This window comes from Microbacterium sp., from assembly GCF_017305435.1.
Lineage (GTDB): Bacteria > Actinomycetota > Actinomycetes > Actinomycetales > Microbacteriaceae > Microbacterium.
Genome location: NZ_JAFKIP010000004.1, coordinates 456,267 through 510,853 on the forward strand (window position 1 = coordinate 456,267; position 54,587 = coordinate 510,853).

Annotated in this window: 45 protein-coding genes and 1 tRNA gene (1 of these 46 only partly in view); 15 read left to right on the forward strand and 31 right to left on the reverse strand. The window is 68.1% G+C overall.

What is annotated here, in order from left to right; translation table 11 throughout:
- Both serB and J0I43_RS08280 read left to right on the forward strand, forming a co-directional pair.
- Nucleotides 1-236: the 3' end of a phosphoserine phosphatase SerB gene (serB, locus tag J0I43_RS08275; protein WP_292861802.1), read on the forward strand. The gene continues 400 nt to the left of window position 1, outside the view; only the last 236 of its 636 coding nucleotides appear in the window; its start codon lies off the left edge, out of view; it ends in the stop codon at nt 234-236.
- A 52-nt stretch (nt 237-288) separates the two neighbouring features.
- A complete protein-coding gene (locus J0I43_RS08280; protein WP_292861805.1) occupies nt 289-984 on the forward strand; it encodes an alpha/beta hydrolase in 696 nt (231 codons plus the stop codon).
- A gap of 23 nt (nt 985-1,007) precedes the next feature.
- Here the strand turns inward: J0I43_RS08280 and fabG are convergent, their stop codons facing one another.
- Nucleotides 1,008-1,718, reverse strand: coding sequence for a 3-oxoacyl-ACP reductase FabG (fabG, locus tag J0I43_RS08285; RefSeq protein WP_292861808.1), 711 nt, complete (start codon nt 1,716-1,718; stop codon nt 1,008-1,010).
- Nucleotides 1,719-1,823: 105 nt separating this feature from the next.
- On the opposite strand from fabG, the gene J0I43_RS08290 reads away from it, so the two are divergent.
- Genes J0I43_RS08290 through J0I43_RS08305 form a run of 4 tightly spaced genes read left to right on the forward strand, consistent with a single transcriptional unit; the run spans nt 1,824 to nt 4,034 of the window.
- Nucleotides 1,824-2,453 carry a DUF4190 domain-containing protein gene (locus J0I43_RS08290; protein ID WP_292861811.1) on the forward strand — a complete coding sequence of 210 codons (630 nt, stop codon included), beginning with the start codon at nt 1,824-1,826 and terminating at the stop codon, nt 2,451-2,453.
- 56 nt (nt 2,454-2,509) lie between these two features.
- A complete protein-coding gene (locus tag J0I43_RS08295) occupies nt 2,510-2,881 on the forward strand; it encodes a DUF3099 domain-containing protein (RefSeq protein ID WP_292861813.1) in 372 nt (123 codons plus the stop codon).
- A complete protein-coding gene (locus tag J0I43_RS08300) occupies nt 2,878-3,108 on the forward strand; it encodes a hypothetical protein (protein WP_292861815.1) in 231 nt (76 codons plus the stop codon). Before J0I43_RS08295 ends, J0I43_RS08300 begins: the two co-directional genes overlap by 4 nt.
- Entirely contained in the window at nt 3,105-4,034 is a 930-nt protein-coding gene (locus J0I43_RS08305) for an SURF1 family protein (protein ID WP_292861817.1), read from the forward strand. The genes J0I43_RS08300 and J0I43_RS08305 overlap by 4 nt, the downstream gene beginning before the upstream one ends.
- Before the next feature lie 42 nt (nt 4,035-4,076).
- Here the strand turns inward: J0I43_RS08305 and J0I43_RS08310 are convergent, their stop codons facing one another.
- Nucleotides 4,077-5,675, reverse strand: coding sequence for an ABC-F family ATP-binding cassette domain-containing protein (locus tag J0I43_RS08310; RefSeq protein WP_292861820.1), 1,599 nt, complete (start codon nt 5,673-5,675; stop codon nt 4,077-4,079).
- Between the two features lie 281 nt (nt 5,676-5,956).
- On the opposite strand from J0I43_RS08310, the gene J0I43_RS08315 reads away from it, so the two are divergent.
- On the forward strand, nt 5,957-6,589 hold the full coding sequence (locus J0I43_RS08315) for a biotin transporter BioY (RefSeq protein ID WP_292861823.1): 633 nt from the start codon (nt 5,957-5,959) through the stop codon (nt 6,587-6,589).
- Nucleotides 6,590-6,656: 67 nt separating this feature from the next.
- Here J0I43_RS08315 and J0I43_RS08320 read toward each other — a convergent pair whose 3' ends face one another.
- The 12 genes from J0I43_RS08320 to sufB all read right to left on the reverse strand — a co-directional run bounded on the left by J0I43_RS08320 (nt 6,657) and on the right by sufB (nt 18,309).
- Nucleotides 6,657-7,700: an ABC transporter substrate-binding protein gene (locus J0I43_RS08320; protein WP_292861826.1), complete on the reverse strand. Its 1,044-nt coding sequence runs from the start codon at nt 7,698-7,700 to the stop codon at nt 6,657-6,659.
- Entirely contained in the window at nt 7,697-8,476 is a 780-nt protein-coding gene (locus J0I43_RS08325) for an ABC transporter ATP-binding protein (RefSeq protein WP_292861986.1), read from the reverse strand. Before J0I43_RS08325 ends, J0I43_RS08320 begins: the two co-directional genes overlap by 4 nt.
- Nucleotides 8,477-8,577: 101 nt before the next feature.
- Complete coding sequence (locus J0I43_RS08330; protein WP_292861829.1) at nt 8,578-9,594, reverse strand: iron chelate uptake ABC transporter family permease subunit; 1,017 nt, start codon at nt 9,592-9,594, stop codon at nt 8,578-8,580.
- Complete coding sequence (locus J0I43_RS08335) at nt 9,591-10,640, reverse strand: iron chelate uptake ABC transporter family permease subunit (protein WP_292861832.1); 1,050 nt, start codon at nt 10,638-10,640, stop codon at nt 9,591-9,593. The genes J0I43_RS08330 and J0I43_RS08335 overlap by 4 nt, the downstream gene beginning before the upstream one ends.
- Nucleotides 10,637-11,572 carry a siderophore-interacting protein gene (locus J0I43_RS08340; protein WP_292861835.1) on the reverse strand — a complete coding sequence of 312 codons (936 nt, stop codon included), beginning with the start codon at nt 11,570-11,572 and terminating at the stop codon, nt 10,637-10,639. The genes J0I43_RS08335 and J0I43_RS08340 overlap by 4 nt, the downstream gene beginning before the upstream one ends.
- 46 nt (nt 11,573-11,618) lie before the next feature.
- Nucleotides 11,619-12,983, reverse strand: a complete 1,365-nt coding sequence (locus J0I43_RS08345) for an MFS transporter (protein WP_292861838.1) — start codon at nt 12,981-12,983, stop codon at nt 11,619-11,621.
- Nucleotides 12,980-14,152, reverse strand: a complete 1,173-nt coding sequence (locus J0I43_RS08350; protein WP_292861840.1) for an aminotransferase class I/II-fold pyridoxal phosphate-dependent enzyme — start codon at nt 14,150-14,152, stop codon at nt 12,980-12,982. The genes J0I43_RS08345 and J0I43_RS08350 overlap by 4 nt, the downstream gene beginning before the upstream one ends.
- A 54-nt stretch (nt 14,153-14,206) precedes the next feature.
- The gene (locus J0I43_RS08355; RefSeq protein WP_292861843.1) at nt 14,207-14,536 is read right to left on the reverse strand and encodes a metal-sulfur cluster assembly factor; all 330 of its coding nucleotides are present in this window, start codon (nt 14,534-14,536) and stop codon (nt 14,207-14,209) included.
- 9 nt (nt 14,537-14,545) lie between these two features.
- Complete coding sequence (gene sufC / locus J0I43_RS08360) at nt 14,546-15,316, reverse strand: Fe-S cluster assembly ATPase SufC (protein WP_292861846.1); 771 nt, start codon at nt 15,314-15,316, stop codon at nt 14,546-14,548.
- Nucleotides 15,317-15,329: 13 nt separating this feature from the next.
- The gene (locus J0I43_RS08365; RefSeq protein ID WP_292861849.1) at nt 15,330-15,659 is read right to left on the reverse strand and encodes a non-heme iron oxygenase ferredoxin subunit; all 330 of its coding nucleotides are present in this window, start codon (nt 15,657-15,659) and stop codon (nt 15,330-15,332) included.
- On the reverse strand, nt 15,656-16,891 hold the full coding sequence (sufD, locus tag J0I43_RS08370) for a Fe-S cluster assembly protein SufD (RefSeq protein ID WP_292861852.1): 1,236 nt from the start codon (nt 16,889-16,891) through the stop codon (nt 15,656-15,658). Before sufD ends, J0I43_RS08365 begins: the two co-directional genes overlap by 4 nt.
- Nucleotides 16,891-18,309 carry a Fe-S cluster assembly protein SufB gene (gene sufB, locus J0I43_RS08375; protein WP_292861855.1) on the reverse strand — a complete coding sequence of 473 codons (1,419 nt, stop codon included), beginning with the start codon at nt 18,307-18,309 and terminating at the stop codon, nt 16,891-16,893. The genes sufD and sufB overlap by 1 nt, the downstream gene beginning before the upstream one ends.
- Nucleotides 18,310-18,568: 259 nt before the next feature.
- Here sufB and J0I43_RS08380 point away from each other — a divergent pair, with 259 nt between their 5' ends.
- A complete protein-coding gene (locus J0I43_RS08380) occupies nt 18,569-19,537 on the forward strand; it encodes a COX15/CtaA family protein (protein WP_292861858.1) in 969 nt (322 codons plus the stop codon).
- A gap of 84 nt (nt 19,538-19,621) precedes the next feature.
- Nucleotides 19,622-20,083 (forward strand): dinucleotide-utilizing enzyme, encoded by a 462-nt coding sequence (locus tag J0I43_RS08385; protein WP_292861861.1) that lies wholly within the window; start codon nt 19,622-19,624, stop codon nt 20,081-20,083.
- A gap of 88 nt (nt 20,084-20,171) precedes the next feature.
- On the opposite strand, the gene holA is transcribed toward J0I43_RS08385, so the two are convergent.
- The 5 genes from holA to J0I43_RS08410 all read right to left on the reverse strand — a co-directional run bounded on the left by holA (nt 20,172) and on the right by J0I43_RS08410 (nt 28,249).
- Nucleotides 20,172-21,206 (reverse strand): DNA polymerase III subunit delta, encoded by a 1,035-nt coding sequence (holA, locus tag J0I43_RS08390; RefSeq protein WP_292861864.1) that lies wholly within the window; start codon nt 21,204-21,206, stop codon nt 20,172-20,174.
- A 9-nt stretch (nt 21,207-21,215) separates the two neighbouring features.
- Nucleotides 21,216-23,591, reverse strand: a complete 2,376-nt coding sequence (locus J0I43_RS08395; protein ID WP_292861867.1) for a ComEC/Rec2 family competence protein — start codon at nt 23,589-23,591, stop codon at nt 21,216-21,218.
- Entirely contained in the window at nt 23,588-24,184 is a 597-nt protein-coding gene (locus tag J0I43_RS08400) for a ComEA family DNA-binding protein (protein WP_292861869.1), read from the reverse strand. The genes J0I43_RS08395 and J0I43_RS08400 overlap by 4 nt, the downstream gene beginning before the upstream one ends.
- 99 nt (nt 24,185-24,283) lie before the next feature.
- Nucleotides 24,284-26,866, reverse strand: a complete 2,583-nt coding sequence (gene leuS, locus J0I43_RS08405) for a leucine--tRNA ligase (RefSeq protein WP_292861872.1) — start codon at nt 26,864-26,866, stop codon at nt 24,284-24,286.
- A 78-nt stretch (nt 26,867-26,944) separates the two neighbouring features.
- Nucleotides 26,945-28,249: an anthranilate synthase component I family protein gene (locus J0I43_RS08410; RefSeq protein ID WP_292861875.1), complete on the reverse strand. Its 1,305-nt coding sequence runs from the start codon at nt 28,247-28,249 to the stop codon at nt 26,945-26,947.
- A gap of 50 nt (nt 28,250-28,299) precedes the next feature.
- On the opposite strand from J0I43_RS08410, the gene J0I43_RS08415 reads away from it, so the two are divergent.
- Genes J0I43_RS08415 through J0I43_RS08425 form a run of 3 tightly spaced genes read left to right on the forward strand, consistent with a single transcriptional unit; the run spans nt 28,300 to nt 30,779 of the window.
- The gene (locus tag J0I43_RS08415) at nt 28,300-28,992 is read left to right on the forward strand and encodes a DedA family protein (RefSeq protein WP_292861878.1); all 693 of its coding nucleotides are present in this window, start codon (nt 28,300-28,302) and stop codon (nt 28,990-28,992) included.
- A 4-nt stretch (nt 28,993-28,996) separates the two neighbouring features.
- Nucleotides 28,997-30,031: an App1 family protein gene (locus J0I43_RS08420; RefSeq protein WP_292861881.1), complete on the forward strand. Its 1,035-nt coding sequence runs from the start codon at nt 28,997-28,999 to the stop codon at nt 30,029-30,031.
- A gap of 37 nt (nt 30,032-30,068) precedes the next feature.
- On the forward strand, nt 30,069-30,779 hold the full coding sequence (locus J0I43_RS08425) for an SOS response-associated peptidase (protein WP_292861884.1): 711 nt from the start codon (nt 30,069-30,071) through the stop codon (nt 30,777-30,779).
- Between the two features lie 9 nt (nt 30,780-30,788).
- Here the strand turns inward: J0I43_RS08425 and nagE are convergent, their stop codons facing one another.
- From nagE to mobF, 12 genes are all read right to left on the reverse strand, one after another.
- Nucleotides 30,789-32,723 carry an N-acetylglucosamine-specific PTS transporter subunit IIBC gene (gene nagE, locus J0I43_RS08430; protein WP_292861887.1) on the reverse strand — a complete coding sequence of 645 codons (1,935 nt, stop codon included), beginning with the start codon at nt 32,721-32,723 and terminating at the stop codon, nt 30,789-30,791.
- Between the two features lie 194 nt (nt 32,724-32,917).
- Nucleotides 32,918-32,990, reverse strand: a tRNA-Ala gene (locus J0I43_RS08435).
- A 212-nt stretch (nt 32,991-33,202) separates the two neighbouring features.
- Nucleotides 33,203-34,375, reverse strand: coding sequence for a TIGR02391 family protein (locus J0I43_RS08440; protein ID WP_292861890.1), 1,173 nt, complete (start codon nt 34,373-34,375; stop codon nt 33,203-33,205).
- A 2-nt stretch (nt 34,376-34,377) separates the two neighbouring features.
- The gene (locus J0I43_RS08445; RefSeq protein ID WP_292861893.1) at nt 34,378-37,092 is read right to left on the reverse strand and encodes a DEAD/DEAH box helicase; all 2,715 of its coding nucleotides are present in this window, start codon (nt 37,090-37,092) and stop codon (nt 34,378-34,380) included.
- Nucleotides 37,089-38,138, reverse strand: coding sequence for a DUF1837 domain-containing protein (locus J0I43_RS08450; RefSeq protein WP_292861896.1), 1,050 nt, complete (start codon nt 38,136-38,138; stop codon nt 37,089-37,091). Before J0I43_RS08450 ends, J0I43_RS08445 begins: the two co-directional genes overlap by 4 nt.
- Nucleotides 38,135-41,107 (reverse strand): DEAD/DEAH box helicase family protein, encoded by a 2,973-nt coding sequence (locus J0I43_RS08455; protein WP_292861899.1) that lies wholly within the window; start codon nt 41,105-41,107, stop codon nt 38,135-38,137. Before J0I43_RS08455 ends, J0I43_RS08450 begins: the two co-directional genes overlap by 4 nt.
- Nucleotides 41,107-43,014, reverse strand: a complete 1,908-nt coding sequence (locus J0I43_RS08460; protein ID WP_292861902.1) for a site-specific DNA-methyltransferase — start codon at nt 43,012-43,014, stop codon at nt 41,107-41,109. Before J0I43_RS08460 ends, J0I43_RS08455 begins: the two co-directional genes overlap by 1 nt.
- 55 nt (nt 43,015-43,069) lie before the next feature.
- The gene (locus J0I43_RS08465) at nt 43,070-45,967 is read right to left on the reverse strand and encodes an SNF2-related protein (RefSeq protein WP_292861989.1); all 2,898 of its coding nucleotides are present in this window, start codon (nt 45,965-45,967) and stop codon (nt 43,070-43,072) included.
- A 318-nt stretch (nt 45,968-46,285) separates the two neighbouring features.
- A complete protein-coding gene (locus J0I43_RS08470; RefSeq protein WP_292861905.1) occupies nt 46,286-48,094 on the reverse strand; it encodes a hypothetical protein in 1,809 nt (602 codons plus the stop codon).
- Between the two features lie 145 nt (nt 48,095-48,239).
- Nucleotides 48,240-48,401, reverse strand: a complete 162-nt coding sequence (locus J0I43_RS08475) for a hypothetical protein (RefSeq protein WP_292861908.1) — start codon at nt 48,399-48,401, stop codon at nt 48,240-48,242.
- Nucleotides 48,402-48,707: 306 nt separating this feature from the next.
- On the reverse strand, nt 48,708-49,001 hold the full coding sequence (locus J0I43_RS08480) for a sulfate permease (RefSeq protein ID WP_292861911.1): 294 nt from the start codon (nt 48,999-49,001) through the stop codon (nt 48,708-48,710).
- A 138-nt stretch (nt 49,002-49,139) separates the two neighbouring features.
- Nucleotides 49,140-52,634: a MobF family relaxase gene (gene mobF, locus J0I43_RS08485; RefSeq protein ID WP_292861914.1), complete on the reverse strand. Its 3,495-nt coding sequence runs from the start codon at nt 52,632-52,634 to the stop codon at nt 49,140-49,142.
- Between the two features lie 1,020 nt (nt 52,635-53,654).
- Between mobF and nrdH the strand changes: the two genes are divergently transcribed.
- From nrdH to J0I43_RS08500, 3 genes are read left to right on the forward strand one after another with little or no spacing between them, the layout of a single operon-like run.
- Nucleotides 53,655-53,900, forward strand: coding sequence for a glutaredoxin-like protein NrdH (nrdH, locus tag J0I43_RS08490; RefSeq protein ID WP_292861916.1), 246 nt, complete (start codon nt 53,655-53,657; stop codon nt 53,898-53,900).
- A 3-nt stretch (nt 53,901-53,903) separates the two neighbouring features.
- Nucleotides 53,904-54,110, forward strand: a complete 207-nt coding sequence (locus J0I43_RS08495; RefSeq protein ID WP_292861918.1) for a hypothetical protein — start codon at nt 53,904-53,906, stop codon at nt 54,108-54,110.
- The gene (locus J0I43_RS08500) at nt 54,110-54,313 is read left to right on the forward strand and encodes a DNA-binding protein (protein ID WP_292861920.1); all 204 of its coding nucleotides are present in this window, start codon (nt 54,110-54,112) and stop codon (nt 54,311-54,313) included. The genes J0I43_RS08495 and J0I43_RS08500 overlap by 1 nt, the downstream gene beginning before the upstream one ends.
- The last annotated feature ends 274 nt before the right edge of the window (nt 54,314-54,587 follow it).

The following is a 54,587-nucleotide window of genomic DNA, read 5'->3' on the forward strand; positions in this document are numbered from 1 at the left end:
TCGAGGGTGAGATCGTGGATGCCGACGGCAAGGCCGCGGCGCTGCGCGAATGGGCTGCCGCCTCCGATCTGCCGCTGCGCCGCACGATCGCGGTGGGCGACGGCGCGAACGATCTCCGCATGATGGCCGCGGCGGGACTCGGCGTCGCGTTCAACGCCAAGCCCGCCGTGCGCGCCCAGGCGGACGTGGTCGTCGGCCCCGTCGATCTGCGCGAACTGATCCCGCTCCTGCCCTGACGATCCTCTGCGGCTCCTTCCGGATGTCGGCGGTCGCCGATAGCGTGCGGGCATGGACGTTCTGCTGATCCCCGGTCTCTGGCTCGACGCGTCGTCGTGGGACGAGGTGCTCCCGGCACTGCGCTCCGCGGGCCTGCGCGCGCGGGCGATGACGATGCCCGGTGTCGGCGCAGCCGCGTCGGAGAGCGCCGACATCGGGATCTCCGAATGGATCGCCGCCGTGGTCGCCGAGATCGATGGGGCAGACGGGGATGTGGTGGTCGTCGGGCACTCCGGCGGCGGCAACGTCGCGTGGGGCGCGGTGGATCGCCGGCCCGATCGGATCGCTCGCGTCATCCTCGTCGACACGATTCCGCCCTACCCGGGCGCGGACATCTCGGAGTTTCCCATCGTGGACGGTGTCGTGCCGTTCCCCGGGTGGGACTTCTTCGATGCCGTGGACACGTGGGACGTCGACGACGAGACGCGCCAGCGAACCCTCCCCCTCACCCGCAGCGTCCCGGCGCGAGTGCCGACCGCTCCGATCGGGCTCGAGGACGAACGCCGCTTCGGCGTTCCGACGACGCTCCTGATGGGTGGGATCGATGAGCCGACCTTCCGCCGCCTCGTCGCCGGCTGGGGGCCGCACGGCGACGAGTTCGCCGCTCTCACGGATGCCGAGGTCAGAAAGCTCGACACGGCGCACTGGCCGCAGTTCACGCAGCCGGAGCGGCTCGCCGCGGCGATCGTCTCCGCGATCGTGCGGTGATTCCGCGGTGATCCCCCAGCGGGTCAGTGCCCCATGCCGAGGCCGCCGTCGACGGGGATGACGGCGCCGGAGATGTACGCCGCATCGTCGGACGCGAGCCACGTGACGACACCGGCCACCTCATCCGCGGTCGCGAACCGGCCGGCGGGGATGCTCCGCTTGTATTCGGCCTGCGTCTCGTCGGGCAGCTCCGCCGTCATGTCCGTCTCGATGAAGCCGGGAGCGACGACGTTCGCCGTGATCCCGCGGCCGCCGAGCTCGCGCGTGAGCGAGCGAGCGAAGCCCACGAGCGCCGCCTTCGACGACGAGTAGTTGATCTGACCGGCGGAGCCGTACAGGCCCACGACGCTCGAGATGAGGATCACGCGGCCCCACTTGGCGCGCAGCATCCCCTTCGATGCGCGCTTGACGACGCGGAAGGTGCCGCCGAGGTTCGTCGCGACGACGGAGTCGAAGTCGTCCTCCGTCATCCGCAGCAGCAGCGTGTCCTTCGTGATGCCGGCGTTCGCGACGACAACTTCCACGGGCCCGAGCTGCTGCTCGACCTCGGTGAACGCGGCATCCAGCGACGCGGCATCCGTCACATCCGCGCGGACCGTCAGCGCGCCGACGGGGCCTTCGCCGCAGCGGGCCGTGACGGCGGTCTTGTAGCCGGCAGCGACGAAGCGCTCGGCGATCGCGCGGCCGATGCCGCGGTTTCCGCCCGTGACGAGGACGACTCTCTCGGTGGACATGGTGCTCCCATCGCTCGAGGACCGCACCAGCCTAGTGCGAACGCGTGCCCTCGACGGCCCGGGCCGGCCCGCCGCTAGGCTGGATATCGGCGAGAGGAGCCCCACGTGACCGATTCGAACAGCCCGCAGCCCGACGGCGCCGAGCCCCGCGACGCAGTTCCCCCCGTGCCGCCCGCTCCCCCGACGGCGCCCGCGGCTCCCTCCGAGCCGGCACCAGCCTACGACTCGGCCCCCTACGTGGCACCGGCGGCGCCGGCCTACGACACCGGTGCCTACGGGGTACCGCCCGCGCCGCCCGCGTACGCCCCGCCGGCCTACGCACCCCCCGCGTACCCGGCGTCGCCCTACGGCGCCGCCCCGACGCCGGAGTACGCCGCGCCCGCGGCAGCCCCCGCCTATCCGGTGCAGCCCACGCCCGGCGCGGCACCCGTCATGCCCTACGGCTACGGCGGCTACGCGCCTCCCCGCAAGACGAACGGGCTGGCGATCGCCTCGATGATCCTGTCGATCGTCGGATTCCTGTGGATCCTGCCTCTCGTCGGGTCCCTCGCCGGCGCGATCATGGGCCATATCTCGCTCGGACAGATCAAGCGATCGGGTGAAAGCGGCCGCGGCATGGCGCTCGCCGGCGTCATCGTGGGATGGTCCGGGCTCGCCATCCTCGTGATCGGCGTGCTGTTCTTCATCTTCGTGATCGCGCTGGGCGCCTCGTCGGGAGCCCGCTATGGGGCCTGAACCCCGTCGGCCGCCCCGTGTGAGACTCCGTCGCGGCGGCGTAGGCTTGTCGCACCGTGAAGAACTCCCCCGCTCAATCTGCGACCTCGCTGCCGCGCGCCCCACGCGACGACGCGCACAGCCGCATGACGAAGTACTTCACGATGATGGCGATCCGCGTCGCGTGCTTCGTGCTGATGGTCGTGGTCCAGCCGTACAGCTGGTACACGTGGCTGTTCGCGGTCGGCGCGATCTTCCTGCCCTACGTCGCCGTCGTGATCGCGAACGTGACTGCGGCACCGGCTGAGCGCGCCGTCCCCCCCGAGCGCGCGTTGACGGCGCCGCCTGCCGGTGGCGCCGATCCCGGAGCGGCTCCCACGGCATCCGGCGTGATCCGTCTGAGGGAGAGCACCCCGCAGCCTCCGGCCGACCAGGACGGTGCGCGATGACCCCGGACAGCGCTGGCGTCGTCTGCTCCCGCGCGGGGTGCCGCGACGATGCGCATTGGCGGGTCGTCTGGCGGAACCCCCGCATCCACTCGGCAGATCGCCGCAAGATCTGGGCGGCGTGCGACGCGCACGTCGCGTACCTGCGTGACTATCTGGCCGCCCGCGACTTCCCGGTCGAGGTGGAGCCGCTCGCGGCCGCGGATGCCGCTGTGGAGGCGACCTCGTGAACCGGACCGCGCTGCGCTGGACGGGCTACGTCGCGGTCGCCATCCTCTTCGCGATCGCGTGCGCCTACCTCTCGCACTGGCAGTTCTCGCGCAACGAGGAGCGGGAACGCCAGCTGTCGCTCATCGCCGCGAACTACGACGCGACGCCTGCTGCTCTCGGCGACCTGATCGGCTCGGACGGCGCGTTCGATCCGGGCGATCAGTGGCATCCCGTCGAGGTGCGCGGCGAGTACCTCGTCGATCAGACGCTTCTCGCCCGCAATCGCGCGCACGGCGGAACGGCGGCCTTCGAGGTGCTCGTGCCGCTGCGGACCGACACCGGTCAGGTCCTCATCATCGATCGAGGGTGGCTCGCGCCCGGCAACGACCAGCCCGAGCCGGATGAGGTGCCCGCCCCGCCGAGCGGCACCGTCACCGTCATCGCTCGGCTGATGCCGGGCGAGCCGTTGCGCAATGCGACCCAGTCGGCGCCCGAGGGCCAGGTCCCGACGATCAACCTGCCGCTCATCGCCGAGCAGACGGGGCTCGACAGCGTCGTCACCGGCGCCTACGGGCTCATGGCGTCGGAGGACCCCGCGGCCGCGTCGATCCCGAACGCCCTCGAGTCGCCGTCGGAGGATCCGGGGCCGCACCTGTCCTACGCGATCCAGTGGATCCTCTTCGCCGTGATGGGCTTCGTCTTCATCTGGTACATGATCCGCACCGAGCTCCGCCACCGGCGCGAAGATGCGCAGGATGCCGCGGAGGCCGCGGCTCTCGCGGGAGTCTCGACGATCGACGCGACCGACGCGTCCGGCGCGACCGTCGCCGACGCGGTGGTTGCTTCCCCGGCATCCGCCGTTCGCCGACGGCGGGGCGAGCCGCGCCGGAAGGACCGCGACATGACCGAGGAAGACGCGCTCCTGGACGAGCTCACGCCCCGCTGAGCCGCCACGCCCGTTCACGTGGCGCCCGCTCGCGCGACCGCGTCAGGCGAGTTCGATCAGATCGACGTAGTCGCGGCCCCAGATGTCCTCGACGCCGTCGGGCAGGATGAGCACCCGCTCGGGGTTGAGAGCCTGCACGGCGCCGGAATCGTGCGAGACGAGGACGACGGCGCCCTCGTAATGCGCGAGCGCGCCGAGGATCTCCTCCCGCGACGCGGGGTCGAGGTTGTTCGTGGGCTCGTCGAGGAGGAGCATGTTCGCCGACGAGACGACGAGCGTCGCGAGCGAGAGGCGGGTCTTCTCACCTCCGGAGAGCACGCCGGCCGGCTTCAGGACGTCATCGCCCGTGAAGAGGAACGAGCCGAGGACCTTCCGCGCTTCGGTCGCCGTGATGTCGGGGGCAGCGGACATCATGTTCTCGAGCACCGACCGGCCCACGTCGAGATTCTCGTGCTCCTGGGCGTAGTAGCCGATCTTCAGACCGTGTCCGGGCTCGAGCTCGCCCGTGTCGGGCTGATCGACGCCCGCGAGAATGCGCAGCAGCGTCGTCTTGCCGGCGCCGTTGAGCCCCAGCACGACGACCTTCGAGCCGCGGTCGATTGCGAGATCGACATCGGTGAAGATCTCCAGCGATCCGTAGGACTTGGACAGGTTCTTCGCCATGAGCGGGGTCTTGCCGCAGGGGGCGGGCTTGGGGAACCGCAGCTTCGCGACGCGATCCTCCTGACGCACTTCTTCGAGACCGGAGAGCATCTTCTCGGCGCGCGCGACCATCTGGTGCGCGGCAGCGGCCTTCGATGCCTTCGCTCCGAACCGTGCCGCCTGCAGCTGCAGCGCCGTGGCCTTCTTCTCGATGTTCGCGCGCTCCTTCTTGCGGCGCTCCTCATCGGCGACCCGCTGGCGCAGGTAGTTCTTCCAGTTCATGTTGTAGATGTCGATGACCTGACGCATCGCGTCGAGGTAGAAGACGCGGTTGACCGTCTCGCCGACGAGTTCGACGTCGTGGCTGATGACGATGAGGCCGCCCTTGTAGTTCTTCAGGAACTCGCGCAGCCACACGACGCTGTCCGCGTCGAGGTGGTTGGTGGGCTCGTCGAGGATCATCGTCTGCGCGTCCGAGAACAGGATCCGCGCGAGCTCGATGCGCCGGCGCTGACCGCCGGAGAGCGTCTTCAGCGGCTGGTCGAGGATGCGGTCGGGCAGCGAGAGGTTGTGGGCGATGGATGCCGCCTCCGCTTCGGCGGCGTAGCCGCCGAGCGCCTCGAACCGCTCCGTGAGGTTGCCGTAGCGGCGCATCGCCTTCGCGGCGACCTTCTCGTCGGCATCTCCCATCTGCAGGGACGCCTCGTGCATCTGCAGGGCGAGCGTGCCGAGGCCGCGCGCGTCAAGGATACGGGTGCGGGCGAGCATCTCGGGGTCACCGGAACGCGGATCCTGGGGCAGGTAGCCGAGCTCGCCCGAGCGCTCGATCTTGCCGTCGGCGGGCACGAGGTCTCCCGCGAGGACTTTCGTGAGCGTGGTCTTGCCGGCGCCGTTGCGGCCGACGAGGCCGATCTTGTCGCCGTCCGAGACGCGGAACGACACCTCCGACATGAGGGTGCGCGCGCCCACGCGGATCTCGAGGTCGTGCACGGCGAGCACAGCAGACGTCCATTCTTCGGCGGGAGGGTGTGGCCGTGAAGCGGGCCAGCCTCTCAGTCTACCCGCGCGATCGGTCCGCGTTCCCCGCCCGCTTCGTTCGCCCCGCCCGTGCCGCCCGTGCCACCCGTGCCGCAGTGCGGTCGTGCCGCCGTGCAGTCCTGTCCACAACAGCGGGCCGGAACTTCAGTGCACGGCGTCCAACAATCTCGGTTCGGCCGCCTCTAGGCTGAATCGCACCGATCCGCTGTCCGCCCGATGACGCCCCTCCCCAAGGAGCCCGCATGTCCCTCGCCGTTCCCGTCCGCCGCCCCGTGCTGGCCGATCTCATCGTCCGCCCCTCGGACCGAGCCCGCGCTTTCGCGCTCGATGCTGGCCTCGTCGTCGCCGGCGCGGCGGTCGTCGCCGCCCTCGCACAGGTCGAGGTGCCGTTGTGGCCCGTTCCTGTCACCGGGCAGACCCTCGCCGTCGTGGTCGTGGGGGCCGCGCTCGGCGCACGTCGCGGCGCCGCCGCGCTCGTGACCTACCTCGTCGCAGGTCTCGCGGGGCTTCCGGTGTTCGCCGGCTTCACCGGCGGCGTCCTCGCCGCGCTGAAGCCGAGCTTCGGCTACATCATCGGGTTCGTGTTCGCCGCCTTCGTCGCGGGCTGGTTCGCGCAGCGCGCCTGGGACCGGCGGCCCGTTCTCGCCTTCGCCGGGTTCGTGCTGGCGAGCGCGATCCCCTTCGTGTTCGGCATCCCGTACATGGCGTTCATCCTCAACGTCGTCGGCGGTGGCTCGTTCGGTGTCGGCGAGATCCTGCAGTTCGGTCTGTGGCCGTTCGTCGTGGGTGGTCTGGTGAAGGCGGCGATCGCCGCTGTCGCGATCCCCGCCGCGTGGGCCGCCGTCCGCAGGATCGACGAGCGCAGGGGTATCTGACCTCCCGCAGCACGATGGCCCCCGCCCGGATGATCCGGGCGGGGGCCATCGCACGTCTGCGGTGAGGTCAGCCGTTCGCCGTCGCGACGGCCGTGGCGAGCTTCTCGGTCAGCGTCGGCAGGATCCAGGGCAGCGTCAGCGCCGTCGGCGAGACGGCCGAGGCGTTCTGCGCACCCACCATCGCCGCGACCGCACCTTTCGCCACCGCGGGGATGAGCTTTCCGCGGTCGGACGTCAGGAACTCGTCGAGCGTCGCCTGGTCCTCGGCCTGCGTGAGGATGACCTGCGCGTCGATCTTGTCGAGGTTCTCATAGCTGACGGTCGTGTAGAACGTGCCTTCGCCGGTGTCGAGCTTCGTGACGCTCGGGGGCGTGACGAAGCCGAGGTCCTGGAGGATCTCGACGCGCGAGTCCGCGGGCAGGTACATGTAGAACGTGTCGACGTCGTCGTCCACGTACGCGATCGTCGTGCCGGCGAACTCGGGGTGCGCGGCGGCCGCGTCGGCGACCTCGGCATCCAGACTCTTCAGGAGCGCGTCGGCTTCGGTCTGCAGGCCCAGGGCCTTCCCGGTGATCGTGATCACATCGCGCCAAGGGGTCGTCCACGGCGCGTCGGGGTACGCGACGACGGGGATGCCGGCGGCGGTGACCGCGTCGTACTCTTTCTGCGTGAGGCCCGAGTACGGGGCGAGCAGCACGTCGGGGTTCGTCTTCAGAAGCGCCTCCAGCGGGATCTCCTCGGCGCTCGAGTCGAGGATCGTCGGCTTGTCGCCGCCCACCTTCTCGACGGCCTCCGAGATCCAGTCGGGCATCTTGTCGTCGCCGCCGGAGTAGTCGTCGGCGGGGATCGCGACCGGCTGGATGCCGAGGGCGAGGACGGCATCCGTCGCGCCCCAGCCCCACGTGGCGATGCGCTCGGGCTTCTGCTCGATCGTCGTGTCCCCGAGGGCGGACGTGATCGTGACGGGGAAGCTCCCGTCGCCGGAGCCCGCGGCGTCGCCGGAGGCGGAACCGCCGGTCGCGCCGCCGCAGGCGGAGAGGACGAGGGCGGCCGCCGCGCCGAGCGCGGCGACGCCGACCGCTCGGGCGAGCGTCGTACGCAGTGACTTCATGAATCGTTCCTTTCGATGGGGACCCGGGGAGCGGACACCGCGTCCGCGTCGCTGGGGATGGGGATGACCAGCGGGGTGCCGGTCAGCGGGTCGGGGATGACGAGTGCGCGCAGGTCGAAGGCATCGGCGACGACCTCCTCGGTGAGCACCTCGGAGGGCGCACCGTGCGCGACCACCGCGCCCTCGCGCATGACGACGAGGCGGTCGGCATACCGGGCGGCGAGATTGAGGTCGTGGAGGACCGCGACGATCGTCGTGCCGCGACTGCGGTTGAGCGCCCGGAGCAGGTCGAGGACCTCGAGCTGGTGGGTCAGATCGAGGAACGTCGTCGGCTCGTCGAGCAGGAGGATGCGCGGATCCTGCGCGAGGGCCATCGCGATCCACACGCGCTGGCGCTGGCCGCCGGAGAGGTCCCCGACGGGGCGGTCGGCGATGTCGGTGATGCCCGTCCACGCCATGGCCTCATCGACGTGCGCGGCGTCGTCGGCGCTCCACCGTTGGAAGAGGCCCCGGTGCGGATGGCGGCCGCGGCCGACGAGCTCGGCGACGCTCACGCCGTCGGGGGCGGTCGGGTGCTGCGGGAGGAGCCCCACCGTCTGCGCGAAGCGACGCCGAGGGATGCCGGAGACATCCGCACCGTCGAGTTCGACGCGCCCGGCGAGGGGGGCGCGCAGGCGGGCGAGCGTGCCGAGGAGTGTCGACTTGCCCGATGCGTTGGCGCCGATGATCATCGTCACCTGCCCGGGTGCGAGCTCGAGATCGAGCCCGTCGATCACGCGGCGCCCGGGGTACCCCGCCGCGAGAGCGCGGGCCGAGAGGCCCGGCGTGGAGAGGGCGGAGTCAGAGGGGAACGCCGCGTCTGCGGAGAATGCCGAGGTCACAGCTGTCGTCCTTTCGAGGTCGCCAGGAGCCAGAGGAGGAAGACGGCGCCGACCGCGCCGGTCACGACGCCCACGGGCATCGAGAGACCCGGGATCGCGAACTGCGCGAGGAGGTCCGCCGCCAGCAGGAGCAGTGCCCCGAGTGCGCCGCTCGTCGCGAGTCCGACCGCGCCGTGGCCGAGGAGCGGCCGTGCGATCGCGGGTGCGCACAGGGCGATGAACCCGATCGGGCCGACGAAGGCGCACGTCGCGGCGGTGAGGAGCACCGCGACGCCGACGACGACCCAGCGCACCCCATCGGAGCGCACGCCGAGCCCGCTCGCCGTCTCCGGACCGAGCTGGGTGATCGGCAGCCAGCGCGCCGCGGCGATGAGTGCGGGGACGCTGGCGAACACCACCGCGAGCACCGTCAGCACTTGCCACCACGGCGTCGAGGAGAGACTGCCGGTGAGCCACAGCAGCGCCGTGCGCGCCTCCTCGACCTTGGCCCGCACCATGAGGAAGTCGATGACGGATGCCGTGAGGAACGAGATCCCGATCCCGGCGAGGATGAGGCGGAACCCCCCGTCGCGGAGCGCACGCCCCGCCAGCATCAGCACCACCGCGACGACGGCGCCACCGACGAACGAGCTGAGCGCGAGGACGGGCCCCGTCGTGCCGAGGACGAGGATCGCGAACACCGCCGCAAGCCCGCTGCCGCCCGAGATGCCGAGAAGATCGGGGCTCGCAAGGGGATTGCCGAGGTACGACTGCAGGAGCGCGCCGGCGATGCCGAGCGCCGCGCCGGTCACGAGCGCCATCGCGGTGCGGGGCGCGCGCACCTGGAAGACGACGTACTGCTCGATGCGGGTGCCCGAACCGGTGAGGGTCTGCCAGAGTCGGTCGGGCGTGAGCGCGTAGTCGCCGACCGACAGCGCGACCGCTGCGGCGACGAGGGCGAGGAGGAGCGCGATGACGACGACGCGCGTGCGGCGCCGGGCCGCCGCGCTGCGGACGGTGAGGGAGATGCTCACAGCGTCACCCGCCTGGGCTGCAGGACGAGCGCGATCAGCATCGGCGCGCCGAGGAACGCGACGACGATGCCGGCCTGGACTTCACCCGGGAGGGCGACGATCCGGCCGAGCACGTCGGCGAGGAGGAGGAGGGCGCCGCCGACCGGCATTCCGATCCACAGGAGTCGCGCGTACCCGCCGCCGACGATCGCGCGAAGGACGTGCGGCACGAGCAGCCCCAGGAAGACGATCGGGCCGGCGATCGCGGTGGCCCCACCGCACAGCAGGATGGTCGCGATGATGCCGAGCGCACGGCTGCGCGTGACGTCGTGGCCGAGCCCCGTCGCCGTCGCCGCGCCCAGGGCGATGAGGTCGAGGCCGCGTGCCGACGCGAGCGCCAGGATCGCACCGACGGCGAGAGCGGGGAGCACGAGTGCGACGGCATCCAGCCCGCGCGCCGTGAGTCCGCCGACCGACCAGTACCGATAGACGTCGAGGGCGTGGATGTCGGTCGTCAGGATGAGGAACGTCACCGCCATCAGTCCGGCGGTGACCGCCGCCCCGGTGAGCGCGAGCTTCGCGGGGTCGCCGCCGTTCGGACCGCGCCCGCCGATGAGGGCCACGACGACCGCGGCTGCCGCGGCCCCGAGGAAGGCGAACCAGATGAAGCCCGTCGGGGTGACCAGGCCGAACAGCGTGATCGCGGCGAGGACCGCGACGGAGGCGCCCGCGTTGACGCCGAGCAGACCCGGGTCGGCGAAGGGGTTGCGGGTGAGGCCCTGCATGACGGTGCCGGCGAGGGCGAGCGCCGCGCCCGCAGCCACCCCGATGACGGTGCGCGGGATGCGCTGGGTGAGGACGACGATGTGGTCGGGGTTCGCGGCATCCGGTGCGACGAGCGCGCGCCAGACGTCGACGAGGGCGATGTCGCGCGCTCCCACCGTGAGCGAGAGGACGATGACGGCGCAGAGAGCGACGGCAGCGGACGCCGCGACCACCGCCGTGCGACGCGCCGTGCGGGCCGCGCTGGGATGCGCCGTGCGGTGCGCGGTGGAGTGCGCGCTCACTCGGCCCGCTCGGCCTGTCCGAGCCGCCAGTACCCCATGAAGGCGACGCGGCGCCGGTCGACGCCGCATCCGCTGACGAGGTGGCGGCGGAGCGTCTTGATCGTCGCGGCTTCGCCCGCGATCCACGCGTAGAACTCCCCATCGCCCGCTTCCGGGCTGTCCCACAGCAGGTCACGGTCGACGTCGACGTCCTCCAGGTGCTGTGCGCGGGGAGCCGCCGCGCGGTGCAGCAGCGCGCTGTTCGCCGCCGTCCACGCCGAGACGGCGGAGATCAGCCGCGCGCCGTGATCGTCATCGCCGCGCGCGATCCAGTGCACTCGCGCGCCGGCGGGGGCGGCGAGCTCCAGGGCATCCTGCGCCGTCGGCACCTCGATGAAGACGTCGACGTCGCAGCGTTCGTCGAGCGAGGCCAGGATGCCTCCGATCGCGGGCGCGGCGGTCTCATCGCCGACGAGCAACAGCCGCCGGGCGGTCCCGGGGTGCCAGTCGAGGCCGATTCGGGACTGCGGGCTGCGCTCGTCGGGCCCCACGACGACGACGCGATCGCCGACAGCGGCGGCCTCCGCCCACGCACCGGCGGGTCCCGGCTCGTGATGCGTCACGAAGTCGATGTCGAGCTCGCGGGCTCCCGGGTCGATGCGACGGACCGTGTACGTCCGGAACGGGTTGCGCTCCTCGGACGGGAGCGCTCGCCACCGGTCGTACCAGTCGCCCGCCTCGTCGTTCTGGCCGAAGTCCGCGTAGCCGCCCGCGAGGTGATCCAGAGGCAGGACGACCTTGATCCGCTGGTCGAGCCCGGCCGTGCCGAAGTGGGCGAGGTCGTCGCCGATGAGGGTCACGCGGACGAAGTGGGGCGCGATCCTGCGCACGGCGCCGACGCGGACCGGATACGGACGGTAGGCAGGCCGAACACCGGTGTCGAGAGAGGGCATACCTCTTAGGGTAGCCTTACCTCAGATCAGCCCCAAACCGGGGCTGTCATGATTCGGTGCGCTCCGCAGCGCGACCCATTCGCAGCCCCGGGAGCACCGCGACGACCGCGAGCGTCGTCGCGATGGCGAAGACGGCGGGGAACGCCGCATCCGTCGCACTCAGCGCGACGAACGTGAGCCCCATGACGGCGATCGTCGCCGAGGCGCCCACCGAGTCGGAGATCGACAGCGCCGAGGAGTTGAAGCCCTGGTTCTGCGGCGTCGAGTACGCGAGGGTCAGCACGGTCAGGCGCGGATACATGAGCCCCATTCCCGCTCCCGCGAGCGCCCACCCGGAGATGAGCGCCCAAGGCGGCAGGTGCCACGCGGCGGTCGCGGTCGCGGTGAGCGTCGCGACGACGAGAAGTGTCGCGCCGACCACCGTGATGCGCGCGTTGCCCAGGCGATCCCCCACCCGCCCCTGCACATCGGCGCCGACAGCCCACAGGAGCGCTGCGCTCGTGAGGCCGAGGCCGGCCGTCGTCGCCGAGAAGCCGTAGTCCTCGATGAGGAGATACGGCACGTAGATCTCGGCCCCGAACAGGGCGCCGGCGATCAGCGCACGCATCAGGACCACGCTCGGGAGTCCCCGCCGGGCGGTCAGGGTGCCCGCGGGGAGGAGCGGCCGGATCGCGACGGCGATCACGAGGAGCGCTCCGGCGATGACGGCCGGAGCGCCGACGCCTGCCTCCCCCGCGAGACTCAGTGCGAGCGCGCCCACCGCGACGAGGCAGGCGAGCACGAGCCGACGGGCGACCGGCTCGTGCGAGGGCTCTGCAGTGCCCAGCGGCAGGGCGTGCAGTCGCAGGTAGACGACCGTGAACGCGACGAGGGTCAGGACGGCGACACCGAGGAACACCCAACGCCAATGGGCCTGCTCCGCGACGACGCCGGCGAGGAACGGACCGATGACCGACGGGATCACCCACGCCGCGGAGAACGCGGCGAAGACGCGCCCGTGGAGCGTCGCAGGGAACACCCGCGCGACGACGACGTAGAGCGCGACCGTCTGCCCTCCGGTGCCGAGCCCCTGAAGGAGGCGCCCGAGGACGAGGACCTGCATGGTGGGGGCGAACCCCGCGACGAGCAGACCGGCGACGAACAACGCGACGGCGGTCGTGAGCGGCAGCACGGGGTCCGTGCGGTCGCACCACGCACCGACGGCGACCATGCCGATCACGCTCGTGGCGAGCGTGCCGGCGAACGCGACGGCGTAGAGCTCGGCTCCCCCGAGATCGGCGCTCACGAGCGGCATCACGGTCGTCACCGCGAGTGCCTGCGTCGCGGCGAGGAAGATCATCGCGACCGCGCCCAGCGTCACCCAGACGTGGCGCGGATGCCAGATGCTCCCAGTCGCGTGCTCGTCGATCACGCCCGCGGCTCGGCGCGCGCGACGGCCGCGATGCGTTCGACCGCCTCGGTCAATACCTCCGGGGAGCAGCCGAAGTTCAGCCGGACGTAGCCCACGCCCTGCGCGCCGAACTCCGGACCGTGGTGCAGGGCGACCTTGGCCGCGCGTCGCAGCCGCGTCGCGGGGTCGTCGCCCCAGCCATACGCCGAGACGTCGATCCAGGCGAGGAAGCCGGCATCGGGCTCGCGATAGACCGCGCGCGGCAGCTTCTCGGCGAGGAGCCGGGTGAGCAGTGCACGATTGTGCGCGAGTGCGGCGCGGAGCGCATCGAGCCACGCGTCCGATGCCTCGTCGAATGCCGCGACGCCGGCGAGGGCGCCGAACAGGCCGGTGCGCCACTCGACCTCGGGATTGAGGCCGCGGACGACGCTCGTCGTCGCCTCGTCGGCGGTCACCATGAGCGCGCACTTCAGTCCCGCGAGGTTGTAGGCCTTGGACGCGCTCGTCACGGCGTAGCCGACGCGGGTCGCCGCTTCGCCCGCCGTGAGGAACGGAGTGAAGGACACTCCCTCCGACACGAGCGGAGCGTGGATCTCATCACTGATCACGACCGCGCCGTGCCGCTCGGCGATCTCGGCGAGAGCCGTGAGGGCTTCTGCGGAGTGCACCGTCCCCGTCGGATTGTGCGGGTTGCACAGGAGGACCGCCCGCGCTCCGGCCTCGAGCGCCGCGTCGATACCGGCGAGGTCAAGCTCCCACGCCGTGCCGGTGTCGCGGAGCGGGACGGGCACGCTGACGCATCCGGCCTCCGCCGTGCACAGGGCGAACGGCGGATACACGGGCGGCATGATCACGACGCCGTCGCCGGGGTTCGTCGTCGCGCGCAGCAGCTCGACGACGCCCATCATGACGTCCGCCGTCGTCCGCACACGCGCGGGATCGACGGTCCAGCCGAATCGGCGCGCGGCGAATCGCGAGAAGGCCGCGCGGATGCCGGGATCCGGCGGGGTGTACCCCGTATCGCCGTTGGCAACGGCCTCCGCGAGCACTGCCGTGATCGCGGGAGCGAGCGCGAAGTCCACCTCCGCCACGAAGAGCGGAAGCACGTCCTCGGGATACGTCCGCCACTTCGTGCTCGACCGGCGGCGCAGGGTCTCCAGGGGCAATGCTTCCAGCGGGGTGATGCTCACCCGACGAGCCTACCGGCGCCGCGCGCGGCTTCCCGGCGGATGCGCTCGCCAGTGTCAGATGGCGAAACCGAGTGCTCGCATCATGTCGCGCCCGTCATCGGTGATCCGCTCGGGGCCCCACGGCGGCATCCACACCCAATTGATGCGGAAGCGCTCCACGACGGCGTCGAGCGCCTGCGCGGTCTGCTCTTCGAGGACGTCCGTGAGCGGGCAGCCGGCGGAGGTCAGCGTCATGTGGATGACGAGGGCGTCGTTCTCGTCATCCCACGAGAGGTCGTAGATGAGTCCGAGGTCGACGACGTTGATCCCGAGCTCGGGATCCATGACGTCTTTGAGGGCCTCCGTGACGTCGTCGTACTTCTCGGGGCTGAGAGTCGCGGTCATGCCTCGATCCTAGGCTTCGATGACGTCGGCGGGGTCGAGGTACCGGTCATAGCCCTCGTTCTCCAGGCGATCCGCCAGCTCCGGGCCCCCTTCTTCCGCGACGCGCCCCTTGACGAGCACGTGGACGAAGTCGGGCTTGATGTAGCGGAGGATGCGCGTGTAATGCGTGATCAGCAGAACGCCGAGGTCCGTGGACTCCTTCGCGCGGTTCACGCCTTCCGACACGATCTTCAGCGCGTCGACGTCGAGGCCGGAGTCGGTCTCGTCGAGGACCGCGATCGCGGGCTTCAGCAGTTCGAGCTGCAGGATCTCGTGGCGCTTCTTCTCGCCGCCGGAGAAGCCCTCGTTGACATTGCGCGCGGCGAACTTCGGGTCCATGCGGAGGTTCTTCATGGCCTCCTTCACGTCCTTCGTCCACGCGCGGATCGCCGGCGCCTCGCCGTCGATCGCGGTCTTCGCCGTCCGGAGGAAGTTGGTGACCGTGACGCCGGGGATCTCCACCGGGTACTGCATCGCGAGGAACAGGCCCGCCCGGGCGCGCTCGTCGACCGACATCGCGAGGACGTCTTCGCCGTCGAGCGTGATCGTGCCGCTCGTCACGGTGTACTTGGGGTGCCCCGCGATCGTGTAGGCGAGGGTGGACTTGCCCGAGCCGTTGGGGCCCATGATCGCGTGCGTCTCGCCCGTGCGGACGGTGAGGTCGACGCCGTTGAGGATGGGGGTGGTCCCCTCGTCGGTCTCGACCGTCACGTGCAGGTCGCGGATCTCGAGAACAGCCATGTCAGTTCCTTCTTCAGTTCACGTCTTTGGTGACGGCGGGGTCGATGAGAACGTCGTCCCCGTCGATCGTCACTTCGTACACGGGCACCGGCTCGTACGCCGGCAGGTTGAGGGGGCGGCCGGTGCGCAGCGAGAACGCCGAGCCATGGGCCCAGCACTCCAGCGTGTCGCCCTCGACGAAGCCGTCGGAGAGCGAGATATCGCCGTGGGTGCAGGTGTCGCCGATCGCGTGGACCTCGCCGTTCCCGTCGAGCACGACGGCCATCGGCACACCGTCGATCTCGACGCGCACGGCGGTGTCCTGCTCGAGGTCGCTGAGGTTCAGGACCTTCTGTGCGCTCATGCAGACGCCTCGGCGGATGCCGACAGTGCGAGCTCGGCCTCGATGGCCTCGATCAACTCGTTCTGCAGGTCCTCTATGCCGATCTTCTGCACGATCTCCGCGAGGAAGCCGAGGACGACCAGGCGTCGCGCCTCGTCCTCGGCGATGCCGCGCGCCTGCAGGTAGAACAGCTGCTCGTCGTCGAAGCGCCCGGTCGCACTCGCATGCCCGGCGCCGAGGATGTCGCCCGTCTCGATCTCGAGGTTCGGGATGGAGTCGGCGCGCGCGCCTTCCGTGAGCACGAGGTTGCGGTTCGCCTCGTAGGAATCGGTGCCCGTGGCATCCGGGCCGATGAGCACGTCGCCGATCCAGACGGTCCGTGCACCGGCGCCCTGCAGGGCGGACTTGTACAGGACGTCGCCCGTCGTGTGCGGGCCCTTGTGGTGCAGGTACACCTGGCTCTCGAGGTGCTGTCCCGCATCCGAGAACGCGAGGCCGTACAGCTTGCCGTCGGCACCGGCACCGGCGAGCTCGACGGAGGGGTTCACGCGCACGATGCCGCCACCGAGGCTCACCACGACATGTGTGAGCGAGGCGTCACGATCGACGCGCGCCTGGTGGGCGGCGAGGTGCACGGCGTCGTCGTCCCACCGCTGCAGCGAGACGAGCGTGAGCGCGGCGCCGTCGCGGACGATGACCTCCAGGTTCTGCGCCTGCTGGGCGGTGCCCTCGTGGCGGAGGATGACGGTCGCGCGCGAGTGCGGCTGCGCCTCGATCACGACGTGAGCGTGCGCGACGCCTCCCCGCCCGGTGAGGCGGATGACGACGGGTTCGTCGAGCTCGACATCCTGCGGGATGCGGATGAGGGGCGCGAACTCCTCCTGGTGCCAGGCGATCGCGCTCGGCAGGTCCTCGGGGCGGAAGACCTCGCCCCGCGGCGACTCTCCGATCGCGAGCCGGCGCTGCTCGACGCCCTCCGGCGCGCTGACCTCGACGGCGATGACGTCGTGCGGCGCGGGCTCGTCGCGCAGCAGGGCGGCGAGGGCCTTCAGGGGCGTGTGCTTCCAGTTGACCTCCGTCCCCAGGGGTGCCGGGAAGTCGGCCGGGTCGAACGACGTCGGGCGCTCGGAGCGCGTCTGCACCGGCACGAAAGCGTCCGAGGCGGGGATGCCGGGCTGGCGGCCGTCCACCAGGCGCGCGGCAGGGTCGATGTGACCCTCGGCAGCGGCCGGGGTCTGCGTCGCGGTCGTCATCAGCCGACGGATCCTTCCATGCCCATCTCGATGAGCTTGTTGAGTTCGAGCGCGTACTCCATGGGCAGCTCACGGGCGATCGGCTCGATGAAGCCGCGCACGATCATCGCCATCGCCTCGTCCTCGGGCATGCCGCGGCTCATGAGGTAGAAGAGCTGCTCTTCGCTGACCTTCGAGACGGTGGCCTCGTGGCCGAGCTGCACGTCGTCGACGCGGATGTCGATCGCCGGGTAGGTGTCGGAGCGCGACTTCGTGTCGACGAGGAGCGCGTCGCAGCGGACGGTGTTCGCGGAGTGGTGCGCCTTCTCGTCGACGCGGACCTCGCCGCGGTAGCCGGCGCGACCGCCGCCGCGCGCGATCGACTTGGAGACGATCGACGACTGCGTGTAGGGCGCCATGTGGATCATCTTCGCGCCGGCATCCTGGTGCTGACCGGGGCCCGCGAAGGCGACTGACAGGGTCTCCCCCTTGGCGTGCTCGCCCATGAGGTAGATCGACGGGTACTTCATCGTGACCTTTGAGCCGATGTTGCCGTCGATCCACTCCATCGTCGCGCCCTCGTGGGCGACGGCGCGCTTCGTGACGAGGTTGTAGACGTTGTTCGACCAGTTCTGGATCGTCGTGTACCGCACGCGGGCGTTCTTCTTCACGATGATCTCGACGACCGCGGAGTGCAGCGAGTCCGACTTGTAGATCGGCGCCGTGCAGCCCTCGATGTAGTGCACGTAGCTGTCCTCGTCGGCGATGATGAGCGTCCGCTCGAACTGGCCCATGTTCTCCGTGTTGATCCGGAAGTAGGCCTGCAGCGGGATCTCGACGTGGACGCCCGGGGGCACGTAGACGAACGAGCCGCCCGACCAGACGGCCGTGTTCAGCGCCGCGAACTTGTTGTCGCCCGCGGGGATCACCGTGCCGAAGTACTCCTCGAAGAACTCCGGGTGCTCGCGGAGTGCCGTGTCGGTGTCCATGAAGATGACACCCTGGCGCTCGAGCTCCTCGTTGATCTGGTGGTAGACGACCTCGGACTCGTACTGCGCGGCGACACCGGCGACGAGACGCGCACGCTCCGCCTCGGGGATGCCGAGCTTCTCGTACGTGTTGCGGATGTCCTCCGGGAGGTCCTCCCACGACTGCGCCTGCTTCTCGGTCGAGCGCACGAAGTACTTGATGTTGTCGAAGTCGATCTCGCTGAGGTCGGCGCCCCAGGTCGGCATCGGCTTGCGGTCGAACAGCTGGAGGCCCTTCAGACGCGTCTTCAGCATCCATTCCGGCTCCGACTTGAGCGCGGAGATGTCTTTGACGACCGCGTCGCTCAGGCCGCGCTTCGCGCTGGCTCCGGCGGCATCCGCGTCGTGCCATCCGAACTCGTAGACGCCGAGTCCTTCCAGCTCCGGTCGGTCGATGAGCACATCCGACATCGCTTTCCTCCTTCGTGCCCGGCGGTGTCATCCGCTCCGACATTCCGATTCCCTCGGGAGTGTGCGAGGGGTGGGATGCCGCTGTCAGGGCCGTTGCGTCGTGCGTTGCGGCGTGTCCTCCACGCCTAGACTGTGGGTGGGCTTCCGGCGCAGTCACCACCGTGACGCGTCGCCGTTCCCACAACTCAAGTCTATAGGCAACGCCCCCGATCGGGCGCGGCCGCGCCCGCCCGAGGCGCATCCCCTGGAGGCGACCCCCATGTCCCACGCGCCCGCCCCGGCGGCATCCCACTCATCCGCCGTCCAGGCTCTGCTCCCCGATCGGATCACGCGGTACACGCGCGTGCTCGCCTGGCTCGTGCTCGTGACGAACATCGTGATCGTCGGCACCGGCGGGCTCGTGCGCCTCACGGGCTCGGGAATGGGGTGCGAGACCTGGCCGTACTGCACGTCCGACTCGCTCGTGCCCACGCCGGAACTCGGCATCCACGGGCTCATCGAGTTCGGCAACCGCACCCTCACCGGCGTCCTCGTGATCGTCGCCCTGCTGGCGTTCCTCTCGGTCGTCCGGCTGTGGAACGCGCGTCCCGAGCTGCCGCGACTCACGCTCGCGGTCGGAATCGGCATCATCCTGCAGGCCGTGATCGGGGGGATCACGGTGTGGCTGCACCTGCACCCGGCGATCGTCGGACTGCACTTCCTGATCTCGGCGGCTCTCGTCGCCGTCGCGGCGGCCTATGTCGTCCGCGTGTACGCCGAGCCGGGGCCGCGCCGCCTCGCCGTGCCGGGGCGCTATGCCGCGCTCGTGCACACGACGAGCGTCTTCGTCCTGATCACCGTCGTCATCGGGATCCTGCTCACCGGCTCCGGCCCGCACGCCGGCGACGACGCGGCCGCGCGCAACGGGCTCGATCCGATCTTCTGGCAGCACGTGCACAGCTGGCCGGCGTACATCCTGCTCGCTCTCACGCTCGTCGTGTTCGCCGGATCGTTCCGGATGCCGAAGGTGCTGCGTCTCCCCCTGTGGAGCGGGCTGCTTCTCGGCGTGGAGGCGCTGCAGATCGTCGTCGGGCTCTGGCAGGCGCGCGCAGGGCTCCCCATCGCTCTCGTCAACATCCACATGGTGCTCGCGGTCTCGCTCGTCGCCGCGATGACCGCCCTCGTGCTGCACCTGAAGGCGCCGCTGGCCGTCCTGACTTTCGCGGACGGCTCCACAGCGGGATCATAGGTGGTGCATCGCTCGCACTCGGGCGGTTCGCAGATAGTCGAAGAGCCACGTCGGATGACGCGGCACGACATGAAGGAGTCCCGCATGCCCACCACCCGCCTCAGCCGCAGCACCCCGTTCTGGGTGCTCGTCGCGGGATCCGTCGTCGCGATCGCCGGCGGCGCCTACCTGCTCATCACGAAGCTCGCGGTGATGGCCACGACCCTCACCGACGGCAGCGCCACCGGTGTCGAGGTCTACGCCGGCCAGACGTGGGCCGTGATCGGCGGCATCCTCGTGGGAGCGGGCCTCGTGGGCCTCGCTCTCGCCCTGACGCTCGCCGCGCTGCGCGCCGTTGTCGCACCGCGCACGGTCGAGGTCGAGGCCATCGAGGTCGTCGCCGCCCCCGCGTGGGAGGACGACGTCGTGGAGGCCGCTCCGGCGTCCCGCGCCGAAGCCCGTGCGGCCGCCGCCCCGGCAACGGCCGCCGAGCCCGAGGTCGCGTTCGCCGACGAGCCCGCGACCGACGCCCCCGCGGTGACCGATGCGGAGACGCCGCGCGCCTGAGCCCGCACGACGACGGACGACCCCGGCCCCGCCTCGCGGGCCGGGGTCGTCCGTCGTTGGGGCGCAGGGCGCTCGCCGACGGCGCCGCTCAGTCGCCGAACGGCGCCCGGGTGGCGATGACCGTGACGAGTCGCTCCACCGCGAAGACCGGGTCGCGCGAGGCGCCCTTGACCTCGGCATCCGCGCGCGCGGCAGCCTGGATGGCCATGCCGAGCGACGTCTCGTTCCAGCCGGTGAGGTCGCGACGCGCACGATCGACCTGCCAGTCCTTCATGCCGAGGCGCGCGGCGAGGGCGCCGGCCGGCTCGCGGCTGCCGGCGACACGCGCCATCGTGCGCAGCTTCGAGGCGATCGCCGCGACCAGGGGAACGGGGTCGGCACCGCTCGCGAGGGCGTGCCGCAGCGCGACCAGCGCGTCTCCGTACCGGCCCGCGATCGCCGTGTCGGCGACCGTGAACGCCGACGTCTCGACGCGGCCGCCGTAGTAGCGTTCGACGACCTGTTCCGTGATGTCGCCGGGGACGTCGGCGATGAGCTGCTGACACGCTGCCGCGAGTTCGGTGAGGTCGTCGGCGAACGCGCCCACGAGGGCGCGGAGCGCGATCGGCGTGATCTTCCGGCGCGCTGCCTGGAACTCGCCCGCCGCGAAGTCGAAGCGGTCGGAGTCGCGCTTGACGGCAGGGCAGGCGATCTCGACGCCGGCGCCCTGGCCGGCGCGGATGGCGTCGAGGAGCTTCTTGCCGCGCACGCTCGACGATGTGTGCCGCAGGACGACGGTAGCGCCGTCCTGCGGCGCGTCGAGGTAGGCCAGGGCCTCCGTGAGGAACGCGTCCGAGCACTTCTCGACACCGGAGACGCGGACGAGCCGCGGCTCGCCGAACAGGGAGGGTGAGGTCAGGGCCAGCAGGCTCCCCGACGCGTAGTCGTCGGCGCGGAGGTCGGAGACCTCGAGGCTGGCGTCCTCTGCCCGGAGGAAGTCGCGGATCCCCGCGATCGCGCGCTCGGCGCACACCTCTTCGGGCCCGGAGACGAGCACGATCGGCGCCGGCTGCGGCTGCCGCCACGAGACCTGCGGGATCGCCGACGCCGCGCGGGAGGGTGCTCGGCGCGGCGCGGGACTCATCCCCTCAGCCTACCCATCGGGTGGGACACGGCCCGGCGCGCGCTCGCTCCACACGCGCAGCCCGTCGGAGTCGGCCCACGCCGCCAGCAGGCCCTCCTGATCGGTGCGGAGAATGCGCGCGCCGAGCCCGGCCAGCAGGTCGAGCGTCTTCGCCCGCGGATGCCCATAGGTGTTCTCGCCGACCGTCACGAACGCGACCCTGGGGTGCAGCCGCGCATACAGCGCGGGGTCCTGATCGGCGCTGCCGTGGTGGGCGACCTTGACGACGTCGTACGCGCTCAGCAGCGCGGCATCCGCCGCCATCGCCTGCTGACCGGCGGCGGACAGATCGCCGAGGAACAGGGATGCCGGGACGCCTCCCCCGCGGAACTCCACGACGACGCTCGCATCGTTTCCGCCCGGCGTGTCGGGCCGGGGCCAGAGCACTCGCCAGTGGGTGTCGCCGAGGCTGCCCGACATCCCTCGCGCCGCCTGGGTCGTGGTCGCACCCGCGGACGTCAGGCCTCCGAGGGCGCGACCGTCTTCGGGGCCCGTGAGCGGTCCGTGCAAGACGAGATCGACACGGCCCTGCACTGCGGCCACTCCCCCGCGGTGATCCAGGTCGAAGTGCGTGAGCACGAGGAGGTCGAGGTGTCCCACCCCCAGGCGGTCGAGGCAGCGTGCGAGTGGCGCGGGATCGGGCCCCGTGTCGATCAGCGCGACCGCCCCGGCGGAACGTACGAGGACGGCATCCCCCTGCCCCACGTCGCACGCGGCGATCGTCCAGGCGTGCGGCAATCCGGTGCGATCGAACACGTCCGTGACCGGTCCGAGCGCGAGACCGACCCCGATCGCGGCGGCGAGCGTCCAGGCGGCACCGATCCGCACCGGCGACCTGATCGACCGCGTGGGAAGCACGAGCGCGGCCACGGCTCCACCGACGATGCTCAGCGCGACGAGCCCGCCGACGCCCTCCGGCCAGGCGATGACGCTCCCGGGCAGGTCCGCGAACGTCGTGGCGATCCCGGAGATCCACGTGGCCGGCAGCCACGCGAGCGCCGCCAGCCCACTGCCGAGCAGCGGGATGCCGGCGAAGAGGCACGCCGCGAGGCCCAGGACGGTGCCGAGCGGCGCGGCGGGCGCCGCGAGCATGTTCGCGACGACGCCGTAGACCGACAGCTGCGGGGCGATGAGGACGATGAGCGGCCCGCAGGCGAGCTGGGCGGCGAGCGGCACCGACACCCCGAGGGCGAGCGGTCGCGGCATCCATCGCGCGAGCCCGTCGGCGAGGGGACCCGCGCCGACGAGCAGGGCGCCCGTCGCCGCCGACGAGAGAGCGAACCCGAGCGAGAGCCCCAGCCACGGGTCGCTCACGAGCAGCACGGCGACCGCCGTCGCGAGGAGCGAGAGCCCGCCGCCCGGCCGTCCGAGCAGGATGCCGAGCATCGCGATCGCCGCCATCGCCGCGGCGCGGACGACGCTCGGCTCCGGCGAGACGAGCACGACGAACGAGGCGAGCGCGACGAGCCCCGCCGCCACCCGCACGCCGCGTCGGGCCCGACAGAGCGCGGCGAAACCGAATGCGCCCGCGACGATCAGGGCGCAGTTGGCGCCGGAGACCGCGGTGAGGTGCGAGAGAGACGACGCCTTCATCGCGGCATCCAGCTCGGGACTCACCGCGCTCGTGTCACCGACCGCGAGCCCGGCGATGAGACCGGCGCCCGGCGGCGGCAGCCCGGAGCTGACGGCCACGAGGCCGCGTCGCAGCGCGGAGGCGGCCGCGAGCGGGCCCGCGGCCTCGGCGTCCACCCGCACCGCGCCGTTCGCGTCGATCACGAGGACCGCGCGCTGGCCGGGATCGGTGACCCACGCCGTCCCCGTGACCGACACCACCGCGCCGAGGTCGAGCCCGTCCGGTCGGGCGCTCAGCCGCACGACGACGGGCACGCCGCCGAACTCCTCCGCGCCCTCTCTGTCGTTGCCGCGCTGCAGCCGATCGAGCACACCGTCGAACCGCCACCCGTCGGCGCTCGGCTCGATCTTCCCGACGGCTCGCACCTGCGCCGTGAGCACGCGTCCGCCGTCCACCTCCGTGCGGGCCAGGGCGTCTCGTGCGGGCAGTGCGAGCGCGACGTGCGTGGCGACGGCTGCGGCGACGGCGAGAGTCACGGATCCGAGCGCGCACCAGGTGCGCGTGGGCTGCCGCACGCGCGCCGCCACCCCGAGCAGGAGCACAGCCGCGACCCAGCCCACGAGGGCGGCCGCACCCGCGACCTCCGGGGAGAGGGTCAGGAGCACCGCCGTGAGCCAGGCGGATGCCGCGACCGGGACCATGCGGGCATCGCGCGAACGCAGCCGACGCAGCGAGAGCGGCGGCGTCCGCTCGCGCGCGCCGACCGTCGTCACACCGTCACCAGGTCGCGCAGCGACGCCAGCATCTTGTCGCCGATCCCCGGCACGGACAGGAGGTCGTCGACGCTCGTGAACGGCCCGTTGTCTTCCCGCCACTGGATGATGCGCTCGGCGATCGCCGGTCCTACACGGGGCAGAGTGTCCAGGGCCGCGGCATCCGCGGTGTTGAGGTTCACGCGGCCGTCGCTCGCGCCGCCCGGCGCCGCTCCGCCGCCTGTCGGAGCCTCACCCGCGATCGGCACGCGCAGCTGCTCGCCGTCGGTGACGTGGCGTGCGAGGTTGACAGCGCTCTCATCGGCATCCGGGTTCAGCCCCCCGGCGGCCGCGATGACGTCGACGACGCGTGCGCCCTCCTCGAGCCGGTACAGGCCCGGATGCGCCACCGCACCGAACACGTGCACGTAGACGCTCGCGGGCTCCGGGGTCGCGGCGGTCACGGCGACCCGTTCTCCCGCCACGTCGGGTGCGCCCGAGGTGCGCACGATCCCCACGACGACCGAGACGGCGGCGGCCACGAGGACAAGCACGATCGCCGCGCCCACACCGAGGGTGCGCCGTGCGGGTCGGTCAAGCGTCGCGCCGGTCACCCGGACACTGTCGCAGTGCGCGGTGCCGCGCGGACGCCGCGGACCGCGATCCGTGGAGAACCCGGCGAAACCGCCTCCTGTGGAGGAGGCGATGACCTCTTACGCGGTCGTGAAGCTCACGACCTTCGGCGCGCGGACGACGGCGCGGACGATCTCGCGACCAGCGAGCGCACGGACGACCTTCTCATCCGTGCGGGCAAGCGCCTCGAGCTCGTCGGACGAGATCCGTGCGGGCACCGTGAGCGTGCCGCGCACCTTGCCGTCGACCTGTACGACCGCGGTCACCGACTCCTCCACGAGAAGAGTCGGGTCGGGCTGGCGCCAGGTGGCGAGGCCGACGAACGGTTCGTAGCCGAGCAGCGACCACATCTCCTCCGCGGTGTGCGGCGCGAAAAGGTCGAGGATCAGCGCGAGCGCCTCGGCGGCCTCGCGCACGGCGGGGTCCGCTGGGCCGGCGGACCCGTCGATCGTCTTGCGCGTCGCGTTGACGAGCTCCATGAGGCGCGCGATGACGACGTTGAACTTCGTCTGCTCGATGAGCCCGGGCGCGTCGGCCCACAGGCGGTGGGTCACCCGACGGAGCGCCTGATCGCCCTCGGCCCAGACCACATCGGTCGGGCTCGAGACCTCGTTCGCGATGCGGAGGGCGCGTGCGAGGAACTTCTGCGCGCCGGTCGTGGACACGTCCTCCCAGTTGATGTCGTCCTCGACCGGGCCGGCGAAGACGATCGCGACGCGGCTGGCATCGGCACCGGGGTCCACCATGCTCGACGCGAACTCGACGAGGTTGCCCTTGCTCTTCGACATCTTTCCGCCGCCGAGGAGGACCATGCCCTGATTGATCAGCGAGGAGAACGGCTCGGTGAAGTCGATCATCCCGAGGTCGAAGAGGAACTTCGTGATGAAGCGCGCGTACAGCAGGTGCAGGATCGCGTGCTCGACGCCGCCGATGTACGAGTCGACAGGCGCCCAGCGCACCGCCTCACGCTCGGAGAACGGCTCGACGGCATCGTTCGGCGAGAGGAAGCGCAGGAAGTACCACGAGCTGTCCACGAACGTGTCCATCGTGTCCGCATCGCGGAGAGCGGGCTCGCCCGTCTCGGGGTCGACCGTCTGGATCCACTCCGTCGCGCCACCGAGCGGCGACGTGCCCTTGGGCTTGAGGTCGAGCCCCTTCGCGTCCGGCAGGACGACCGGCAGCTGATCCGCCGGGACCGGCACGATGCGGCCGTCCTCGGTGTGGATCATCGGGATGGGCGTGCCCCAGAACCGCTGGCGCGAGATCAGCCAGTCCCGCAGGCGGAAGGTCTTCGCCGCGCGCCCGGTGCCGGATGCCTCGAGCTCTTCGATCACGCGGGCGATCGCGTTGCGCTTGCTCATGCCGTTGAGGGAGCCCGAGTTCACGAGACGGCCGTCGCCGGTGAGGGCGATGCCGGTCGTGGCGGGATCGAGGTCGCCCAGCTGGGGGCCGGGGTCGATCGGGACGCCGTCGTCGTCGAGCTCGATCACGGGGATCGCCCCCGTCACCGGCGCCGTCGTGTCCACGACGACCCGGACGGGCAGGTCGAAGGCCCGCGCGAAGTCAAGGTCGCGCTGGTCGTGCGCCGGCACGGCCATGACGGCGCCGTGGCCGTAGTCGGCGAGCACGTAATCGGCCGCCCAGATCGGCAGCCGTTCCCCGTTGATCGGGTTGATCGCGAAACGGTCGAGGAAGACCCCGGTCTTCGGTCGGTCGGCGGTCTGACGCTCGATCTCGGTGGTCTTCTGCACGGCATCCAGGTAGTCCTGGAAGCGCATCCGTACCTCGGCGGAGGATCCGGCGGCGAGCTCGGCGGCGAGGTCGGAGTCGGGCGCGACGACCATGAAGGTCGCCCCGTGCAGGGTGTCGGGCCGCGTCGAGAAGACGGTGACCTTGGCATCCCGCCCTTCGATCTCGAAGTCGATGTCGGCGCCGACCGAGCGTCCGATCCAGTTGCGCTGCATCTGCAGCACCTTGTGCGGCCAGAAGCCCTCGAGCTGGTTCAGGTCATCGAGCAGGCGGTCGGCGTAGTCGGTGATCTTGAAGTACCACTGCGTGAGCTTCCTCTTGACGACCTCGGCGCCGCAGCGCTCGCAGTGGCCGTCGACGACCTGCTCGTTGGCGAGCACCGTCTGATCGTTGGGGCACCAGTTGACCGGGCTCTCTTTGCGGTAGGCCAGGTCCTTCTCGTACAGCTTCTGGAACAGCCACTGGTTCCACCGGTAGTACTCCGGGTCGGAGGTGTGCAGCACACGGCTCCAGTCGTAGGACGAGCCGAACTCGCGGAAGCTCTTCTTGTGCTGGTCGATGTTCGCGTAGGTCCACTCGCGCGGGTCCGACCCCGCGCCGCCCTTGATGGCGGCGTTCTCGGCGGGCAGACCGAAGCTGTCCCATCCGATCGGGTTCAGCACGTTGTAGCCCCGGTGCCGCCAGAAGCGGGCGACGACATCGACGTAGGCGTAGTTCTCGGCGTGGCCCATGTGCAGGTCGCCGGAGGGGTACGGGAACATCCCCAGGATGTACTTGCGCGGGCGGGTGTCCTCGTCGCCGCCGGCGCGGAACGGGTCCTGCTCGGCCCAGAGCCGCTGCCATTTCTCCTGGATCGCGTGCGTATCGAACGCCCCGCTGTCGGGGGCGGGCGCGGTATCGGTGGGAGAGCTCATGGAGGACGAGGACCAATCTCGGGGTGGGGCGACGCGGGAAGTCGCGCGAGCACGTCTCTCCAGATTACCGGAACGGCCTCACCACTCGGCCGGGACCGCCGCCCCGAGCGCGGCGAGCGGGCCGCGCGCCTTGAGGGCGACCTCGGCGACCTCGGCGACGGCGTCGGACAGCCACGTGATGCCTCCGCCGGCTCCGACGTACGCGCCGCCGGGATGGACGACGATCGAGCGGATCGTCATCGCGAGATCGAGGCTCCCGTCTGTGCCCACCCAGCCGAAGCATCCCGCATACACGCCGCGCGGCGCCGCCTCGAGCGCGTGCAGGATCGTCATCGCGGAGAGCTTCGGAGCGCCCGTCATGCTCCCCGCGGGAGACGCGGCATCCAGCAGGTCGCCGAGCGTCGTGCCCGGCAGGAGCCGCCCGGCGACGGTGCTGACGAGTTGGTGCACGGCGGAGTAGGACTCGACGTCGAGCAGGCGTTCTGCAGCGACGGATCCCGCGGCGCAGACGCGCTGCAGGTCGTTGCGCATGAGGTCGACGATCATCACGTTCTCGGCGCGCTCCTTGACGGATGCCTCGAGCTCCGCCGCGGCGCGTGCATCGGCGCCGGGCTCGGGATCGCGCGGTCGTGTCCCCTTGATCGGTCGGGTGCGGACGATCCCCTCCGTGACCTCAAGGAAGCGCTCCGGACTGCTGCTGAGCAGGGTGTGCGGACCGACGCGGATGATGCCGCCGTGGTGGGCGGGCAGGGTCGCCCGGAGCGCCAGGTACGTCGCGATCGGATCGATGGGATCGTCCGATGCGACGTCGAAGCGCGTCGTGAGGCACAGCTGGTACGCGTCGCCCGCACGGATCGCCGCGCGGGCTCCCTCGATCAGCTCGGCATAGGCGGCCGAGTCGTGTCGCGCGCGCGGGACACGCTCTGGGATCGGGTCCGGCATGAGCGGCGAGGAGAGCCGCCAGCAGTCCACCTGCTCCGCGGCATCCAAGGCACCCGCCTGCGAGGCGGTGAGCCAGGCTTCCCGCCGGGCGTGATCGAAGGAGACGAGCCACGCGACGGCGAGGCCCGCGGTATCGGGTGCGGCGGGGTCGGCGACGGCGGGCGCGCCTTGACGTGAGGCTGCCGTGTCGTACCCGAACCAGCCCACCCATCCGCCGCCGAAGCGACCGGGAACGGCGTCTGAGGGCTCGTCGCCCGACCCGCCGACGACGACGTCCAGCGGGGGGTCGGCGGGGGCCCCTACGCCGACGTGGCTCCACCCCTCCCGCGCGTCGGGGCCCGCATCCAGCCAGAACGCGTGCTCCTCCCGGGCGGGCCCGCGCAGGAAGAGCTCCGCCGGATCGATCCATGCGACGCGCACGGCACGGCGTGGATCGGTCATCCCCACAGAGTAGAGGTTCGCCGCGTGAGGCGGCCCCGTAGGCTGGAGTGGTGAACGACATGCTGACATGGCTGCTGGATGCCGTGCAGAGCGTCGATCCCGTCCTGCGGACGATCCTCGCGGGCATCGCGATCATGCTGGAGACGAGCGTCCTCATCGGACTCGTCGTTCCGGGCGACACCGTCGTCATCGTCGCCTCGACCGCGGTCGGCTCGTTCGGCGAGGGCGCCGTCCTCGTGGTCGTCGTGATCGTCGGGGCGCTCATCGGGGAGAGCATCGGATTCTGGCTCGGGCGCTGGCTCGGACCGCGGATCCGCTTCTCGCGGCTCGGCGCGCGGATCGGCGAGCACAATTGGGCCCGCTCCGAGCTGTACCTGCGCCGACGCGGTGGGCCGGCGATCTTCCTCTCGCGGTTCCTCCCCGTGCTGCACTCGCTCGTGCCTCTCACCGTCGGGATGAGCGGGTTCGCCTACCGCCGCTTCCTCGCCTGGACGGCTCCGGCGTGCACGATCTGGGCGATCGCGTACGTCGGCGTGGGTGCCGCCGCGGCAGGCACCTACCGGGAGCTCGCCGACCGCCTGCACTACGCGGGGTACCTCTTCGTCGCGATCATCGCCGTCTTCCTCCTGCTCGCGTACATCGCGAAGCGCGTCATCAGCCGGGGCGAGGCCCGCCACATGCGCGGCGAGTCGACGGCTGAGCACGGCACGGAGGATGCCCCACGGACCGGCATGGGAGACTGAAGCGATGCCCGTCGAACCTGCTCCTCGCACCAAAGTGCTGTGGATGGCCCGTCTGGAGTACCGCTTCCACGCCTGGCGGGAGCGTCGCGCGCGTGCGCGCGGCAACCGCCCCAGCGTCTCCGCCTACCCGGGGTACGGAGGCGAGGACTGGGTGCGGGTGCTCGGCCGCGTCCTCATCGTCCCGCCCGTGCGCACGCGCGGCGGTGGTGAGTATGCGAGTGTGCGCGGTTGGCGCTCCTTCGCCTCCGTGCCGGTCGGCTACGCGCAGGTCACCGTGACGGTCGACGGCGTGCAGCACGAGGTCGTGGCGGATCGCGGAGGCGTGATCGACACGGTGCTCCCCGCCCGCCTGGCACCGGGCTGGCAGCCGATCACGATGTCGGTGGAAGGGTCGGAGCCGTTCGAGACGCGCGTGTTCGTCGTCGGCTCGGACGTCCGCTTCGGCGTCATCTCGGACGTCGACGACACCGTCATGGTGACGGCCCTCCCCCGCCCGCTCATCGCCGCGTGGAACTCGTTCGTCCTGGACGAGCACGCGCGCCAGCCGGTCCCGGGCATGGCGGTGCTCCTCGAACGGCTCGTCCGCGACCACACCGGAGCCCCCGTCGTGTATCTCTCCACGGGCGCGTGGAACGTCGCGCCCACTCTGCAGCGCTTCCTCCGCCGCCACCTGTTCCCGCCGGGGGCGCTCCTGCTCACCGACTGGGGCCCGACGCACGACCGGTGGTTCCGCAGCGGCCGCGAGCACAAGCAGGAGAACCTCCGCCGCCTCGCCCGCGAGTTCCCCGACGTGAAATGGATGCTGCTGGGTGACGACGGGCAGCACGACGACGCCCTCTACACGGCCTTCACGAGCGAGTTCCCCGACCACGTGACGGCGGTCGCGATCCGGCAGCTCTCCCCCGCCGAGGCGGTGCTCGCGGGCGGTCGGACCGCCGTCAACGATCATGCGGCGGCCGGTGTTCCGTGGGTATCGGCATCGGACGGCGCAGGCCTCCTCGACCAGCTGACCGACGTCGGGGTCATCCCGCGCGGTTGAGCACCGCAGCGTCGGAGGCGGTGCGTAGGCTGGCGCCATGTGCGGACGTTTCGTGGTGGCCAGAAGCGGTGCGGAGCTCGTCGGCGTGCTCCGGGTCGATCTCGAGGCCGATGACCTGCCCGGTCCCTCATTCAACATCGCGCCGACCGACCGGGTCGCGATCGTGCTCGACTCCGCCAAGACCGAGCCTCCGACGCGGCGCCTGGAGGCTGCGCGCTGGGGCCTCGTACCCGCGTGGGCGAAGGATCTCTCGATCGGATCGAAGGCGTTCAACGCCCGCTCTGAGGAGGTGGAGGACAAGCCGATGTTCCGGCAGGCGCTCATCAAGCGGCGCGCCGTGATCCCGGCATCCGGCTACTACGAATGGCACACCGAAGACGGCGTCAAGGTGCCGTACTACATCCATCCCTCCGACGATGCCCCGCTGCTGTTCGCGGGGCTCTACGAGTGGTGGAGGGATGCCGCGAAGCCCGACGACGACCCGGAGTGGTGGGTGCTCAGCTGCACGATCCTGACGCGGGGTGCGACCGGCGCGCTGGGATCGATCCACGACCGGATGCCGCTGTTCATCGACGCCGACTACGCCGACGTCTGGCTCGACCCGACGACGGAGAATGTCGGTGATCTGCTGGATGCCACGGTCGACGCCGCCCCGGCGCTCGTCGACGGGCTGTCGATGCGCGAAGTGGGCCCCGAGGTCGGCAACGTACGCAACAACGGGCCGGAGCTCATCGCCCCGGCCCGTTGAGGGCGCGGATCAGCCGAACGTGACCGTCGCGTTCTCGTCGTTGAGGACGATCACCGGTGTCACCGGCGACAACCCCGCTGCACGGATCTTCGCGACATCGAAGCGGATGAGCGGCGTTCCGACCGTCACCGCATCGCCGGTCTTCACGAGCGTCTCGAAGCCGTCACCCCTCATGCCGACGGTGTCGATGCCGATGTGGATCAGCAGTTCGGTGCCGTCGTCGAGCACGAGCCCGATCGCGTGCCCCGTCGGGAACACCGACGCGACCGTTCCATCGGCGGGGGCGACGATGGTGTCTCCCGCCGGATCGACCGCGATCCCCGGGCCCATCGTGCCTTGGGCGAACATCGGGTCGGGCACATCGGCGAGCGACACGACGGTGCCTTCCACCGGCTGGCGCAGCGTCAGGGCGCGCGCGGTGGCCCTGGCGGTCGTGGTCGTCCCCACCGCCGGGGGCAGGTCGCCGGCGGCCTGGGCGGCCTCGATGCGTGCCGTGCGCCCGGAGATGAGGTCCTCCATGGCATCCTTCACGAATTGCACGTTCAGGCCGTAGACGACCTGCACCGAATGTCCGCCCGGCTTGATCGTGCCCGCGGCGCCTGCGCGCTTCAGGGCATGCTCATCGACCTTGGAGGTGTCGGCGATCTCCATCCGCAGGCGCGTCGCGCAGTTGTCGACGTCGAGGATGTTGTCCTTCCCGCCGAGCGCTGCGATGAACTTCTCCGCCGTGCCGTGGTAGCCGGTGAGGCTCGTCTCGAGGTTGTCGGCATCCTGCGTGTCGATGTCGTCCTCGCGTCCCGGTGTCTTGAGGTTGAACCTCTTGATGAGGAAGTAGAACGTGAAGAAGTAGATGAAGAACCACGCGACGCCCATCAGGAGGAGGATCCACGGGTTCTGCGCGAGGGGGTTCATCCACTGGAGCACCATGTCGATGAAACCGCCGGAGAAGCCGAACCCGAGCCGCGTCGGCAGCGCCGCCGCGAGGCCGACCGAGATGCCGGTGAACACCGCATGCACGAGATACAGCCACGGCGCGACGAACATGAACGCGAACTCGAGCGGCTCGGTCACGCCGACGAAGAAGGACGCGATCGCTCCGGAGAGCATGATGCCGTACGTCACCTTCTTGCGCTTCGTGTTCGCCGTCAGATACATCGCGAGTGCGGCGCCGGGCAGGCCGAACATCATCACCGGGAAGAACCCGGCCATGTACTGGCCGGTGACGCCGTAGACACCGTCGCCGTTGGCGCCGTTCAGGAAGTTCGTGAGGTCGTTGATGCCGGCGACGTCGAACCAGAACACCGAGTTCAAAGCGTGATGGAGGCCCGTCGGGATGAGCAGGCGGTTGAAGAAGCCGTAGAGGCCTGCGCCGAACGGACCGAGCGTCGAGATCCACTCACCGAACCAGACGAGACCGCCGTAGACCACCGGCCAGACGAACAAGAGGACGACCGCGACGACGAGGGAGAGGCCCGCGGTGACGATCGCGACCGAGCGCTTTCCGGAGAAGAACGACAGCGCGTCAGGGAGCTTCGTGTCCTTGAATCTGTTGTAGCACCAGGCGCCGATGAGGCCGGCGATGATGCCGACGAACACGTTCTGCACCTTACCGAACGCCGGATTCACGTCCTCGATGGCGTCGATGCCCATGAGGCCCTGGACGTTCGCCGGGCTGAGCAGCGTCGTGATCGAGAGCCAGGAGACGAGTCCGGCGAGGGCCGATGTGCCGTCGGTCTTGTTCGCCATGCCGATCGAGACGCCGACGGCGAACAGGAGTGGCATGTTGTCCAGCAGTGCGCCACCGGCGGCGCCCAGGAACGTCGAGACGACGTTGGCGCCGGCAGCAGAGCTGATCCAGTACGAGATGCCGGACAGGATCGCCGCAACCGGCAGCACAGCCACCGGGAGCATGATCGATCGGCCGAGCCTTTGGAAGAACTTCATTGGTCCCCTCCGTGATCGTGACGGCGAATGGTTCTTTCGCCTCCGACGACGGTAGTCGCGATGGGCGCAGACGTACAGCATTCACTCAGGAATGCGGTGCTCGCCTCCGTCTTTCGACGGGGTCGGAGCGGCGCGGCGCACCGTCGTCGATGCGACGAAGAAGGCCCCGACTGTCATCGGGGCCTTCGCTTCGGTGGACCTGAGGGGACTCGAACCCCTGACCCCCTGCATGCCATGCAGGTGCGCTACCAGCTGCGCGACAGGCCCGGATCGCCTCGCGGATGTCCAAAACCCCGGAATCCTGCGCTTCGGCTTCACTCCGGTGGTGGTGACAGCCAGCATACGCGACCGGGCTTCGAGGGTTCTGGTCGGGGTTCGACCGGTTTCGAGGCTTCTGAACTGTCGAGTAAACGTCTACAACTCAAGTCGACGGAGGATGACCGTACGGCCGCGAACACCAAGCGATAGTAGTTGCGCCACTACCCCGTGGCGATGCGCGCCTCGGCCCTGTCGGAGATCGTCTCGGGGTACTCCTGCTTCATGTACGCCAGAAACAATTCCGTGCCGGCCTCTTGGCTATAACCGTTGCTGTCGACGGTGGGCAGGTCAAGCAACGCATCGACGTCATCCTTGCTCAGCGCATCGGCGACCACCTCAAGGCGCATCAGGACGATGTTGCTGTGATCGTAGCTGCGCGTGAAGTCGGCCTCGCTCAGCCATTTTTCTTTGAGAACTCGACGCACCGAAGGCGAGGACAGCTCGGCGGGCAAGTTCAGCCGACTCAACCACTGTCCTCCCTCGAACGCCGGGTAGAACCGCGTCGCAGAGTACGACCGCCGTTCCTCTGTGATGAGGGTCTCGACCTTCTCGATGAGCTCGTCGCTGACGTACCTCGTGATGAGGTCGTAGGAGAGGCTCGCAAGAGAGATGTAGTGGAGTGCGAGGTTCCGCTCGATTGAGGTCGCCAGCGTGTGTGACTTCTCATTGCGAAGGAACTGGATCGCCATGTTGAGGTACTTGACGCCGTCGAAGAAGTCCTTCTCGGCCGGGCCGATCGGCGCGTGCCCGAAGAGGGCCGGCTGGTTCTCGGGCTTGAACGCGTCAGTGGCCTTCTCACTGCCGGTCTTCTCGCGCAGCGCTTCTCGCACGACCTTATAGGCCTCCTCGACAGCGTGAAAGTAGTCCTCGGTGGCCAGGTAGCGCTTGATATGCGAGTAGATGTCCTCGTGGATCTCTATCTGGATCTTGTTGTCTTTGACGGTCGCCTCCGTCGTGAAACTCACCGAGGTAGGCGCCTTGTCGTCTGCCGGGTTCTCGCTTGCGAGGCGATCTGCCACCGCACGCATTCGCGCCATGCTTTCGTCGGTGACCTCGTAACTCAGGAACCCTGTCGAACGCTTCGCCTCGATGTAGTCGTTGAGCGCGCGGATGGAAGCCGCAACCTCCTGATCCGCTCCACTACGCCACAGGGCACGGAGGCGGTTGGCCTTCGAGTCGCCGAACCCCGGATACCGCTCATTGTCGTAGATGTCGACGTCAAGATCGTGGAAGAAGGCGGCAAACGAGTCGTTGCTGAAGTCGAGCACGTACCCGCCCGACATGCCGAGCGCCGCTTCGAGCAGCACCTTGTCCGCAACGCTGAGGCTGCTCATGGTTATTCTCCGTTCCGCGGCTTCAGCGTCGGTGCGCCGTTTCCGACTGTCGAGGGCGGCGCATTCCCTGGCAGCACCTTCCGAAGGATGCTTGATACCTCCGCGCGAGCCTCGTCAGAGAGCTTTGGCGCGGCGAGGATGGCGTCCTCGTCGATGTCTTCCAGCTCTCCGCTCGCACTGAACCGCAGCCGCGCCGAATGATCGGCAAGCAGCTCAGTCGCGATGGCGCGGCTGAAGCCGACCTCCTGCAGCTGGATTGCCCGGGGGTCGGCAGTGCCGTACTCAACGAGCGTCGCTACGTTCAAGCCAGACTTTGCGCGGCCAACGGCCGCCACGCTGATGTCATAGAAGTTCTGGAGGTAGCCGATGATGAGGAACCGCAGGCCACCTTCGATGTCTCGGAGCGTCCACTCGATCACGAGGTTCACATGCTTGGCCGACTTGGCGTTGAACGGCTCGACCACCAGGCTCTCCTCCCGGGAGTAGTCCCGGTAGGAGATGGTGCCCTGCCTCGCGCGGTACGCGATGGCGCTCGAGATCACTCGATTGATCGGGTCGCCGCGAACCCATCCTCGCATGAGCAGTGCCCAGTAGTAGAGGCGTCGGTCTGCCCCTTCTGCGGTCGTGTTCTTCGGCAGCAATGGATCACGACCTGACGATTCGGTCGTGCGCCAGCTGTAGAGGGCGCTCAACCGACGGAGCGCAGCGTGGAAAGTCGCAGCGTCCTCCAGATCAGCGTCCTCGGTGATGAGGGCGCCGTCGACGCCAGTCGAGAGTTGACGCCAGACGTTGTCCTGGTACTCGGGCAGGATGTTCGGCGAGCGGCGCAGGACATCGGTAGGCACTTCGATCTTTGACGCAGCCTTTCGCAGGAGATCGCGTCCATCTTTGACCTTGTCGAGGAAGTGGCTGCGGAGCGGCGTCTGCTGATCATCCATCTGGTGGAGCGTGAGGATAGATGCGTACTGCTCCACGCTTCGCTGATGGTCGGTAGAGACCGGCCCCGGAAGTGCCTCGCCGCGCAGCACCCGGGCGATATCGGTGTATTCCTTCTTGCGGTTCGTCGCAGGCTTCACCAGGAAGCTCTCGGCGCGCGCAGGCTCCGCCCTGGGAATCAGCGCTTGAGCGGACTCGGTCCAGCGCTTGGAGTCCTCGCGAATGCAGACGACGTTCCCCGAGAAGTCGTAGGTCAAGCGACCAGCGCGACCGGCGAGGTTCTCGAAGTCGATCTTGGTGAACGAACTGTTGCCGTGCTTGTCGCTCAACACGAAGATGTTCTTCGCCGGCAGGTTCACTCCTTCAAGCAGGGTCGAGGTGCAGACGACGAACCGCACGGGCGAGTCGGGATCTGAGAATGCCCGCTCGACGCGCTCCCTGACGTACTGCGGCATCTTGCCGTGGTGAAACGCCACGCCGTGCTTGAGTGTCTGCGCCAGGAAGTAGTCCTTATGCACGTACTCCTGGACGTGCTTGATTAGATCGGCGACCTTCGCGTCGTTGATCGCCGGGAGCTTTGCCGCAAGGCGAAGTGCGAAGGCCGCGGACTTCTCTGAGCCGTTGACGTAGATGATGCCCTTGCGGTCGCCGCTTCGGCTGAGCACGAGATCGACCACGTCCGAGCTTTCGGGCGCAGCGTCGAGTGCCACAGGCTCCTGGTTGAGCCCCGAGAAGTAGTACTGCTGCCTCGCCACGAGGTCGACGAAGTACCGCTGCTGGGCGACGGTTCGCTCCTTGACGGTCAGCGCACCGTTAGTTGCCTTGCCGAAGAGCTCCAGGAAGAGCTCGGGGTTTTGGATGCTCGGTGAGGCGAACACAAGCTTCGTGGCGAACCGACGAGTGGCCTCGACGATCGCGTGGTAGTACAGCGAGCTGCGGGCATCGTTCTTGGCGATGATCTTCTGCGCTTCGTCGACCACGAGGTAGTCGATCTCACGCACGGGATTCGCGAGATAGCGAAGAAGGCGCTCGGGGGTGAGCACGAATATGGTCCGGCGGTACCGGCGGCGCAGGAGTCTCGGGAGCGACGGATAGGTCGCGACGTTCACTTCGGGAACCTCGTCCAGAAGCTCCCGCAGATCGTTCGCAGTCTGCCCGATGAGCGCTTTGGTGGGGACGAGGACGACGACGCAGTGGTCATTCAGGTCGTCACGGCGAACGATCTCGTAGAGCGCGTCTTTGATGATGAAGGACTTCCCGAGCGAGGTTGGCCCGGAGAAGCTGAAGTAGTCAGCACCGCGCATGCGCTCAGTGATGGCGAACTGAGTGTCGGTCAGCACAGCGCCACCCTTGCTCGTGCGCTGGAGCACCTCCTTCGCAATCCGCAGCGTGCCGCGACCAAGCGGCAATGCGTACCGACTCCCCACGCCCTTCTGGAGCGTGCGGATCCCAGGGAAGTTGCCGAGCTGGACGAGCACCGCCTCGGCGACGGCGAGCACCCGGTCGCTGAGTACCGGATCGAGTCCAATCAGTTCGTCGTACTCCCGCAGCAGTGCGATGGTCGTGTAGGCGAGCTCCCGGTGCCGCGGATCAGTCGAATGGGACAGGATGTCCGCGTAGCGCAACAGGTGACGTGCCTCGGTGTCCGGCAAGGACGCGGGAGCATCGACGCCGAGGAAGCTCGCCGCCACAGCCTTTTCGAGATCCGAGAAGGCGCGCGTGAAGTCCTTGCGCTCGACGATCAGCTCGCTCAATGCGTCAGCGGCGATCTGATCCGTCACTGCTTGGTGCTCCTCGGCTTCTTTTTCGGGGTCGGAGGCTTCTTCGTCTTGCCGCTGAGTTTGGTTGCGAGGTCGATTCGAACATCTTCTATCCCACGTACGACACCGTTGACGTTCCGCTTGAGGAAGGGGACGACGTAGATGTGGAAGTGATAGCCGCCGAGCCCACGCGTCTTGATCTCGGCCTTGATCGTCTCGACCTCAGCCTCGATGGCTGTCTCCGCCAGGCGGCGAAGCTCAGCTTCGATCTCGGGCTGCGTATGATCCTCGAACGGGAACTCCGTCACGTCCAGCTCGAAGCCGATGAAGACGCCGAACGCATTCGACTTCTTGAGTGGTGTGTCGCCTTCCGCAGGCGGCAACAGGATCGACGCGAGCAGCTTCACTTTCGCTGGATCCAGACTCTCCTTGAGGAGCTCGGACTCGACCAGCCAGGTATCGAACTCGAACGAGTCCTCCTGCACCTTGCCCATCGACTCGAACGCTGCTTTGACGCCGCGCCCCGGGCTCGAGCCGACCTTCCCCTTGACGTCGCCGTACATCTTCGACTCGCCGAAGATCAGCTGGTACTCCCCCTCGCTGACTTCGAGGAGGTGGACACTGTCGGTGCCGTGCACGTAGTGCTCGCTGGAGGTCTTCAGCTCCATCTTGGACAGGATCTTGGGGGCACCGAGGTGGCCCTCGAGGAACGAGTAGAGGAGGAGCTCTCCGCCCTCACCTGCATTCGCGTCCGGCGTCTTGAATTGCTCCTGTACCTTCGCCACGAACTCAACCATGCGGCTCGGATCCTCGAGCACTTGGCCCAGATTCTGGCGCGAGAGCACGTAGCTGATGCTGTTGTTCGACAGCTCTTTGAAGAGTGGCGCGAGCGCGAAGTCTCCGCCGTCGACCCGCAGGACGTGCAGGTGCATCACCGTCTTGGTGTGCACGTCAAAACGTTTGGGATCGTAGAAGAGAGCCAGGAAGCGCTCCCGGTTCATGAGCGAGAGCGGCAGCACCGGTTCGAAGTTCTCGCCCGTCGCCGACCCGGTGTCGGCGACCGTCATAGGTTCCAACTCCCCGGAGCGGCGCGGGCGTACTCGTCGATTCCGATGGCCTCGAAGTGACGCTTGGCCGACTTGATCTTGGCGAGCTCGCTCGGGCGAAGCTTCGAGTCTTCGAGTGTGCTCTTGGTCTCCCGAATCATGTAGACACGGTCCTGGCCATCTTCGTGCTTGATGATCGCCCAGTCGGGGTTGTACGGGCCGACGGGCGTGTCGATCTTGAACTTGGACGGCAGCTTCATGAAGAGCTTGATGTCCTCGCGGCTGTCGAGCAGCTCAGCGAACTGACGCTCGACGTCAGAGTCGAAGACCACGTAGTCGAAATCGGTCTTCTGAGAGTTCTGCACCTTGTACATTTGGTCGAGGAAGCGGTCCTTCTCCTCTTCCCCGTCGCGCTGCAGTTCCCGGAGTTCATACACGGAGCCAGCGATCTTCTCGTACTGGATCCCATCGACCACGATTTTCGCAAGCTCCGCCTGGATCAGGCGCTTGGCAGTGGCGATGAAGTCGTTCGGGTTGCCGATGAACTCGGGAAGGCGCTCGCTTTGGATAAGGATGTCGACGATGGTCTTCCGCGTCAGTGAGGTCGCGCTCTGGAGCTCAGCAATGATGTCGGGCAGGTCGTAGCTCCCCTTCAGGCCCGCCGACCGCGTGCCGAGTTCCTCACCCTTGGCACCGCCGCGCAGCACCTTGACGCCTGCGCGGGTCACCTGGATCCTCAGCGGGTCGATCTTCGGAGCCGACCGAATCGCCGTTACCGCGCGGTCCACGATCTGCTCGCGATCGACACTCACCCGGTAGGTCGTCCGGCGGCTGATGGCGTGCCAGAGTTCTTCGAACTCCGGCGTCGCGTAGAGCTGCTTGTTGAGCAGACGTGGGTGACGCTTGCTGGCCGGCTTCACGTAAGTGCCGATGTGCGCCCGTTGCACGAGGGCACAGATCTCGGTTTCGTATGGCTCGTACTCTTCGGGCAGCGACAGCGTGAAGCCGAGCGTGTTCGGCTGGAACTTGCTCGTCACTTTGCCGTCCGCGATGAAGCCCTTTGCCGCGAGGTGATCCCACACCGCGAGCGACCGCTGGAAGCCGAACAGGTCGTCCGTGAGCGAGCCCGCGGCGTCCTGCAGCGGGATCTTCGAGAACTCGCTCTTGCGAACTTCCCCGATCTCCACGCCCGCCGTCTTGTATTCGTTCTGGAGGCTCTTGGCGAACGCCGTGTAGGACTCGTTCGCGACCACAGTGAGGGTGGCGATGCCTGGGTCGGCAACGCGCACGAAGCCGTCAGCGGTATTTGCGACGGGGAGACGGAGCCCGCGGCCGATTGTCTGACGGCGCTCGGTCTCAGCACCCATCTCGCGGAGGGTGCAGATCTGGAAGACGTTCGGGTTGTCCCAGCCTTCGCGAAGCGCCGAGTGGCTGAAGATGAAGCGGACGTCCTCGGCCTCGTCGAGCAGTCTCTCCTTCGCCTGCATGATCAGTTCGTAGGCGTCGTCGTCGGCCTTCGTCGTTCCTGAGCTGTCCTGCGCAACGGTCACCTTGCCGCGCTTGATCTGAGAGAAGTAGGCGCGGCGGAGCGCCGACGGTTCCTGCGGGAGCAGCTCCTGGTAGCGCGCGAGCTTGGCACGCTCTTCAACGAAGACCTCGTCGAACCAGCGAGCGAACTCGCCGTCCGCCGTCTCGTTGGTCGTGCCGTCGCCCATGTAGCTCGCGACCTTGTCGACGAAGAAGAGGCTCAGCACCTTGATATTGCGAGGCCGAAGCATGGCCTCCTTGCGGAGGTGCTCACGGATCGTCTCGCGGATCATCTCCTTGTAGATCGCACCGGTCGAGCCGCCGATGCTCTCCCCTTGTTCGAGGAAGCCGTGGAGCGTGAGGTCGACGTAGGCGGGTTCGAGGCTGATCTCGTTGATGCGCCAGCCTTCATAGATCGGATTGCCCGTCACGCGCTCGTCGGAGAGCTCCTGGTGGGGCTTCACCGTCACGATGCGCCGCTCGAAGGTGCCGTCAGCCTTGCGGCATGAGAGCTCCAGCCGGGCCGCCCAGGACGGCTCGCGCTTCACCTCGACGAGCTTGATGTACGGCGTGGCGTCGGCGCCCTGCTGCTGCACGTCCGCCACCACGATCTGCTTGACCAGGCCGAGGTTGTGGGCGTCGACTGGGTCGAGCCGGTAGACCACATTGCGCTGCTTCTTGTGCGTCGCGCTGTAGCGGAGCGTGACTACGGGATCCAGCTCGCCGACCGCGGACTGGGACAGGAGCGATTCCATGTTCTGGGGCTCGTCCATGATGACGACGGGATGTGTCGCCTTGAGGTAGTCGATCGGGCGCAGCCCGTTCAGCTTGTCCTTCGCCTGGTGGATGATGCGGGTGTTGGCGGTGCCACGGATCGCATCGATCGTCATCACGAGGATCTGGATGTTCGTCGACGCGGCGAAGGCCTGCACCTCCTCCGCGTTCTTGCCGCTGTAGACCGAGAAGTCGAAGGGCTGCCCAGGATACAGATCGCCGAAGTGGCCGCGCATGAGCCGGATGCTCGTCGCGACGCCCTCACGGATGGCCACGCTCGGCACGAGGATCACGAACTTCGTGAAGTTGTAGTCCTTCGCGAGTTCGAAGATCGTCCGGAGGTAGACGTACGTCTTGCCGGTGCCGGTCTCCATCTCGATGTCGAAGTCCAGCGCGGAGTCAAAGAGCTTCGGCGCCACCTCCAGGCCGTTGCGGTCCTGGACTCGCTGAAGATTCGCAAAGACCGTGTCCTGGTCGAGGACGAGGTTGTTGCCGATCGCGCCCACCTCCTGCGTGAGGTCGAGGTCGAGGGTCGCCTGATCGGTTTCCTTGAGCGCCGCCTGCCCACGCAGCGTGAGTTCGAGCTTGTCTGCGTCCTTCGGCTGGCCGTCAAAGAGGTCGACGACGGCGCCGACCGCTTCGAGCTGATATGGCTGGCTCGGATCGAACTGAAATGCTGAGCCACCCATTACGCGGTCCAGAGCTCCACGCTCTTCGACTTCGCGAGCTGGACGAGATTCGTCTTCAGCTCGTCGTCGCCTTGGAACGCGTCTTCGAGGATGATCATGCGCGCCGGGCCGGCGCCCACGACATTGCGGAGCTGCTCCAGCGATGGCTTGGTGTGCTCGTCAAGGTAGGCGAGCACGCCGAAGTCGCCGTCGCTGTCGTAGACCGCGCGAAGCTCCAGCCCATCGATCTCAACAGGGGCGATCTTCTCGGTCAGCGAGTAACCCTGCTTCAGCAGGATCTCGGTGAGGAGATCGTCCGGGGTTGCGTCGTCGGCGCTGCTGCTGTCCCGGAGGTCGAGCAGGTGCTGCTCGAGCGCATTCGCCTCGACGCCGCTGGTGGCGCGCCACTTCGAGAAGTTGGTGTCGGAGAGCGTATAAGCGCGGAATCCAACGTCAAGAGTCCCGTGCCCCTCGTCCAACTGACCAGCCTTCGTCGCGAGGATCTTGGTCCCGGCCAGGTCGACGCGCTTTCGCGAGACCTCGGCGATCGTCTGATACCCCGCCTGTTCTGCAGCAGAGTCCGGCGGAGTCGGCTCGGGCAGCTGCACTTGAATGTGCTGACGGCGGCCGCCGTCAACCGAGTTCAGCTCCATGACCGCATGCGCAGTCGTTGCAGAGCCAGAGAAGAAGTCGAGCACTACGGAGTCGCTATCAGTTGCGATGTGAAGAATCTTCTTGATCAGACCCACTGGCTTGGGGTTGGTGAAGACATTCTTCCCGAGGAGTTCTTTGACCGTGAGACTGGCCTTCTTGTTGCCTTCAATGTCGTCCCAGTAGTTCGAGACCTGCTTGGTGCGACCCTCGAGGTAGTACTTCACGTACGGCTTGTAATTGCCGTCGGCATCCTGCTTCCAGACGATCATGCCTTCGGCATCCCACGCGTCGAACTGCGCCCGTGCCGTGCGCCAGCAGCTGTCGTACCCGCCCGGGCCGATGGGATAGACCTCAGAACCGTCCGGTGCTTCGAGCGCGTAGTAGAGGTTCGGGCGATCCTCTCGTCGGTCATTGGTGCCAGTCTTTCTGAACTGCAGCACCGAGTAGCGCCCGCGGTCGTCTTCCTGGTTGAAGCGGGCCATGTCCTGTTCGTCAAGCGGAAGCCCGTTCGGGATGTAGTTCGCCTTGCTGCGTGCGTACACGAGCAGGAAGTCAATGCTGCTCCCAATGTCATTGGCGTCTTGTCCCGTTGTTGTTCCCTTGGAGACTGCGATCTGCCCGACGTAGTTCGACTCGCCAAAGACGTCGTTCAACAGCTTGCGAAGGTTGTCGACCTCGTGGTCGCTGATGCTGACGAAGATGGTGCCGTCGTCGGTAAGGAGGTTTCGCGCCAGCTTGAGACGCGGATACATCATCGAGAGCCAGTTCGAGTGATAACGCCCTTCGGTCTCGGCGTTCGTCGTGACCTTCTTGCCTCCCTCGTTCACCTGCTTGGTCCACTCGAGGTAGGTGTCGAGACCCTCGCGGTAGTTGTCCGGGTACACGAAGTCCTTGCCAGTGTTGTACGGCGGATCGATGTAGATCAGCTTGACCTTGTTGTGATAGTGCTTCTGCAGGATCTTGAGCACTTCGAGGTTGTCGCCCTCGATGAAAATGTTCTTGGTCGTGTCCCAGTCTTTGGAGTTATCGGGATCCGGACGCAGCGTGGCCGTGGTCGGCTCCTGCGCAGCGCGCAGCGACCGCTTCTTGCCGGGCCAGAAGAGCCCGAACCGCTCATTGGCATCGGCCGCATCCGCGGCGAGGAGCTCCTGCAGTTTGACGACGTCGATCTTGCCGTCCGCAATCGCCTCAGGCACGAGCTCCGCCAGCTGCGCAGCCAGCTCGGTCTGGAAGTTAGGGGTTGTCGATGGTGTCTCGTGGATGTCGTCGTTCATTCCGTGGGTCTCTTTCAAAATTCGATTGTTGTGTCGTGGGGTTCTCGGGCGCGGGCTACGGCTCTATGCGCCAGCGGATGGAGAACAAGTGTTCTGTGGATTGTGTGCCTCGTAGGGACTGCTCGATGAGGTCGAGGTACTTGTCGGCTTCATCGCGAAGCTTTCGCCGCGTCTCTCGGAACTGCTCGTCGGCGTCTTCGGCGCGCTGCTCCCAGCGGCGCGCGTCCTTCTTGTGCCGGAGCTGCTCCATCGGGTCGTCGGCTTGGCGGGCCAGCCGGCGAGCCTCCTTCTCCTTGGCGCGGTACTCGCGGATCGAGCCTTCGTGCTCAGCTTTGCGGTCCTGCTGGTTCCGGTAGATCAGCTCTTCTTGCTGGTCGTAGTAGCGGGAGTTCCGCCCCTGCACTTCGCGCTCAAGCTCGCCTCTGCGCGAGTCGAGGAGCGGCGCAATCTTGACTTCGTCGATGAGGGCAGGATCGTGCCCGACCGCGACGCACGCCAGGTCGAGGATGTCCGCCACGTACTCATCGTCGAGGACGGGGCCGTCATCGCTGATACCCGCAGCGAGAATGTAGGACTCGGAGACGTCCTCGTCTCGCGCCTTCATCGTGAAGGTCACCATGTCGACGACAAGTTCGCCGCTCTGACCGATGAGGCCCTTCACGGCCGAGCTGGCCCGCTCCGACTGGCTCAGGCTGAATGTCAGCTCGCGCGGGGGCGTCTCCCGGCTCTTTGAAGTGTCGACGACGTGCTGAGCGAGCGGGCTTGCGTACCGGTACTGGTGCGCGTTCTCCAGCGGCTTGCTCTTGAAGTAGTAGCGGCCTGACGGCGCCTCGACGACTGGTGACTCGTGCAGCACGAAAGTGCGGCCGTCACCCTCAAAGGTGGCGCGCTCGCTCAGTTCATGCCGGGTCACCGCGAGCAGGAGCCGCTCGAACTTGTTGAGCACCTCTCCCGACTGCGCGTCATACGCCTTCAGCCGGTCCTGGACGTGCGGGTCAAGGTTGTCGAAGACCTTGGCTTTGGCGTTCGCCATTTCCGTTGAGATCTCGACGGCATAGCGGGCGTCGAGATCCTTGAACGCTGCATCGATCTCTGCATCCGTGCGGCTGCGCGTCAGGATGTCGCTGATCGTCTTCTCGAAGTCGAGCCCGTCCTCGATGGCGCCGAGCACCTCGTCGCTAGCGCCGAACACGCTGGAGAAGAGGTGGAACTTATTCGCGAGAAGTTCGAGGATGCGCTGCTCTGCGAGGTTGCCCTTGTTCGAAAAGTTCACCACGACAACGTCGAACTGCTGGCCGAATCGGTGCGCACGGCCAATCCGCTGCTCCACGCGCTGTGGGTTCCACGGGAGGTCATAGTTGACCACCATTGAGCAGAACTGGAGGTTGATGCCTTCCGCGGCTGCCTCCGTCGCGATCATGATCGTGCCGTCGTTGCGGAAGTAGTCGACGAGAGCCTTGCGACGATCAGCGGCCGGGATGCCGGTGATCAGGTCGCCGTCACGGTTTGCCTTGAGCCACGCCTGGTAGATCGCGGTCTGCTCCGGCCCGTCGTTGGAGCCGTTGAAGAGCACGAGTCCCTCGCCCTTGCCCGCGTCTTGGAGGGCACGAGCGATGTACTCCTGTGTCTTCGTGGAGTCCGTGAAGATGATCGCCTTCTCGGGAGCACCGAGCGCCCGCAGGCGTTCGAAGCCAAGGTCGATCGCTTCGGCGAGCCCAGCGGCCTTCTGGTTGACCGTGATCGACCGCGCGAACGCTGCGTACTCGCGGAGCTCGGCGACTTCGGCTTTCATCGCTTCCATGAGCGGCGAGTCCGCTGCGCCTGAACGGGCTCCGCCGACCGGCGGGTTGTCGGCCTCGATCTCCTCCGCTTCTTCGAGCTCCTCGCTCGTGAGGTCGTCTCCATCGAAGTCCGCCGCAATCAGGCCACCACGGGCGTCGCGGCGTTGACCGGCCGCGACCTCGGCGGCCAGGCGGTTGGCGATGTTCTCCAGGGTGCTCGCAACCGCGTAGGTCGAGGAACCGAGGCGCTTACGAATGATGAGCGCAGACAGATGGCGCTGCGCGCCGGTGAACGCGAAGAGTTCGTCCCGCTGCAGGTAGTCGTTGACGAGCTCGTACAGGCGAACTTCGTCGGGGCTCGGCGTGAACTCGACAGTCAACGGGAGTCGCTTGGTGAAGTGGATGTACTTGTCCGCGTCCCGGCGGAGCGTGCGCTTCGAGATCGTCGCGACCCGCTCGGCGAGGTCATCGCCTGCGTCGTCGCGGTTCTTGATGTAGCGCTCGCGGAAGGCGTCGAGCGAGTAGAAGTAGCCAGGGTCGAACACGGAGACGAGGCCGTAGAGCTCCTCCAGCTTGTTCTGCAGCGGCGTCGCGGTGAGGAGCACGGTCTTGTGGGCGCCCCCGATCACGTGAGCCATGGCCTCGGCGACCTTGCCCTTGCCCGTCCAGTGATTGCGAAGGCGGTGCGCCTCGTCCGCCACCACGAGATCCCAGGCGTGGAGCAGAGACTGCTCATTGCGCAGCGCGAACTCGTACGAGCAGATCAGTACCTCGCCCTTGCCGGTGCCGGCCCGCTGGAGCAGTACGTCCTTGGACTTCGGATCAAGAATGCTGGCGGGGATGAGGAACTTTTCGAAGAGCTCCTGCTTCCACTGCTGACGGAGACTCGACGGCGTGACGATAAGGATCGAACGGCGCCGCTCTGCCCAGTACTGAGAGATGACGATGCCAGCCTCGATCGTCTTCCCGAGGCCCACCTCATCGGCGAGGATCACGCCCGGCAGATAGGGCGTCTGCAACGCGAAGAGAGCCGCGTCGATCTGGTGCGGTTTTGGCTCAACCTGGGCGTCAAAAAGTAGGCCGGCGAGCTTGCCGACGTGATCGCTCGCGTAGCTACGCTGCAGCTCGTGGGCGAAGTACTTCGCTTGGTAGTCGGTCAGATCGGTCACCAGCAGAGCCCCGCCTGGCTACGATCGACCGCAGTCGTGCCCCACCACTCTCTGTTCCCCATACGCTGTGTCAGTCTCCCCACGGCTTCGTGGCGGGTTAGTTGATATCCGAAGTCCGCATGCCCTTCAGGGTATCGACCAGCCGATCGGGAGCTGGGATTGCGGAAGGGCGCGGCGGGGAGCTGTGCTCAGACACCCGCGATGCGTCTCCCCTATTTATACCATGACCAGGGATTTTCTCAACGCTTCGTTGGGCGGACGCCAATTCGATTGGACGCACCGGCCGGAAATATCGGATCGCTGATCAATGCTCGGGCTCGACTACGCCTCAAGCGCTCCTGGCTCGGCAGGGCGGAGGTTCCAGATTGGCCACGTCCGAATCGTCGCGAGCTTGTCCTCGGCGATCTCGCCGAGAAGGTACGCCACATCCTCCGCGTCGCCGAGCAAGATCGCGCATGACAGCTCGATCTCTTCAGCCATCGCAGGATTCTCTCGTCCAGCCCGCCGCTCCATGTCACGGATCGCGTTCAGCTGCTCGGGAGAGAGTCCCGTGGTCCGATGAAGAATCTGCCACCTGTTGATGAGGTGGACGGGCGTTTCGCCCTCGTGCTCGATGATCCACTCGTTGAGCGCACTGGCGGCGCGAAGGAACTCTTCCTTGCGCACCTCTTTGGAGTCTGCCGCGAGGACGAGCGCAAGGACGCGCTGATTGGCGAGGCCCATCGTACGGTCGCTGTCCGCGATGGGTTCGTAGGCGTCCAGAATGCGATCGAGCCGGAGGTTCAGAATCGTCGGCAAGTGCTCCTGCTCGACGATGTCATAGGCAGTGACGGGGAAGGCGTTGGCAGCATCGTCGTCCTCAGCGCTCCAGCGGAACACATGAGGTGCGGCTGGGCCGAACGGGTCGATGTAGCGCCAGGTGTCTGGCTCGCTGCCTCGCACTGTCATGAGCATTACTGCCCAGGGCCCAAAATGCACAAGGCCCCGCGCGGTGTCGCCGGAGTCGTTTCGCAACTCCTCTCCGCGGACAAACGCTCGGTGCAGCGCCTTCAGCCAGGTGAACGCCTCGGCGCTGACCTCGTCAAGGTCGATCAGCGCGCCGTCTACCCCAAGGTGGTCGAACAACTCTTCCAGCTCCCCGAGACTAGAGAGGTGGCCGCGGAGCTCGTCTAGATGACCGGCAACGTCACCTGTTGCGCCGCCGAGCGGGCTGGGAGCGCCGTCAATCTCGACGCCTTGCGTCTCGATCAACCCGATAAGGAAGCGGGTGGCCTTGAGCCGCTCAACGAAGTTGCCTGGAGCGGTGTACCCCACGTTCCAGATCCGCTGAGTTCCGTTCTCCCGCATCGTGAGTGTCACGGCTGGGCCGAGGCGCACTTCAACAGTCTCTTCGTCAATGCGGCGAGTGGAGACGCGTTCAAACGTGACCCCGCCGGCGCCAATCGCGATGTCTGTCACCTGCTCCATGTACGTCTGCGGGTAGATGTGCAGCTCGCCGCCGAGCGGCAGCGTCAGTCCGCCTTCGGTCGTGAGTTCAAGCGCATAGTCCAGCTCATCCGGCGTGAGGCGTAACGGGGCGCGGAGATCCAGATCAATCGCCGAGTGGACAGTGAGGCTTCTCATCCGCTCGAAGACATCGGAGTCGAAGCCCACCGACGTTCGCTGATCCCGGGTCTTCAGTGCGAGGGCCACGATTCGCTCGATCTCAACGGGCTGGTTGGGGAGCCGTTTGAACGCGACCGAGATCGACGCTTGCGTGGCCGGCGCGGAATTTAAGAAGTGTTCGATCGTAAACGGCGAGAGGAGCGCGTAGTACGGCTTGCAGCGGCCGCGCTTGTCGACGGCGACGTAGAAGTACAGGACGCCTGAGTCTCGCTGGAACCCGAGCAAGTCGATGCGCGAGATGCCGAACGATGCCTGCGCGGGCTGCTTCCCGGCGTGCGACCGGCCCTTGACCTGCACCGACACCCTTCCCCGCCAGTCAGCCTTCCTCTGACCGAGCCCGGAATACACATCGATGTGCCCGTCGGTGAAAGGGGTCTTGTCATTCGACGCGATGAACGGCTTCAGGTGCGGGCAGCGCGCGACCATGGCCTGGATCTTGGCAACGGCCAGCGCTTCAACGTCCACGGTGCTCATCCTTCCAGGAGGGGTCGACACGAGCGTGGAATGAGCCCTCGAGATACGCCGGGGGCCCGCAACGGTGGCCAGTGAAGGATTAGGTGGTCCGCCCTGTTCGATCGATCCGCCGCGACCCGCAGCACGACCTGTCAGCTCAGCGCCGGCGCACCGCCCCGGCGTAGATCCACGCGTGCTGCTCGTGACCGTTCGGCGTGCGCCATCGGACAAGGACTGCGGTGTCCGTCCACGCGATCACCACGGCGTCCACCTCGCGAGGCTCGACAAGCGCGACCTGGAGCTGGAGCCGTGCCGTCACGGGGATGGGCTCTCGGGCATCTCGCCGCTGGCCCGTGGCGCGCACCTCGTCGATCGAGAGGCCTATATGGTGAGCCGATTCGTTCGCGCTGGCGATCCGAGCGTTCAATGTCGCGCCCGACGAGGTCGTAGCGACGGTTCTGCCCCACGGTGGGTTAGTCCCACGCGCGCTGAGTCGCCCCGGTTGGATTTGTCAATCCCAAGCGTTCATGTATTTCGCCCGTAAGACCGGCGCATCAACAGCAGCAGTGAGTGACCGCATCTGAGAGCGCCACTAGGCTGACGCCGTCGCATTGGCGCTTGGATCTCAGCCGACCGAAATCGTTTTGTTCGACACAGAACTCGCGTCGCGGTGGCGCCGCTCGATCGCTCGCGCGCGCATCATCCGCACGACCGTGATCGGTCCGTTGACCACGAACTTGAGCGCGTTCCACAGGCACACCAGCACGAGCAGATTGATCCATCCTGGCGCCCCGCCGGCAACCCACTGCGCGAGAGCGGCGGCGATCACGATGTAGACGACCGCGAGCAGCATCGCAGGCACGGCCCACTTCAACCCACGCCGGGCGTGGGTGGCGCGGATGAGGATGTTCGTCGGCATCGTCCGCTGGAAGAACACGTAGATGCGACTCACGAAGGCGATCAGCCGTTGGAACATCGGCCAGGCCTCTCCTTCAGGCGTGGGCTTGCGGTTGCGCTCAGGCTACGCCCGCCCCTCCGACGTCGATAGGACCATCCGCTACAGGCTGTGGACACAGTGCGCGCGCGCAGGTGCACGCTGCGGCTGTGTAGGAGCCTCCGCCCGTGACAGCCAGATCGCCCGATCCCGCGCCACGGCTGCGGCCGCGGCATCCATTCGCTGGTTCGGCGACGTTGCGGGAGCACCGAGCGCATCATCCTCGAAAACGCCGTACCGGTCATGGTACGCGGCGACGATGCGCGCCTGGTGCCGCCAAGCCCCCGCTCTCGCCGGATCGACGGGGATGCTTCCGAGGGAAGCGACCCAGCGCTCCCCCGACGCCGTCGCAGAATCGACGAGCGCCGAGGCGCGTTCCTCGATGAGGTGCGCCCGCTCGTCGAGGGCACGCCGCATCTCGGCATCCATCTCCCCCATCGCCTCCGGAATGATCCCAGCGATCAGACGACGCCCCTTCCCCCGCGAGCTGCCGCTCGATGGTTGTGCGAGGACTCGCTCAAGACGTTCGTGGAGCACGGCCGCGGCATCCTGAGCATCCTCGAATCCACGCGCCGAAGCGATACGCGGGAGCAACGCGTCGACGTTGTGGCCGAGCGCTTCGGCGCGTCGAAGGCCGGCAGTCAGTGCACCGAACGCGTCCGAAGCGGTCGCGGCCTCGGCCATTCCGGCTGGAAGTCCACACGCGTCGATGAGCTTCGTCCACCGTTGCCGCTGCGCGGACGACGCGATCGTCTCATACTCGGCGGCAAGCTGCGCGATCGATCCCCAGCTCTCCTGCTCAGCGACGAGCGTCTCGTGCGCCGAGAGTTCGGCTCCCACATGCCCGAGCACGCCCACGAGCACGTCGCGGGCTGTCGCATCCGGGCGATTGCCGGGATGGCGCGCGGAGTGATTGTCGTCGGGACGGGATGTGACGACGTAGGCGGCGTTCGATTCCCTTCCCCGCGTCATCGCGACGTACAGGTTCTCGCGCGTCGTTCCAGGCTCGATGACTGCGTGCGCCGTGTCGGTCGTGATGCCCTGCGCCCGGAAGGCGGTCACCGCGTAGCCGAGGTCGACATTCTCAGCCACATACTCGGCAGGCAGCCAGAGCGGTCGAGCCCCGATGCGGTCAAGGTTCCGCACACGCAAAGAGCCGTCGCGACGAACCGCGACGACCCGCCACCGCGAACCGTTGCGCACCCAATTGCCTCCCGATCGCAGCCGGCGGTCGTTCTTCCGGGTGATGACGATGTCGCCGACGGATGCTGCCGCGTCATCGCGCAGCGGCGCTTCGGCGCTGGCGTCCACGACACCGGAGAGGACCAGCTCGGCGCGCGCACGTCGGTTGAGTGCACCGACTGCTTCCCCCGTGTCGGCGACGAGAACCGACGATATCCCGGAGGCCATGTCTCGTAGCCACGCGCTGTAGGCCGCGTTGGACACTGCATCGGCATCGCCGCCGACGATCCTGTCGTGCGCGCCGTACGCATCCAGGGCCTGCAGTCGCCCGCTGCGGAGGTCGAGGGACGCGTCCTTCTCCCACGCGTGCCGGAAGCGATGGACGTCTGCGAGCTCAGGGGCATCGGACCGTGCATCGACCAGCATCCGGAACGCGCCGCCTGCATCGACCGACTGCAATTGCGCCCAGTCCCCCACCAGGAGGACCTTCGCGTCCGCGTGCATCGCGACCGCGCAGATGCGATCGAGCGTCAGCGTTCCGGCGAGGGATGCTTCGTCGATGATGACGAGCTGGCCGGAGCGCATCGACGCGTGCCCTTGGCGATTGTCGTGCAACCACTTGGCCGTGTTCTCGGTAGCGATACCGAGGTCGTCGGCAAGTTCGCGCGCGGCGGCAGCGGAAGGCGCGAGCCCGATGACCGAGCCACGTCCGTGCTCGTGCTCCCACGCGAGCCGCAGGGCATGCATCGCCGTCGTCTTGCCGGCACCGGCCGGGCCGATCAAGACATCGAGCTTGCGCGATGAGGTTGCGATCGAATGCAGGGCGTTGCGCTGGTCCGCTCCGAGGACGATCCCGTGATTGCGGCGCGCTCGCTCGGCGTGCTCGAGGGTTGCGGCGCCAACGACCGGACCGGCGATTGATTGCGACGCGGCGAGCAGTCGCTCCTCCGCATCCAGGAGCGTGATCGACGAGTAGCGCTCGGAGTTCCTCGGACGGAAGACGCTCGTGCCATCCGCACGTCGGAACTCGGCGGGCGAGAGTGCAAGTTCGGGCGGCGTAAGCCGAACGGAGCGTTGCTCCGCGGCATCCGTGATCATGCCCACGATCGCCTCTCGGTCTTCGGTTGCGATGAAGCGCCATCCCATCGTCTGCCGCGCCGCTTCGGCGTAGAGGTTCCAGTGACTCCAAGTGGACCGCCGCTCGCTTGCGGCCTCGACTACGCGCGCCGCGAGTTGGTTCAGGATGCTGCGCGACACGTCTTCCGCGCGCAACGGCGTCGGGGCATCCACATCACGGATCACGGCTTGAGCCCATGTTGTCGCGTCGCGGGCGAGCAGTCGACTGGCGCGGATGCGCCACTCGTGCGTGAGTTCCGCGAGCGATCGGAGCTGCTTGTCGGGGCGGGTCGACAGCGTCGCCTGCTGGCGTAGCCGGATGACCGTGACCTTCGACGGCGCGCGCCCATGCGCAGCGATGTACGCATCGATGAGCCGATCCTTCTCAATGTCGATGTGCCGCGAGCGCGACGAGAACTCGGCTACGAGCTCCTCGGAAACGGCTGCGATAGCCCAGACGGGGTTGCGATCGGCTTCGCGCTCGCGCCGCTCCCACGCGACGCAGAGCGCACGCGTTAGGTGGTCACCGAACACGGCGTTGTGCAACTCGGAGAGCGCCACTGTTGCCGCGTGCAGCGGTCGTCCGTCGAGCGAGCGCCACTTGCCGTCGAACAGGGTGTGCACCTTGTTGCTCACCACGACGTGCGTGTGCAACTGCGGATCGTCGGCGCGGGAGTCGAAGTGATCGAAGGCCGCGGCGACGAGTCCTGTGACTTCCACCTGAGCGACGGCACCGTTGCGGCCTGCTTCGCCAGCACGGGTCGTGGCAAGTTCGCGCTCCATGAAGGCGAGCACATCGTCGATCGCATGGTGATGGGCAGCGGCGATCGTCGCTTGGGTGTCGGCGTCGGCGATTGCCCAGAGGACGGAGGCCGACTTGGGCAGCGAGAAGGTGAAGTCGTAGCCGGCCACGGCGCGGCGGCCGACCGTGGGGGTCGGTGCGACTGATTCGCCCGTCAGATCGATCGGGTGACTTGGACTTGCCGCGGATGCGGCGTAATCCGGATACGCGCGCCCGAGCGGCGCTCCCGTACCCGGGTCTCGACCCATACCCAAGAGCAGCTCGAGCTGGGCCTCGGACACCCGAGAACCCGCCTCGATCCGGCCACCAGCAATCGCCTGCAACCCGCTTCCGAGCCACCGTCCGGGTGGAGTGCCGGCTTCGGCGTAGTAGCGCGTCAGCGGGGTGGAGAGGGGCCGATCGCCATCAGCGGCGGCCACCGTGCGAAGGAGGTACTTGTAGCCATCCCCCGCGCTCATCACTCGTAGCGTCACCGACACCGGGCACCCGCCTCTCCTCTTGTCGGAGAGGTGCGATGCCGCACCCGCGATAGCGGGCGCGGCCCTCGATCTGCAAGACGTGTGGACGCCCACTGGGGTTGGCACAGCGCGGCTCACCGTTCCGACCCAGCCGGGTCCGGATGTGGGACCGTATCGATGGGGATCCGCGTCACAGGCCTTGGCGCCACCCGACGGAGCAGAAGTGGAACTTGGCCGTCGTGCTCTCGGGTGGCGGCGGCGACGGACGGGACCGGTCAGCATCCCGCAGATCGGTCACCTAGGCGAACCCTCCTTCGATCCGGCAGACAAAGGTGAACAGCGGTTCCGCGGGCTGTGTTCGCGACTACCGATGGCCGAACCGTCGCATGCGCCTCAGGTGCGTTCCTCTAGCGCCCGCGCGACCTGCCGAAATTCGTCTGGAGTGATCTCGCCGCGAGCAAGGCGTTCTTCGGCTATCTGACGCGCTGTATTGGCGGCCGACGGCGTCTGTCCCCCGCGCGCAGACGACACTGCCGTCCCGGCGCGGACGATCAAGATGATGAGTGCAGCCAAGATAAGCAGGAGCATGACGCCGCCAAACCACATCCAGCCCCACCCGAAGCCATTTCCATACATCATGAGCCGACCGCCCTCCTAGCCGACCGCTGTGGCCGGGCCTTTGCTCCATCTTGCGGTCGCGCGTGGCCATCGATGTAGGTCGAACGTCCCGCGGAGGCGGGGCCTGCGACCGTAGCAGCCGGGTCGATCTCGGCAATGCCGTTCTGCAGAGCTTCGAGCTATAGGTGTGCTCCGAATGAGCGCGCGGTCCGTTGCGTGGGCAACTTCGTTGCCTTTCGGCCTGTGGATGATACGCGCCGGTTTCGCTGCGGCAAGGGCTTTCGCGGCATATCCTCCCTCGCTGCGCTCGGTCCGGTATTCCACGGTCCCCTGCCTCCGCGCCCCCAACGCTGTAATTCGGCTTTTGCCGAAAGGCAATGAGGTTTGGAGAGGAGAAGTGCCATGAACGATGAACCGCTGACCGTGTACTCCAAGGCCGGCTGTGTGCAGTGCACGGCGACGCTGCGGGCGCTCGATGCCGCCGGTATCGCGTACCGGGTGGTCGACCTCGCCGGTGATCCGGTGGCGCTGGAGCACGTCAAAGAGTCGGGCTTCCTACAGGCGCCGGTGGTCGAGGGCGCCGGCGATCCGTGGTCGGGTTTCCGGCCTGACCGGATCGACGAGCTGGTCAAGTCGAGGGTGGCGTGAGCGATGAGCACGACAGTGAGCTTCGCCACGATCCAGACCACATTCCCCAGCGGCGACGAGGACCACTACCGGTTGTCGCAAAAGGTCGGGGAACGCGACCAACAGCTGCACGACTACGGCCGGCACGGGTACCGGCTCGCGAACACGGTGACGGTCCCCGGAACCGAGCTCGTGACGGTGATCGACACACTCACGAGAGATAACGACTGATGCTGCACGAGCACTCCCCCGCACCCGTTCTGCTCACCCCCCACGAGGCGGCAGCCATCCTCGGCCGCGACGTGGCAGAGCTGCGGCGGTGGCGTGGCCAGAACGTCGGGCCCACGTTCCACGACCTCGGCCGCGGACTCATCCGCTATGCCCGTAAATCGGTGATCGAGGAGGCGAGCTACGACGCCGAATCAAAGCGCTAGCGGAAACCGCTGCACGCACAGATAGTCATCATGACGAGGCATCGCTCCCGAGCACCGCCTCTTCCCCTCCGGAGCTGCTGGCTACTGCGGAATTATGTTGCAAATGCTGCGCTCGGAGCACGTCGCCGGGTGAGTCCCATAGCGTGGTGTCACTTCCCGCGGGGGTCTCGTCGTTGTAGACGATGGGGGGCCACCGTGGGATGACCAGTTGTTTCCGGCAAGAAGCAAAGAAGAGATCCCACGATGACCCAGAACCAGTCTGCCTTGACGACCC

Coding starts and splice junctions, on each gene's coding strand:
- J0I43_RS08280 (WP_292861805.1), top strand. CDS start 289: ATGGACGTTCTGCTGATCCCCGGTCTCTGGCTCGACGCGTCGTCGTGG.
- fabG (WP_292861808.1), bottom strand. CDS start 1,718: ATGTCCACCGAGAGAGTCGTCCTCGTCACGGGCGGAAACCGCGGCATC.
- J0I43_RS08300 (WP_292861815.1), top strand. CDS start 2,878: ATGACCCCGGACAGCGCTGGCGTCGTCTGCTCCCGCGCGGGGTGCCGC.
- J0I43_RS08315 (WP_292861823.1), top strand. CDS start 5,957: ATGTCCCTCGCCGTTCCCGTCCGCCGCCCCGTGCTGGCCGATCTCATC.
- J0I43_RS08320 (WP_292861826.1), bottom strand. CDS start 7,700: ATGAAGTCACTGCGTACGACGCTCGCCCGAGCGGTCGGCGTCGCCGCG.
- J0I43_RS08340 (WP_292861835.1), bottom strand. CDS start 11,572: ATGCCCTCTCTCGACACCGGTGTTCGGCCTGCCTACCGTCCGTATCCG.
- J0I43_RS08355 (WP_292861843.1), bottom strand. CDS start 14,536: ATGACCGCGACTCTCAGCCCCGAGAAGTACGACGACGTCACGGAGGCC.
- sufC (WP_292861846.1), bottom strand. CDS start 15,316: ATGGCTGTTCTCGAGATCCGCGACCTGCACGTGACGGTCGAGACCGAC.
- J0I43_RS08365 (WP_292861849.1), bottom strand. CDS start 15,659: ATGAGCGCACAGAAGGTCCTGAACCTCAGCGACCTCGAGCAGGACACC.
- sufD (WP_292861852.1), bottom strand. CDS start 16,891: ATGACGACCGCGACGCAGACCCCGGCCGCTGCCGAGGGTCACATCGAC.
- sufB (WP_292861855.1), bottom strand. CDS start 18,309: ATGTCGGATGTGCTCATCGACCGACCGGAGCTGGAAGGACTCGGCGTC.
- J0I43_RS08380 (WP_292861858.1), top strand. CDS start 18,569: ATGTCCCACGCGCCCGCCCCGGCGGCATCCCACTCATCCGCCGTCCAG.
- J0I43_RS08385 (WP_292861861.1), top strand. CDS start 19,622: ATGCCCACCACCCGCCTCAGCCGCAGCACCCCGTTCTGGGTGCTCGTC.
- holA (WP_292861864.1), bottom strand. CDS start 21,206: ATGAGTCCCGCGCCGCGCCGAGCACCCTCCCGCGCGGCGTCGGCGATC.
- leuS (WP_292861872.1), bottom strand. CDS start 26,866: ATGAGCTCTCCCACCGATACCGCGCCCGCCCCCGACAGCGGGGCGTTC.
- J0I43_RS08410 (WP_292861875.1), bottom strand. CDS start 28,249: ATGACCGATCCACGCCGTGCCGTGCGCGTCGCATGGATCGATCCGGCG.
- J0I43_RS08420 (WP_292861881.1), top strand. CDS start 28,997: ATGCCCGTCGAACCTGCTCCTCGCACCAAAGTGCTGTGGATGGCCCGT.
- J0I43_RS08425 (WP_292861884.1), top strand. CDS start 30,069: ATGTGCGGACGTTTCGTGGTGGCCAGAAGCGGTGCGGAGCTCGTCGGC.
- nagE (WP_292861887.1), bottom strand. CDS start 32,723: ATGAAGTTCTTCCAAAGGCTCGGCCGATCGATCATGCTCCCGGTGGCT.
- J0I43_RS08440 (WP_292861890.1), bottom strand. CDS start 34,375: ATGAGCAGCCTCAGCGTTGCGGACAAGGTGCTGCTCGAAGCGGCGCTC.
- J0I43_RS08450 (WP_292861896.1), bottom strand. CDS start 38,138: ATGACGGTCGCCGACACCGGGTCGGCGACGGGCGAGAACTTCGAACCG.
- J0I43_RS08455 (WP_292861899.1), bottom strand. CDS start 41,107: ATGGGTGGCTCAGCATTTCAGTTCGATCCGAGCCAGCCATATCAGCTC.
- J0I43_RS08460 (WP_292861902.1), bottom strand. CDS start 43,014: ATGAACGACGACATCCACGAGACACCATCGACAACCCCTAACTTCCAG.
- J0I43_RS08480 (WP_292861911.1), bottom strand. CDS start 49,001: ATGCCGACGAACATCCTCATCCGCGCCACCCACGCCCGGCGTGGGTTG.
- mobF (WP_292861914.1), bottom strand. CDS start 52,634: ATGAGCGCGGGGGATGGCTACAAGTACCTCCTTCGCACGGTGGCCGCC.
- nrdH (WP_292861916.1), top strand. CDS start 53,655: ATGAACGATGAACCGCTGACCGTGTACTCCAAGGCCGGCTGTGTGCAG.
- J0I43_RS08495 (WP_292861918.1), top strand. CDS start 53,904: ATGAGCACGACAGTGAGCTTCGCCACGATCCAGACCACATTCCCCAGC.
- J0I43_RS08500 (WP_292861920.1), top strand. CDS start 54,110: ATGCTGCACGAGCACTCCCCCGCACCCGTTCTGCTCACCCCCCACGAG.